60 protein-coding genes (2 of these 60 running past the window's edge) are annotated in these 55,075 nt (G+C 71.5%); 15 read left to right on the forward strand and 45 right to left on the reverse strand.

The window, feature by feature from the left end:
- The 4 genes in view from BM362_RS21010 to tkt are tightly spaced (each overlapping or abutting the next) and all read right to left on the reverse strand, a layout consistent with a single transcriptional unit that may run on beyond the window.
- Nucleotides 1–258, reverse strand: partial view of a complex I 51 kDa subunit family protein gene (locus tag BM362_RS21010; protein WP_232791566.1) — the start only. The gene continues 1,038 nt to the left of window position 1, outside the view; the window shows 258 of its 1,296 coding nt (coding positions 1–258); it begins with the start codon at nt 256–258; the stop codon falls past the left edge of the window.
- Complete coding sequence (gene nuoE, locus BM362_RS21015; protein ID WP_051173299.1) at nt 255–971, reverse strand: NADH-quinone oxidoreductase subunit NuoE; 717 nt, start codon at nt 969–971, stop codon at nt 255–257. Before nuoE ends, BM362_RS21010 begins: the two co-directional genes overlap by 4 nt.
- Nucleotides 968–1,939, reverse strand: coding sequence for a phosphoribulokinase (locus tag BM362_RS21020; protein ID WP_051173300.1), 972 nt, complete (start codon nt 1,937–1,939; stop codon nt 968–970). Before BM362_RS21020 ends, nuoE begins: the two co-directional genes overlap by 4 nt.
- A complete protein-coding gene (gene tkt / locus BM362_RS21025; RefSeq protein ID WP_093574480.1) occupies nt 1,924–3,957 on the reverse strand; it encodes a transketolase in 2,034 nt (677 codons plus the stop codon). The genes BM362_RS21020 and tkt overlap by 16 nt, the downstream gene beginning before the upstream one ends.
- Before the next feature lie 120 nt (nt 3,958–4,077).
- Here tkt and BM362_RS48285 point away from each other — a divergent pair, with 120 nt between their 5' ends.
- Both BM362_RS48285 and BM362_RS48290 read left to right on the forward strand, forming a co-directional pair.
- Nucleotides 4,078–4,740, forward strand: coding sequence for a response regulator (locus tag BM362_RS48285; RefSeq protein WP_198545250.1), 663 nt, complete (start codon nt 4,078–4,080; stop codon nt 4,738–4,740).
- Nucleotides 4,737–5,906 (forward strand): GAF domain-containing sensor histidine kinase, encoded by a 1,170-nt coding sequence (locus tag BM362_RS48290; protein WP_208865281.1) that lies wholly within the window; start codon nt 4,737–4,739, stop codon nt 5,904–5,906. Before BM362_RS48285 ends, BM362_RS48290 begins: the two co-directional genes overlap by 4 nt.
- Nucleotides 5,907–6,199: 293 nt before the next feature.
- Here BM362_RS48290 and BM362_RS21035 read toward each other — a convergent pair whose 3' ends face one another.
- From BM362_RS21035 to BM362_RS21080, 10 genes are all read right to left on the reverse strand, one after another.
- The gene (locus BM362_RS21035; protein ID WP_067579052.1) at nt 6,200–6,922 is read right to left on the reverse strand and encodes an HAD-IA family hydrolase; all 723 of its coding nucleotides are present in this window, start codon (nt 6,920–6,922) and stop codon (nt 6,200–6,202) included.
- On the reverse strand, nt 6,912–7,874 hold the full coding sequence (locus BM362_RS21040) for a class I fructose-bisphosphate aldolase (RefSeq protein WP_043840299.1): 963 nt from the start codon (nt 7,872–7,874) through the stop codon (nt 6,912–6,914). Before BM362_RS21040 ends, BM362_RS21035 begins: the two co-directional genes overlap by 11 nt.
- Entirely contained in the window at nt 7,871–8,884 is a 1,014-nt protein-coding gene (gene glpX / locus BM362_RS21045) for a class II fructose-bisphosphatase (RefSeq protein ID WP_043840300.1), read from the reverse strand. The genes BM362_RS21040 and glpX overlap by 4 nt, the downstream gene beginning before the upstream one ends.
- Nucleotides 8,885–8,895: 11 nt before the next feature.
- The gene (locus BM362_RS21050) at nt 8,896–9,816 is read right to left on the reverse strand and encodes a LysR family transcriptional regulator (protein WP_043840302.1); all 921 of its coding nucleotides are present in this window, start codon (nt 9,814–9,816) and stop codon (nt 8,896–8,898) included.
- A gap of 28 nt (nt 9,817–9,844) precedes the next feature.
- The gene (gene rpe / locus BM362_RS21055; protein ID WP_081685196.1) at nt 9,845–10,516 is read right to left on the reverse strand and encodes a ribulose-phosphate 3-epimerase; all 672 of its coding nucleotides are present in this window, start codon (nt 10,514–10,516) and stop codon (nt 9,845–9,847) included.
- Nucleotides 10,516–11,514 carry a class I fructose-bisphosphate aldolase gene (locus BM362_RS21060; RefSeq protein ID WP_043840304.1) on the reverse strand — a complete coding sequence of 333 codons (999 nt, stop codon included), beginning with the start codon at nt 11,512–11,514 and terminating at the stop codon, nt 10,516–10,518. The genes rpe and BM362_RS21060 overlap by 1 nt, the downstream gene beginning before the upstream one ends.
- A complete protein-coding gene (cbbX, locus tag BM362_RS21065; RefSeq protein WP_043840307.1) occupies nt 11,511–12,503 on the reverse strand; it encodes a CbbX protein in 993 nt (330 codons plus the stop codon). Before cbbX ends, BM362_RS21060 begins: the two co-directional genes overlap by 4 nt.
- Nucleotides 12,500–12,931 (reverse strand): ribulose bisphosphate carboxylase small subunit, encoded by a 432-nt coding sequence (locus BM362_RS21070; RefSeq protein ID WP_043840309.1) that lies wholly within the window; start codon nt 12,929–12,931, stop codon nt 12,500–12,502. Before BM362_RS21070 ends, cbbX begins: the two co-directional genes overlap by 4 nt.
- Nucleotides 12,932–12,941: 10 nt before the next feature.
- Nucleotides 12,942–14,369 carry a form I ribulose bisphosphate carboxylase large subunit gene (locus BM362_RS21075; RefSeq protein WP_232791568.1) on the reverse strand — a complete coding sequence of 476 codons (1,428 nt, stop codon included), beginning with the start codon at nt 14,367–14,369 and terminating at the stop codon, nt 12,942–12,944.
- A gap of 120 nt (nt 14,370–14,489) precedes the next feature.
- Complete coding sequence (locus BM362_RS21080; protein WP_067579058.1) at nt 14,490–15,194, reverse strand: putative 2OG-Fe(II) oxygenase; 705 nt, start codon at nt 15,192–15,194, stop codon at nt 14,490–14,492.
- Nucleotides 15,195–15,250: 56 nt separating this feature from the next.
- Between BM362_RS21080 and BM362_RS21085 the strand changes: the two genes are divergently transcribed.
- The 6 genes from BM362_RS21085 to BM362_RS21110 are packed head-to-tail and all read left to right on the forward strand — an operon-like array spanning nt 15,251 to nt 19,352.
- Nucleotides 15,251–16,195 carry an XdhC family protein gene (locus tag BM362_RS21085; RefSeq protein ID WP_051173301.1) on the forward strand — a complete coding sequence of 315 codons (945 nt, stop codon included), beginning with the start codon at nt 15,251–15,253 and terminating at the stop codon, nt 16,193–16,195.
- A 60-nt stretch (nt 16,196–16,255) separates the two neighbouring features.
- Nucleotides 16,256–16,525, forward strand: a complete 270-nt coding sequence (locus BM362_RS21090) for a hypothetical protein (RefSeq protein WP_043840315.1) — start codon at nt 16,256–16,258, stop codon at nt 16,523–16,525.
- The gene (locus tag BM362_RS21095; RefSeq protein WP_043840318.1) at nt 16,522–17,397 is read left to right on the forward strand and encodes an AAA family ATPase; all 876 of its coding nucleotides are present in this window, start codon (nt 16,522–16,524) and stop codon (nt 17,395–17,397) included. The genes BM362_RS21090 and BM362_RS21095 overlap by 4 nt, the downstream gene beginning before the upstream one ends.
- Entirely contained in the window at nt 17,390–18,547 is a 1,158-nt protein-coding gene (locus BM362_RS21100) for a vWA domain-containing protein (RefSeq protein WP_244194797.1), read from the forward strand. Before BM362_RS21095 ends, BM362_RS21100 begins: the two co-directional genes overlap by 8 nt.
- Nucleotides 18,548–18,562: 15 nt before the next feature.
- Nucleotides 18,563–18,871, forward strand: a complete 309-nt coding sequence (locus BM362_RS21105) for a hypothetical protein (protein ID WP_043833785.1) — start codon at nt 18,563–18,565, stop codon at nt 18,869–18,871.
- Between the two features lie 10 nt (nt 18,872–18,881).
- A complete protein-coding gene (locus BM362_RS21110; RefSeq protein ID WP_051172422.1) occupies nt 18,882–19,352 on the forward strand; it encodes a hypothetical protein in 471 nt (156 codons plus the stop codon).
- Nucleotides 19,353–19,459: 107 nt separating this feature from the next.
- Here the strand turns inward: BM362_RS21110 and BM362_RS21115 are convergent, their stop codons facing one another.
- From BM362_RS21115 to BM362_RS21165, 11 genes are all read right to left on the reverse strand, one after another.
- Nucleotides 19,460–19,858 (reverse strand): hypothetical protein, encoded by a 399-nt coding sequence (locus BM362_RS21115; RefSeq protein WP_051172424.1) that lies wholly within the window; start codon nt 19,856–19,858, stop codon nt 19,460–19,462.
- Nucleotides 19,859–19,861: 3 nt separating this feature from the next.
- Nucleotides 19,862–20,149 (reverse strand): hypothetical protein, encoded by a 288-nt coding sequence (locus tag BM362_RS21120; protein WP_043833786.1) that lies wholly within the window; start codon nt 20,147–20,149, stop codon nt 19,862–19,864.
- Between the two features lies 1 nt (nt 20,150).
- Nucleotides 20,151–20,399 (reverse strand): hypothetical protein, encoded by a 249-nt coding sequence (locus BM362_RS21125; protein WP_043833788.1) that lies wholly within the window; start codon nt 20,397–20,399, stop codon nt 20,151–20,153.
- Between the two features lie 11 nt (nt 20,400–20,410).
- A complete protein-coding gene (locus tag BM362_RS21130; protein ID WP_043833789.1) occupies nt 20,411–20,638 on the reverse strand; it encodes a hypothetical protein in 228 nt (75 codons plus the stop codon).
- Nucleotides 20,639–20,652: 14 nt separating this feature from the next.
- Nucleotides 20,653–20,904: a hypothetical protein gene (locus BM362_RS21135; protein WP_043833791.1), complete on the reverse strand. Its 252-nt coding sequence runs from the start codon at nt 20,902–20,904 to the stop codon at nt 20,653–20,655.
- A gap of 29 nt (nt 20,905–20,933) precedes the next feature.
- Complete coding sequence (locus tag BM362_RS21140; RefSeq protein ID WP_043833792.1) at nt 20,934–21,515, reverse strand: SRPBCC family protein; 582 nt, start codon at nt 21,513–21,515, stop codon at nt 20,934–20,936.
- Between the two features lie 13 nt (nt 21,516–21,528).
- The gene (locus tag BM362_RS21145) at nt 21,529–23,943 is read right to left on the reverse strand and encodes an aerobic carbon-monoxide dehydrogenase large subunit (protein WP_081684914.1); all 2,415 of its coding nucleotides are present in this window, start codon (nt 23,941–23,943) and stop codon (nt 21,529–21,531) included.
- The gene (locus BM362_RS21150; protein ID WP_043833794.1) at nt 23,940–24,518 is read right to left on the reverse strand and encodes a (2Fe-2S)-binding protein; all 579 of its coding nucleotides are present in this window, start codon (nt 24,516–24,518) and stop codon (nt 23,940–23,942) included. The genes BM362_RS21145 and BM362_RS21150 overlap by 4 nt, the downstream gene beginning before the upstream one ends.
- On the reverse strand, nt 24,518–25,393 hold the full coding sequence (locus tag BM362_RS21155) for an FAD binding domain-containing protein (protein ID WP_067579067.1): 876 nt from the start codon (nt 25,391–25,393) through the stop codon (nt 24,518–24,520). The genes BM362_RS21150 and BM362_RS21155 overlap by 1 nt, the downstream gene beginning before the upstream one ends.
- Before the next feature lie 12 nt (nt 25,394–25,405).
- Nucleotides 25,406–25,705, reverse strand: a complete 300-nt coding sequence (locus BM362_RS21160; RefSeq protein ID WP_043833798.1) for a hypothetical protein — start codon at nt 25,703–25,705, stop codon at nt 25,406–25,408.
- A 143-nt stretch (nt 25,706–25,848) separates the two neighbouring features.
- Entirely contained in the window at nt 25,849–26,808 is a 960-nt protein-coding gene (locus BM362_RS21165; protein WP_198545251.1) for a LysR family transcriptional regulator, read from the reverse strand.
- Nucleotides 26,809–26,834: 26 nt separating this feature from the next.
- On the opposite strand from BM362_RS21165, the gene BM362_RS21170 reads away from it, so the two are divergent.
- The gene (locus BM362_RS21170; RefSeq protein WP_043833800.1) at nt 26,835–27,788 is read left to right on the forward strand and encodes a LysR family transcriptional regulator; all 954 of its coding nucleotides are present in this window, start codon (nt 26,835–26,837) and stop codon (nt 27,786–27,788) included.
- Here BM362_RS21170 and BM362_RS21175 read toward each other — a convergent pair.
- From BM362_RS21175 to tsaA, 9 genes are all read right to left on the reverse strand, one after another.
- Nucleotides 27,745–29,055, reverse strand: a complete 1,311-nt coding sequence (locus BM362_RS21175; RefSeq protein ID WP_093574294.1) for a vWA domain-containing protein — start codon at nt 29,053–29,055, stop codon at nt 27,745–27,747. The genes BM362_RS21170 and BM362_RS21175 overlap by 44 nt on opposite strands.
- Nucleotides 29,052–29,924 carry an AAA family ATPase gene (locus BM362_RS21180; protein ID WP_067579072.1) on the reverse strand — a complete coding sequence of 291 codons (873 nt, stop codon included), beginning with the start codon at nt 29,922–29,924 and terminating at the stop codon, nt 29,052–29,054. The genes BM362_RS21175 and BM362_RS21180 overlap by 4 nt, the downstream gene beginning before the upstream one ends.
- Nucleotides 29,921–30,535: a nucleotidyltransferase family protein gene (locus tag BM362_RS21185; protein ID WP_043833803.1), complete on the reverse strand. Its 615-nt coding sequence runs from the start codon at nt 30,533–30,535 to the stop codon at nt 29,921–29,923. The genes BM362_RS21180 and BM362_RS21185 overlap by 4 nt, the downstream gene beginning before the upstream one ends.
- The gene (locus BM362_RS21190; protein ID WP_043833805.1) at nt 30,532–31,437 is read right to left on the reverse strand and encodes an XdhC family protein; all 906 of its coding nucleotides are present in this window, start codon (nt 31,435–31,437) and stop codon (nt 30,532–30,534) included. The genes BM362_RS21185 and BM362_RS21190 overlap by 4 nt, the downstream gene beginning before the upstream one ends.
- 19 nt (nt 31,438–31,456) lie before the next feature.
- Nucleotides 31,457–33,835, reverse strand: coding sequence for an aerobic carbon-monoxide dehydrogenase large subunit (locus BM362_RS21195; protein WP_043833807.1), 2,379 nt, complete (start codon nt 33,833–33,835; stop codon nt 31,457–31,459).
- Nucleotides 33,832–34,341, reverse strand: coding sequence for a (2Fe-2S)-binding protein (locus BM362_RS21200; protein ID WP_043833808.1), 510 nt, complete (start codon nt 34,339–34,341; stop codon nt 33,832–33,834). The genes BM362_RS21195 and BM362_RS21200 overlap by 4 nt, the downstream gene beginning before the upstream one ends.
- Nucleotides 34,342–34,343: 2 nt before the next feature.
- The gene (locus BM362_RS21205) at nt 34,344–35,234 is read right to left on the reverse strand and encodes an FAD binding domain-containing protein (RefSeq protein ID WP_043833840.1); all 891 of its coding nucleotides are present in this window, start codon (nt 35,232–35,234) and stop codon (nt 34,344–34,346) included.
- A gap of 67 nt (nt 35,235–35,301) precedes the next feature.
- Nucleotides 35,302–36,426 carry an XdhC family protein gene (locus BM362_RS21210; protein ID WP_093574295.1) on the reverse strand — a complete coding sequence of 375 codons (1,125 nt, stop codon included), beginning with the start codon at nt 36,424–36,426 and terminating at the stop codon, nt 35,302–35,304.
- 102 nt (nt 36,427–36,528) lie between these two features.
- Nucleotides 36,529–37,038 carry a tRNA (N6-threonylcarbamoyladenosine(37)-N6)-methyltransferase TrmO gene (gene tsaA / locus BM362_RS21215; RefSeq protein WP_043833810.1) on the reverse strand — a complete coding sequence of 170 codons (510 nt, stop codon included), beginning with the start codon at nt 37,036–37,038 and terminating at the stop codon, nt 36,529–36,531.
- A 792-nt stretch (nt 37,039–37,830) separates the two neighbouring features.
- Between tsaA and BM362_RS50625 the strand changes: the two genes are divergently transcribed.
- Both BM362_RS50625 and BM362_RS21225 read left to right on the forward strand, forming a co-directional pair.
- Complete coding sequence (locus BM362_RS50625; protein WP_093574296.1) at nt 37,831–38,238, forward strand: transposase; 408 nt, start codon at nt 37,831–37,833, stop codon at nt 38,236–38,238.
- A 274-nt stretch (nt 38,239–38,512) separates the two neighbouring features.
- Nucleotides 38,513–39,622 carry a polysaccharide deacetylase family protein gene (locus BM362_RS21225; protein WP_093574297.1) on the forward strand — a complete coding sequence of 370 codons (1,110 nt, stop codon included), beginning with the start codon at nt 38,513–38,515 and terminating at the stop codon, nt 39,620–39,622.
- 89 nt (nt 39,623–39,711) lie between these two features.
- On the opposite strand, the gene BM362_RS21230 is transcribed toward BM362_RS21225, so the two are convergent.
- Complete coding sequence (locus BM362_RS21230; RefSeq protein ID WP_093574298.1) at nt 39,712–40,185, reverse strand: ATP-binding protein; 474 nt, start codon at nt 40,183–40,185, stop codon at nt 39,712–39,714.
- A 568-nt stretch (nt 40,186–40,753) separates the two neighbouring features.
- Between BM362_RS21230 and BM362_RS21235 the strand changes: the two genes are divergently transcribed.
- Nucleotides 40,754–41,359 carry a TetR/AcrR family transcriptional regulator gene (locus tag BM362_RS21235; protein WP_067579077.1) on the forward strand — a complete coding sequence of 202 codons (606 nt, stop codon included), beginning with the start codon at nt 40,754–40,756 and terminating at the stop codon, nt 41,357–41,359.
- Nucleotides 41,360–41,746: 387 nt separating this feature from the next.
- On the opposite strand, the gene BM362_RS49140 is transcribed toward BM362_RS21235, so the two are convergent.
- Nucleotides 41,747–42,085 (reverse strand): alcohol dehydrogenase catalytic domain-containing protein, encoded by a 339-nt coding sequence (locus tag BM362_RS49140; RefSeq protein ID WP_244287228.1) that lies wholly within the window; start codon nt 42,083–42,085, stop codon nt 41,747–41,749.
- 239 nt (nt 42,086–42,324) lie between these two features.
- Between BM362_RS49140 and BM362_RS21245 the strand changes: the two genes are divergently transcribed.
- Nucleotides 42,325–42,531 carry a hypothetical protein gene (locus BM362_RS21245; RefSeq protein WP_093574299.1) on the forward strand — a complete coding sequence of 69 codons (207 nt, stop codon included), beginning with the start codon at nt 42,325–42,327 and terminating at the stop codon, nt 42,529–42,531.
- 41 nt (nt 42,532–42,572) lie between these two features.
- Here BM362_RS21245 and BM362_RS47555 read toward each other — a convergent pair whose 3' ends face one another.
- Complete coding sequence (locus BM362_RS47555; RefSeq protein WP_093574482.1) at nt 42,573–43,577, reverse strand: helix-turn-helix transcriptional regulator; 1,005 nt, start codon at nt 43,575–43,577, stop codon at nt 42,573–42,575.
- A gap of 79 nt (nt 43,578–43,656) precedes the next feature.
- Between BM362_RS47555 and BM362_RS21255 the strand changes: the two genes are divergently transcribed.
- Complete coding sequence (locus BM362_RS21255; RefSeq protein WP_067579083.1) at nt 43,657–44,100, forward strand: nucleoside deaminase; 444 nt, start codon at nt 43,657–43,659, stop codon at nt 44,098–44,100.
- 1 nt (nt 44,101) lies between these two features.
- Here the strand turns inward: BM362_RS21255 and BM362_RS21260 are convergent, their stop codons facing one another.
- Nucleotides 44,102–44,755, reverse strand: coding sequence for an NIPSNAP family protein (locus BM362_RS21260; protein ID WP_093574300.1), 654 nt, complete (start codon nt 44,753–44,755; stop codon nt 44,102–44,104).
- 371 nt (nt 44,756–45,126) lie between these two features.
- Between BM362_RS21260 and BM362_RS21265 the strand changes: the two genes are divergently transcribed.
- Nucleotides 45,127–46,098 (forward strand): chitinase, encoded by a 972-nt coding sequence (locus BM362_RS21265; protein ID WP_093574301.1) that lies wholly within the window; start codon nt 45,127–45,129, stop codon nt 46,096–46,098.
- Between the two features lie 635 nt (nt 46,099–46,733).
- Here BM362_RS21265 and BM362_RS21270 read toward each other — a convergent pair.
- From BM362_RS21270 to BM362_RS21300, 7 genes are all read right to left on the reverse strand, one after another.
- Nucleotides 46,734–47,003 (reverse strand): hypothetical protein, encoded by a 270-nt coding sequence (locus tag BM362_RS21270; protein ID WP_093574302.1) that lies wholly within the window; start codon nt 47,001–47,003, stop codon nt 46,734–46,736.
- A 102-nt stretch (nt 47,004–47,105) separates the two neighbouring features.
- The gene (locus tag BM362_RS21275) at nt 47,106–47,711 is read right to left on the reverse strand and encodes a TetR/AcrR family transcriptional regulator (RefSeq protein WP_067579092.1); all 606 of its coding nucleotides are present in this window, start codon (nt 47,709–47,711) and stop codon (nt 47,106–47,108) included.
- A gap of 124 nt (nt 47,712–47,835) precedes the next feature.
- On the reverse strand, nt 47,836–49,002 hold the full coding sequence (locus BM362_RS21280) for an acyl-CoA dehydrogenase family protein (RefSeq protein WP_093574303.1): 1,167 nt from the start codon (nt 49,000–49,002) through the stop codon (nt 47,836–47,838).
- Complete coding sequence (locus tag BM362_RS21285) at nt 48,999–50,951, reverse strand: acetyl/propionyl/methylcrotonyl-CoA carboxylase subunit alpha (RefSeq protein WP_093574304.1); 1,953 nt, start codon at nt 50,949–50,951, stop codon at nt 48,999–49,001. The genes BM362_RS21280 and BM362_RS21285 overlap by 4 nt, the downstream gene beginning before the upstream one ends.
- A gap of 5 nt (nt 50,952–50,956) precedes the next feature.
- Nucleotides 50,957–52,558, reverse strand: coding sequence for an acyl-CoA carboxylase subunit beta (locus BM362_RS21290; protein WP_167545379.1), 1,602 nt, complete (start codon nt 52,556–52,558; stop codon nt 50,957–50,959).
- On the reverse strand, nt 52,555–53,706 hold the full coding sequence (locus BM362_RS21295; RefSeq protein WP_093574306.1) for an acyl-CoA dehydrogenase family protein: 1,152 nt from the start codon (nt 53,704–53,706) through the stop codon (nt 52,555–52,557). The genes BM362_RS21290 and BM362_RS21295 overlap by 4 nt, the downstream gene beginning before the upstream one ends.
- On the reverse strand, nt 53,703–55,075 hold the 3' portion of the coding sequence (locus BM362_RS21300; RefSeq protein ID WP_093574307.1) for an acyclic terpene utilization AtuA family protein. Its footprint extends 322 nt past the window's final position; 1,373 of the gene's 1,695 nt are visible here — the last part of the coding sequence; its start codon lies beyond the right edge, outside the window — the gene reads right to left on this strand; its stop codon occupies nt 53,703–53,705. The genes BM362_RS21295 and BM362_RS21300 overlap by 4 nt, the downstream gene beginning before the upstream one ends.

Raw genomic sequence — 55,075 nt, forward strand, 5'->3', positions numbered from 1 at the left:
GTTGACCACGAGATACCGGGACACGCCGTCGCGGGGCAGCGCGCCCCACTTGGCGGCGGTGGGGAACCCGGCTCCGCCGCGGCCGCGCAGCCCGGCCGCCCGTACCAGCGCGATCACCTCCCCCGGCGGCATGCTCCGCGCGGCGGCCAGCGCGGTGTACCCGTCGTGGCCGAGATAGCTCGGCAGCGTCCACGGCCTGCGGCCGGTCCACGACCGGGTGAGCACCGGCGTGATCAGCAGTTTGCTCGGCGCCCTCACGGTTTCTCCTCCGGTGCGTGCCAGCCCTGTGCCTCGGCGAGCCGGACGCCCTCGGTGGTGCGTGGCCCCGGCGTGGTCACCGCACTGTCCACATAGGAGCGTTCATCCGGGAATCCGGCCAGCAGCCGGGTGTTCTGCCGAAATGTGCACAGTGGACCCACACCCCGGGTCGGCCACACGGCGCGGCCCGCTCGCAGATCGTCGACCAGCTCACGCGCCCGCGCCGGAGTCATCTCGTCGAAGTACTCCCAGTTGGCCATCACCACCGGGGCGTAGTCGCACGCGGCGACACATGCCACGGTGGCGAGCGTGACCGCGCCGTCCTCGGTCGTGCCGTCGCCAGACAGCCCGAGGTGCGTGCGCAGCGAGTCGCGAATCGCGTCACCGCCCAGCACCGCGCACAAGGTCGAGGTGCACACCGCGACGAGGTGGTCGCCGACGGGCTCGCGGTGGAACATCGAGTGGAAGGTGGCGACCGCGAGCACTTCGGCCTCGGCGAGCCCGAGAGTGCTGGCGCAGAACGAGATTCCGTCGACGTCGACGCAGCCTCGTTCGGACTGCACCAGGTGCAGCAGCGGCAGCAGCGCGGAGCGCCGCACCGGGTACCGGGCGAGGATCTCCTCCGCGTCGTCGGCGAGCACCTCCGCGAGGTCGGGCAGCGGTGCCGGAGCCGGTGCCGCCGGCTTCGCGGCCCGGGTCCGCGCGGCCCTCACGGCGTCGCCGCCGCGAAGGCCGCGTGCTGGGTCTCCGCCGCGCCGAGCAGATGGTGCAGCAGCAGCAGCTGCGTGATCGCGAGCGGTTCGCTGCGCCTGCCGCCGCCGAGGTCGCCGAGGGAGCCGGGCGGTTCGCCGGGCAGGCCGAGCTGCGGCCAGATCGCCCTGCGCACCAGCGCGGTCTCCTCGGCCGAGGCGTAGCCGTGGATGTGGAGCGCGTCGACCGGGCGGCCGTCGGTGTCGCGGTTCAGCCGCACATGGACGGTCCGGCGGCCGTCGAGCACCACGCTGAGGTCCGGATGGCGGATCGTCGGGCGCAGCAGCAGTTCCCCGGACAGCGGGGTGCCCGGCGGGTCGTCCCGGCCGGGGATCGGCGCGAACCGGACGACGATGTCCGCCGCGGCCCGCTGGGGACGGATGTAGGCGGCCGACTCCGGTTCGCGCCGCCGCAGTTCGGCCCGCACCTGCTCCTCGCGATAGCCGCGTTTCTCCGTGTCGCGGCGCACCTTCCACCCGTGCCGGATCTCCTCCGGCGGGTCGAGGTAGATCGCGATGTCGAAACAGGCCCGCGACAGCTTGCTGTGCAACGGAAGCAGGCCCTCCACGACGACGAACTCGGCCGGGGAGACCAGTTCCGGGCGGGCCAGCTGCCCGGTGCCGTGGTCGTACACCGGTTTGAGGATCGGGTGTCCGGCCGCGAGCAGCTGCAGGTGCTGCTCCATGATGTCGAGGTAGTTGCAGTCGGGGTGCAGCGCGGTGAACGGCAGCGGCTTGCGCTCTTCCCGGTCGTAGCGGTGGTAGTCGTCGACGCAGATCGCGGTGACCCGGTCCGGGCCGAGCGTGGCGACGAGGCCGGAGGTGAGCGTCGTCTTGCCCGCCGCGCTGTCCCCGGCGATGGCGATCATGACCGGCCGCCGCCGCGGCGCGTCGCCGGTCTGCCGCTGGATCCTGATCAGTTTGTCCGGCATGCCGTCTCCTTTCCCAGGCATTCGAGTGCCGCCCGCACGACGGCGGGCACCGAATAGCCCAGCGCCTGGCAGACCACCCGCCCCGGCGCGCTCGCCCCGAACCGCCGCAGGCCCAGCACCGTGTCGCCGGGACGGGCCAGCGCCTCCCAGCCGTGCGGGACGCCTGCCTCCAGCCACACCGCCGGGCAAGGCGGCAGCAGCTCGGCGCCCGCCGCGAGTGCCTCGGCGAATCGTTCCCGCCACGGCACCGACAGCACCCGGACCGCCCGGCCCTCGACGGCCAGCGCGGCGGCCGAGTCGAGCGCGAGTGCCACCTCGGACCCGGTCGCCACCAGCGTCAGGTCGGGCTCGCGCCCGTCGTCGCGCACGATCCGGGCGCCGTGCGCGGCGATCGCGTTGCCGCGCACCGGTTCCAGCACCGGCAACGACTGGCGGCTGAGCACCAGCGCCACCGGGCCGTCGTGGCGCAGCGCCACCCGCCAGCACTCGGCGGTCTCGTTCGCGTCTCCGGGCCGCAGCACAGCGAGGCCCGGGATCAGCCGCAACGACTCCAGGTGCTCGACCGGCTGATGCGTGGGGCCGTCCTCGCCGACCGCGATGGAGTCGTGGGTGAACACGTACACCACCGGCAAGCGCATCAGGGCCGCCAGCCGCACAGCGGGCCGCAGATAGTCGGAGAAGACGAGGAACGTGCTGCCGAACGGCCTAAATCCGCCGTGCAGTGCCATCCCGTTCAGCGCCGCGCCCATGGCGTGCTCGCGGATTCCGAAGTGGACAGTCCGGCCGCTCTGATCGTCCCTGGTCACGGCTTTCGTGCCGGGCAACGTGGTACAGGTCGAGCCGGCCAGGTCCGCCGAGCCGCCGACCAGGCCGGCGAACTCGGGGGCGAGTGCGGCGAGCACGGCCCCCGACGCGGCGCGGGTCGCCGTCGCGCTGCCGGGTTCGAAGATCGGCAGAAGCTTTTCGAGGTCCGCCGGCGGTGCCGCCGCGCCGCCCCAGACGGCCGCCAGCTCCGGATGCGCCCGCTCCCACGCGGCGCGGACGCCGAGCCACCCGGCACGCGCCGCCGCGCCGGACGCGGCCAGCCGCGCGCAGTGTTCCCGGACCTCGGCCGGAACATGGAACGGTTCGTCCGGCCAGTCGAACGCGGCACGGGTCGCGGCCAGCTCCACCGCACCGAGCGGCGCGCCGTGCGCCTCGGGCGTGCCGGCGACGGTCGGGGCACCGTGGCCGATAGTGGTGCGCACGGCGACCAGGCTCGGCTGGTCTTCCGCCGCGACGGCGGCGTCGAAGGCGGTGGTCAGCGCGTCGAGGTCTTCCCCGTCGGCGACCCGCTGGACGTGCCAGCCGTACGCGGCGAAGCGGCCGAGCACGTCGTCGGTGCAGCTCTGGTGCGCCGGCCCGTCGATGGTGACGTCATTGTCGTCGTAGATCACGATCAGCCTGCCGAGGCCGAGGTGCCCGGCGAGCGACCCCGCCTCGTGGCTGACGCCCTCCATGAGATCGCCGTCGCCCGCCAGCACCCACGTCCGGTGGCCGACCACCGGGTGCTCGGCGGTGTTCGCGCGTGCGGCCAGCATCCGCTCGGCGAGCGCCATGCCGACAGCGTTGCCGAGCCCCTGCCCGAGCGGGCCGGTGGTGGTCTCCACGCCGGGCGGGCAGCGGTGCTCGGGATGGCCGGGGGTGCGCGATCCCCACTGCCGGAACCGGCGCAGCTCGTCGCGGGGCAGGTCGTAGCCGAACAGGTGAAGCAGCGCGTACAGCAGCATCGATCCGTGCCCGGCGGAGAGCACGAACCGGTCCCGGTCAGGCCATTCGGGGTCGGCGGGATCGTGGCGCAGGAAGCGCGACCACAGCACCCAGGCCGGGGCGGCCGCGCCCATCGGCAGGCCCGGATGACCGCTGCCCGCCGCCTGCACCGCGTCCGCGGCGAGCATCCGGATCGTGGTGATCGCGAGGGCGTCGGCATCCGTGCCCGCCCTTCGATCAGCCCCTTCTTCGATCTCGACCAGCCGCATGAACACCTCCGCAGATGTGGTTCGTGCCGACGCTAGGGAGACCGGCGGCGGCCCGGATCCCCCGTGCCGGGGGCGGCGCGGGGGATCGCTGCGCGGCCCTGCTCGCTCTAGGCTCGGGTCATGCGTTCCACGCCGCTGCGCCTGGTGCTCGTCGACGATCACGAGATGGTCCTCGAAGGGCTCAAAGCACTGCTCGCCCGATTCCGCGGCCGGGTCCGGGTCGTGGGCGAGGCGGTGAGCGCGGCGGCCGCCGAGCCCGTCGTCACGGGCCTCGACCCGGACCTGGTGCTCTCCGACGTCCGGCTCCGCGGCCAGGAGAGCGGGCTGGACCTGTGCCGGAAGCTGGTGGAGAAATCCCCGGGACGGCGGGTGGTCCTGCTCTCGGCCTACGACGACGAGCAGTACCTGTTCCAGGCGTTGCGGGCGGGCGCGGCGGGCTACCTGCTGAAGTCGATCGACGGCGAGAGCCTGGTGCGCCAGCTCGAACTGGCCGCCGAGGGCGAGACCGTGGTGGACTCGGCGATGGCGGGCCGGGCCGTGGCGTCCGCCGCGCGCCTGCAGGCCGGGGAGTACTGGCCGGGCGCGCGGCTCAACCTCACCCAGCGCGAAAGCGAGGTGCTGGAACTGCTCGTGGCCGGCCTGTCCAACCGGGCCGTCGCCGCCCGGCTCGTGCTCGGGGAGGAAACCGTGAAAAGTCACGTCAGCGCCATCTTCCGCAAGCTGGAGGTGCGCGACCGGGCCGGCGCGGTCGCGGTCGCCCTGCGCGAGGGGATCTTCCGGTGACCGGGCTCGGGCTGGCCGACCCGGAGCGGGAGAACACCCTGCTCGTCCGGATCATCGAGGCGATCTCGGCGGGACCGGAGCTGTCCGCGCTCGCGGCGAAGGTCGCCGACCTGATCGTGTCGGCCACGAACACCGACGTGTGCTTCGTCCACGTGCTCGACGACCGGGACTCCGCACTGGTCCTCGCCGGAGCCACCGCCCCGTTCGACGCGGCGGCGGGACGCGTCCGGCTCCCGCTCGGCGAGGGCATCGCGGGCTGGGCCGCCTCGCACGGCGAGCCGGTGGTGGTCGCCGAGGGCAAGGAGGACGACCCGCGTTACCGGTATTTCCCGGAGCTGCGCGGCGAGGACTACACCTCGATGGCGTCGGTGCCGATGTCGAGCAGCCCCGGCGGGCTCGCGGGCGTGCTCAACGTGCACACCCGCGTGCGCCGCGAGTTCACCGACCGCGACGTGCGGCTGCTGACCACGATCGGCAGCCTGCTCGCGGGCGCGGTGCACCAGGCACGCACGCACCGCAGGCTCGCCGCGCGGGAACGCGCCCACGAACGGTTCACCGAGCAGGTGATCGCCGCGCAGGAAACCGAGCGGCGCAGGCTCGCCGGCGACATCCACGACGGCATCACCCAGCGGCTGGTGAGCCTGCGGTTCCACCTCGAGGCCGCGCTCGATCCGGAGTTCGCCGCCGAGCAGCTGGTGAAGGCCCGCGAACTCGCGGACCTCACCCTCGACGAGGCACGCGCGGCGGTCAGCGGGCTGCGCCCGCCGGTGCTCGACGACCTCGGCCTCGCCGACAGCCTCGCGAGCCTCGCCCGGTCCACCGCGGAACTGGCCGTGGAGACCGAAATCGACGAATGCCGGCTGCCCGAGCACGCCGAGGTGGCGCTGTACCGGATCGCCCAGGAGGCGCTGCAGAACGTGATCAAGCACGCGGGCACCGGCGCGGCGACCCTCACACTGCGCAGGACCGACCGGGGTGTCCTGCTGCGGGTGCGCGACCGCGGCCGCGGATTCGACCGGGACACCATGTCCTTCGGCGACGACCGGTCCAGCGGCTACGGCATGACGAGCATGGCCGAGCGCGCGGAACTGATCGGCGGACGGCTGGAAGTGTCCTCCTCACCGGAGAACGGCACGACGGTCTCAGTCACCGTGCCGGTCGCGTAAACACCGCCAACCCCGCAGCCACAGCATGACCAGCACGCCCGAACGCGCGGAACTGATCGGCACACCACGGCACCACAGACCCAGTCACCGCGCCAATCGCGCAAACACCGCCAACCCCGCGGCCACAGCATGACCAGCACGCCCGAACGCGCGGAACTGATCGCCGCACCACGGCACCACAGACCCAGTCACCGCGCCGATCGCGCAAACACCGCCAACCCCCGCGGCCACAGCATGACCAGCACGCCCGAACGCGCGGAACTGATCGCCGCACCACGGCACCACAGACCCAGTCACCGCGCCGATCGCGTGAACACCGACAACCCCCGCACCGGGCCGCTCCGGTCGGAGCGGAAGCGGGCGAACCCGGGATACACCGCGAGCGCACCAGTGAAATCCTGCCCGCGCGTGTAGTCGTTGGCGACCACGACGCAGTCGAGCCCGGCGGCCAGCGCGGCACGCAGCCCGACCGCCGAATCCTCGACCGCGAGCACGTCCGCCGCCGGGAGACCCAGTTCGGTCAGCACCTTCAGGTACGCGGCGGGGTCGGGTTTCTTCGCGGGCACGTCGTCGCCGGTCACCACCACCGGGAACGTCGTCGCGCCGAACAGCTTCCCCAGCAGCGGCGCCACCCACTCCCTGCTGCCCGTGGTGGCGACCGCGAGCCGCACTCCGGCCAGCGCGAGGTCGAGGATCAGCTCGCGCACGCCGGGGCGCGGGCTGATCGCGCCCTGCGCGACCATCCACCGCAGCCGCCTGGTCTTGTCGGCGTGCAGTGCCGCGGCGAACTGGGCGACCTGCTCCGGCGGATGGCCCTTGGACTCCAGGTAGCCGGTCAGCCGCTCCCGCCCGCCCGCGACCCCGAGCAGGTCGCCGTACTCCGCGACGTCCCAGCGGTAGGGCAGGCCGGCCGAGGCGAAGGCGGCGTTGAACGCCAGCCGGTGCCCGTCGCGTTCGCTGTCCACGAGGGTGCCGTCCACATCGAACACGACGGCTGCCCAGTCCTCACGCGACACGGTCGTCCGCCTTTCCGTTGAACGCGCGGACATCCGCTCGAAGAACGCGCTGCGCGGCGGCGATCTTGTCCGCGCGACCCCGCCAGACGGCGAATGCCCGGGCGGCGCCGACGGAAAAGGTCACCGGCCACGGCGCCGGGATCGCCCGCAGCGCGGCGACGGTCTCCTGGTCGCCGCGGCGGACCGCCACGCAAGCGACGGTGCCGGGCACCGCGGCGCGCAGCACGCCGATCGTGGCCTCCGCGATCTCACCGGCGCTCCGGCGCTCGCCGGACTCGTCGCCTGGCGACATCACCGTGGGGGCGAGCACGACGGCGTGCCGCCGCAGCCCGGCCGCGCGCAGTTCGCCGAACACGTCGGACAGGACCACCGCGGCCGCGGCGCAGCAATGTGCGAGCGAGTGCGTTCCTTCCGCGGACAGTTCCGGTTCGAGGACCGGCACGATGCCCGTCTCGTGGCACAGCGCGGAGAAACGCGCCATCGCGTGCGCGTTCGCGCGGCTCGCGGGGCGGCTCGGCAACCGGTCGCCTACCCGCAACACCGAGCGCCACGTGGCGAACCGGGCGCCCCGCGAGGCGAGGTCGGCGAAGCGGATCCGCAACCCGTCCAGCCCCTCGGTGACGTGTTCGCCGGGGAGTCCCGCGAGCGGATGGACGCCGGTGTCGACCCGTACCCCCGCCGCGATGCCCGCTCTAATCAGTGCCTCCGCGTACGGCTCCCCATCGGGCAGCGTCCCGCCGAAGGCCTCCTCGGTCAGGACGACCCCGCTGATCCCCGCCGCGAGTCCGGGCGCGGTCAGCACCAGCTCGTGATAGGCGCGGCGGGTTTCCTCGTCTGCGTGCGCGCCCGCCTCGGCCAGCCGCGCGGACACGGTGGCGGCGTCGTCGTCCAGCGCGAGGATCCCGCGGCCGTCGCCGGCCAGGTTCGCCGGCAGCCGGTGCACTCCGCTCATGCCAGCGCCTCCCGTCCGGTCCGCAGGTAGTCGACGGCGCTGTAACTCGCGAGCCGGTCGAGCCGGTGTTCGCTGCGCAGGAAGCGGATCGTGCCGCTGCGGGCCCGCATGACGAGCGACTCGGTCGTGGCCCGGTGCGCGCCGTACCGGACGCCGCGGATGAGATCCCCGTCGGTCACGCCGGTCACGACGAAGAACGCGTCCTCGCCGCGGACGAGATCGTCGGTGACGAGCACGCGGTCGAGGTCGTGTCCCGCGTCGAGCGCGCGACGGCGTTCGGACTCGTCCCGCACGACGAACCGGCCCTGGATCACCCCGCCGAGGCACTTCATGGCGCAGGCGGCGAGCACGCCCTCCGGGGTTCCGCCGACACCGAGCAGCAGGTCGATGCCGGTGCCCTCCCGGGCAGTCATGATCGCGCCCGCCACGTCGCCGTCGGCGATGAACGAGATGCGCGCGCCCGTCTCCCGCACTTGGCGGGCCAGTTCCGCGTGCCGGGGCCGGTCGAGCAGGCAGACCGTGACGTCGCGCGGCTCGCCGCCCTTGGCCTTCGCGACCGCGCGGACGGTGTCGGCGACCGGCGCGTCGAGGTCCACCGCGCCCGCCGCTTCCGCGCCGGTGACCAGCTTTTCCATGTAGAACACCGCGGACGGGTCCAGCATGGCGCCGCGCGGGGCGGCCGCGAGCACCGACACCGCGTTGCCCATGCCCTTGGCGGTGAGCGTGGTCCCGTCGATCGGGTCGACGGCGATGTCGCACTCCGGCCCGCGGCCGTCGCCGATCACCTCGCCGTTGAACAGCATGGGCGCCTGGTCCTTCTCGCCCTCGCCGATGACGACGACGCCCCGCACCGGCAGCGTCGAGGCCAAGGCGCGCATGGCGTCGACGGCCGCTTGGTCCGCGCCGTCTTTGTCGCCGCGGCCCGCCCAGCGGCCCGCGGCCATCGCGGCGGATTCGGTAAGGCGGACGAGATCCAGTGCCAGGTTTCGGTCAGGTGCGATCGTAGGCATGCCGGGCGACGCTACGGACCGGACCGGTCCTCGCGGCTCCCCCGCGCGGTGGAACGGCCGGGGGAACGCCAGCCGTCCTCGGCACCGCACAGGTGCTCGACGAACAGCCGGGAACCCGCGGTGAGCCGTCGCTGCCCGACCGCGTGCCACGGCCTGTGCAGCGGGGTGCCCGCCATGGGCACGGGCACCAGCTCGCCGCTCGCCAGCTGGCGCTCGACCGCGTCCCGCGACACCAGCGTGGCGCCGAGCCCAGCGACCGCACCCGCTACCACCGCGCCGTTCGACCCGAGGGTGAGCGCGGGCGGATCGAGGTCGCGCGCGGCCAGCAGCGCCTCGCTCGTCGCACGGGTGCCCGAACCCGGTTCGCGCTGCAGCCAGGTCGTGGTCGCCGGGTCGAACGCGGGCGCCAGCGCGGGCGCGGCCACCACCAGGAGTTCGTTGTCCCGCACCGCGAACACCCGCGCCTCCCGCACGGACGCGGGCGGCCGCCCGCCGATCGCCAGATCGATGTCGTGGTTCGCGAGCGAGGCCCACACCTGGTCGCTGGTGCCGACATTCAGCCGCAGCTCCACCCGCGGGTGCCGGTCGAGGAACCGGGCCAGCACCGACGGCAGCACGTGCTCGCCCGCCGTGGTGACGGCCGCGAGCCGCAACAGCCCGCTCCCGGGATCGGCTTCGCCGCGCGCGGCGACGACCGCTTCCTCGTGCAGGCCGAGGATGACGCGGGCGTGGCCGGCGTAGGACTCGCCTGCTCGCGTGAGCCGTACGCCGCGTCCCTCCCGCTCCACCAACGGCACGCCGACGTCCTTGCTCAGCGCCGACACCGCCGCCGACACCGCGGACTCGGTGAGCGCGAGCCGCCGCGCCGCCGCCCACACCGACCCGGTCTCGGCCACCGCGACGAACGCCCGCAACCGCGCTGATGTCGTCATAGCGGGCAGTATGGAGGACCGGGCGGGGTCAGCGGCGGGCTTCCGCGGCGAGGCGGCGCAACTCGGCGACGCGTTCGCCGATCGCGTCCCGGTCGGCGAACAGGGCGGAGCCCGCGCAGAAGGTGCGCGCCCCCGCCGCGCTCGCGGATCCGATGGTGTCCGGGGAGATCCCGCCGTCGACCTCGACCTCGATGTCCCGGCCGGTGGCGTCCACCAGCTCGCGCACCCGCCGGATCTTCGCCGCCATCGACGGCAGGTAGCGCTGGCCGCCGAAGCCCGGGTTCACCGTCATCACCAGGACCAGGTCGACGAGGTCCAGCACGTGCTCGACGGCCGACGGCGGAGTCGCCGGGTTCAGCGCGACCCCGGCGCTCCCGCCGCGTTCGCGGATGTCGCCGAGCGTGCGATGCAGGTGCCCGGCGGCTTCGGCGTGCACGATGACCATGCCGCAGCCCGCGTCGAGCCACCGCGGCAGCAGCCGGTCCGGATCGGCCACCATCAGATGCGCCTCGAACGGGAGGGTCACCAGCGGCCGGACGGACGCGATGACGTCCGGCCCCATCGTCAGGTTCGGCACGAACCGGCCGTCCATCACGTCCCACTGGATGCGGTCCACGCCCGCCTTCTCCAGCAGCCGGACCTCCTCGCCCAGCCGGGAGAAGTCCGCCGGCAGCACCGATGGCACGATGCGCGTGGTCATCACGGCGCCACGGCGGCTGTTTCGCCGAGCACGGCGGAGTTCGCCCGCACCCGCTGCGAGAGCGCGCGCTGTCCTTCGTGGACACGGCCGGGATCGCCGCGCCACGCGGCCAACGCCGGCTGGACCAGTGCGCGGCCGAAGGAGAAAGTCAGCGGCCACGGCGCGTCGATCTCCTGCAGCGCGGCGAGGTTCGCGGTCGCCTGCTCCGGGCTCTGCCCGCCGGAGAGGAACGCGACCCCGGCAAGGTCGTCCGGCATGGTCTGCCTCAGCACCGCTGCCGTCGCCTCGGCGATCTCGCCCGGCGCGGCCTGCTCGGGGCAGGACGCGCCCGGCACGACCATGTTCGGCTTCAGCACCATCGCGGCGGGATCCACGCCGAACGCGGCCAGTTCGCCCGCGACCGCGCCCAGCACGCGAGTCGTCACCTCGGCACACCGCGCCAGCGAGTGCGTGCCGTCCATCAGCACCTCGGGCTCCACGATCGGAACCAGCCCGGCGTACTGGCAGGCACTCGCGTACCTGGCGAGCGCGTGCGCGTTGGCGTGCACGGCGGCACGGGACGGGCACTGGTCGTCGATCACGTACACGCCCCGCCACTTGGCGAACCGCGCGCCCAGCGCGACGTACTCCCGCAGGCGAGGGAACAGCCCGTCGAGCCCTTCGGTGACCGTCTCGCTTTCGTTGCCGGGCAACGGTTTCGCGCCGGTGTCGACCTTGATGCCGGTCAGCATGCCGAAATCGGCGACGGCCGCGGGGAACGGCCTGCCGTCGGCGAGGCGCTGCCGCAGTGTCTCCTCGCACAGGATGACGCCGCTGACACCGGCAGCCAGCTCCGGCGTGCTGACGAGGAGTTCCCGGTAGTCCCTGCGGTTCTCCTCGGTCGGCGCGACCCCGGCCTTCTCCAGCCGCGCGGACATCGTGGCGACGCTCTCGTCCGCGGCGAGCACGCCCTTTCCCGCGGCGACCAGCACCGCGGCTGTCTCGACGAGCGAGTTCATCCAGTTCCCTCCACTGTGGACATCCGGTCCGCGAATACGGTGCTGGCGAGGAAATCCTCCGGTTCGATGCGCACGAGCCGCGCCCGGTCGGCCGCGCCCTCCCGCACGAGCCGGTTCGCCTGCCGCAGCCGTGCGCGCTCGACGGCGTTGCGCACGCTGCGCGCGTTCGCGAACCGCGGCCGGCGCACGCGCAGCTCCAGGTACTCGCGGAAGACAGTCCGGGCCGCGCCCGACAGCTCGTAGCCGAGCGCGGAGACCATGAGCTGCCCGATCCGCTCCAGCTCCGCGACGGTGTAGTCCGGGAACGCGAGGTGGTGCGCGACCCGCGAGCTGAGGCCGGGGTTGGAGGCGAAGAAATCGTCCATCCGGTCCGCGTAGCCGGCGAAGACCACGACCAGGTCGTCCCGGTTGTTCTCCATGACCTGCAACAGGATCTCGATGGCCTCCTGCCCGTAGTCCCGCTCGTTCTCCGCGCGGTAGAGGTAGTACGCCTCGTCGACGAACAACACCCCGCCCATCGCGCGCTTCACGACCTCCGCGGTCTTCGGCGCGGTGTGGCCGACGTACTGGCCGACCAGGTCGTCCCGGGTCACCGCGACGAGATGGCCGCGCCGGAGATACCCCAGCCGCTTCAGCAGTTCCGCCATGCGGAGCGCGACCGTGGTCTTGCCGGTGCCCGGATTCCCGGTGAACGACATGTGCAGATTCGGCCGTGCGGCGCGGATCCCGAACCGCTCCCGGGTGCGGTCCACGAGCAGCAGCGCGGCAATCTCCTCGACCCGCCGCTTGACCGGGGCGAGCCCGACGAGGTCCCGGTCGAGTTCGGCGAGCACCTCGCCGACGCCGGCTCGCGACCGCACCTCGGCGAGGTCGACGACAGCGTCCCCGGGCAGTTCGGCGTCCTCGGCGGGAGGCGGCTCGTCCTGCGCCGTCGCCGCGGGCGAGCCCGGACGGTGCATGACGAAACCGGACCGCCCCGGCTCGCTCATGTCCCCGCTGGGCGGTACCGCTCGCCCACCGGCCGGTCGGCGGCGTAGGCGTGGGTGCGGTACTGGACGCGGCGGTCGCCGGTTTCCTGGCGGTCCAGCCGGAAACCGGGCTCGCCGGCAGGCCGCTGCACGAGGAACGACAGCGCCGTGGTCTGCCGCCCGAGCCGGGCGTCGTAGGCGTTGACCTTGACGTAGTGGTTCGGGAACGCGGTGCGGCAGGCGTCGATCTCCAGCATGATCGCCGCCGCGTCGGTGTTGTCGAACATGGGCAGCCCGAACATCTCCCAGTACACGTTGCGCGGGTGCGGATCGTCGGTGAACTCCACCGAGATCGGCCAGCCGTTGCCGAGCGCGTACTGGACCTGGGTGGTGATCTCTTCGTCGGTCAGGTCCGGCAGGTAGGAGAAGGTGCCCTGGGTGACGCGCATGTCTGGCTCCTCACACGGTGCTCGGCGTCGCGACGACGTCCGGGGTGTCGGTGGACTCGTAGTTGAACGTGATGTCGCCCCACGTCGCGAGCGCCACGTCCAGCTCTCGGCTGCGCTTGGCGGCCGCGCGCAGGATGTCCTTGCCCTCGGCGAGGTAGTCGCGGCCCTCGTTGCGCGCCTTGACCATCGCTTCGAGGGCGACCCGGTTCGCCGTGGCTCCCGCCGCGATGCCCATCGGGTGGCCGATGGTGCCGCCGCCGAACTGCAGCACCACGTCCTCGCCGAGCAGGTGCAGCAGCTGGTGCATCTGCCCGGCGTGGATCCCGCCGGAGGCGACCGGCAGCACCGGGGCGAGCGAAGCCCAGTCCTGGTCGAAGTACAGGCCCTTCACCGGATCCGCGGGCACGTGGTCGAGCCGCAGCGTGTCGTAGTAGCCGGCGGTGGTGTGCGGGTCGCCCTCCAGCTTGCCGACCACGGTTCCCGCGTGGATGTGGTCCACCCCGGCCAGCCGCATCCACTTGGCGATCACCCGGAAGCTCACGCCGTGGGACTTCTGCCGCGTGTAGGTGGAGTGCCCGGCGCGGTGCAGGTGCAGCAGCACGCCGTTCCTCCGCGCCCACGCCGACATCGACTGGATGGCGGTGTACCCGACGGTCAGGTCGATCATCACCACGACGCTGCCCAGCTCGCGGGCGAACTCGGCGCGCTCGTACATCTGCTCCATCGTGCCCGCGGTGACGTTCAGGTAATGGCCCTTGATCTCGCCGGTGGCCGCCTGTGCCCGGTTGACGCCCTCCATGCAGAACAGGAACCGGTCACGCCAGCGCATGAACGGCTGGGAGTTGATGTTCTCGTCGTCCTTGGTGAAGTCCAGCCCGCCGCGCAGCGCCTCGTAGACCACGCGGCCGTAGTTCCGCGCGGAGAGCCCGAGCTTCGGTTTCGTGGTGGCGCCGAGCAGCGGGCGGCCGTACTTGTCCAGGTACTCCCGCTCCGTCACGATCCCGTGCGGCGGTCCCTGGAAGGTCTTCACGTAGTGCGTCGGGATCCGCATGTCCTCCAGCCGCAGCGCTTTCAGCGCCTTGAACCCGAACACGTTCCCGATGATCGAGGAGGTCAGGTTCGCGATGGACCCCTCCTCGAACAGGTCGAGGTCGTAGGCGATGTGCGCGATGTACTGGCCGGGGGTGTTCGGCACCGGCTCCACCCGGTAGCACTTGGCCTGGTAGTGCTCGTAGGCGGTGAGCCGGTCGGTCCACACCACCGTCCAGGTCGCGGTCGAGGACTCCCCCGCGACCGCCGCCCCCGCCTCCTCCGCGGGCACCCCGTCCTGCGGGGTGATCCGGAAGGCGGCCAGTACGTCGGTGTCTTTCGGCTCGTAGTCCGGCTGCCAGTACCCCATCTCCGCGTACGGGATGACGCCGGCTCCCCATCGATCCACCACTGCTCCTCCGGTCTGGCCGGGAACTGCTGACCCGGCTCAGCATGACGGGGGAACAATCAACACGTCTATCAAGGATTTCGCGGAAAGCTTGAGCTTTTGTTCAGCAAAAGCCGGGCCTCAGCGGGCGCCGTAGCCGAAGAGCTGGTCGCCGCCGGAGCCGTGGATGCTCGCGTTGAACGAGATGATCACCCGGTCCCTGGTCCCGCTGTAGGCCATCGCCTGGTGCATCAGCCACGAGGGGAAGACCAGCAGCTGGCCCTCGACCTGGTCGACGTCGAGGTGCGGCTGCTGGAGATACGCGTTGCCGACGTCGACGAAGGCGCCGCCCAGCGTGGCGAAGTGCGGGCCGTACAGGCGCGTGACGCCGTTCGCCTCGCCGTACACCGGATGCTGCGCGCGCTCCTCCGGCGGGTCGATCTGCACGATGTAGACCCCGGACCACGAGCAATTGCCGTGGGTGTGGATGTCGTGCGCGGTCCCGCCGGTCGCCGCCTGGAACCACAGGCCTTCGATGTTCACCGTCAGCTTTTGCACCTGCCCGGCCCAGTAGTCGAGGTTGGCCTGTTCGACGGTCTTGGCGATCCCGTTCACGAGGAACTGGACGAGGCGCTTCCACCCGTCCAGCTCGACCCGTTCGAGGAGGTCGTCGTCGCTGGCGAAGAACGGCGCGCCGGGCTCCGCGCCGCGGCTTCGCTCCTGCTCGGAGCGGATCCGGGCGAACTCCTTCACCAGCGCCGGGTTGACCTCCCCGGCGCGGTCGTAGCGGTAGAGGCCGACGGGGGTGGGCCACAGCAGGTGCAGGCCGGTGGACAGAACGCTCATAAGTGGAAGGTTAAGAAGCACTGGCCTCTCGTAAAGAGCGGATTTAGCTTGCCCTCATGTACGAGATCTCGGTGAGCGTCGCGGCGTGTGTCCGATCCGGCACCCACGTCGACGTCGCGTGGATCGTGTCCGCCGACGGCATCGCGGGACGGCGTCCGGACGAGGCGCTGGCGCTGACCCCCGGCGGCGGCCGCATGGGCGGGCTGCTCGGCGGCGCCCTCGACGAGCAGGTGGCCGGGCTCGTCGCCGGCGGCGTCACCCGGCGGCTCGTGGACGTCGCCGTGGACGAAGTGGGGTCGCTCGTCGCCGGGGTGCCCGCCGGTGCGCGCACCCGCTGCCTGATCGTGCCCGCGGCCGACTTCCCCGAGGGCACGTGGGACGAGCTGTGGGCGGGCCACGCCGTCTGTCTCGTCGTCCGCCTCGACGGCGACCGGGTCACCGGCGTCGAGGCCTACGACTCCACCTCGGTGGCCTCGCTCGGCGAGGAGACCGCCCGGCTCTTCTCGGGCGGCGTCACCGACTCGGCGGTGGCGGCGGACCGGGTCGTCACCGTGCTGTGGCCGGTGCCCCGGCTGGCCGTCGTCGGCGGCGGGCCGATCGGCGACGCGCTCGAATCGGCCGCGGGCCCGCTGGGCTGGCAGGTGCTCCGGTTCGCCAACCCCGCCGAGGCGGCACCGATCCTGCTCGGCCTCGGTGCCCTCGACCTGGTCGTGGTCGGGATGCACGACCTCGGCGCGGCGGGCAACGCGCTCGCCGCCGCCCTCTCCGGCGGCGCGGGATACGTCGGCGCGCTCGGCACGCCCGCGATGAACGACGCGCGCCTGGACTGGCTGACCTCGCGCGGCGTCGAGGGACTCGAACGGATCCACGGCCCGGCCGGACTCGACATCGGCGCGAGCCGGCCGGCGGAGGTCGCGATCGCGGTGCTCGCGGAGGCGCTCGCCGTTCGGGAGGGACGGACCGGACGCCCCTTGCGCGAGGTGAGTTCAGGGGTCGCTTAACACTCGTGGCGTCCGGCGCCCGCCCCGGCCTACCGTGAAGGGCCCGATGAGAGGAACGACATGAACGACGACGCGGACCCCCGGCCCCCGGGCGACGCCGCCTCCGACGTGCTCCGTTCGATCTGGCAGGTCGACCGCGACAACGCCTCCGACGTCGGCGAGCTGTGCGGCAACACGACGGTGTGCCGCAACATGAAGGACGTCAGCTTCGAGGAGATGGTCGGGCAGGGCACCGACCTGCGGACCGCGTGGCGCGAGCAGCTCACCCGCGACGGCAAGCTGAACACCTCCGACGGCACCATCGGCGACATCGTCGCGGGCCGCCGGTGACCGGCCCGGTCACCGGCCTCGCCGAGTTGACCGAGCGGCTGAAGGGCGTCGGCTACCTGGCCGACCGCGGCCTGTCCACCGCCGCGTACGTGTCGCTGTCGCTCGGCCGGCCGCTGCTGCTCGAAGGCGAAGTGGGCGTCGGCAAGACGGAGATCGCCAAGGCGCTCGCGACGGTGCTCGGCCGGAAGCTGATCCGGCTGCAGTGCTACGAAGGCATCGACGTCCACCAAGCGCTGTACGAGTGGGACTACGCGCGCCAGCTGCTGCAGATCCGCGCCCTCACGGGCAACGACCTGGGCGGGGAGGAAACCGTCGCGAACCTCTACGGCCCGGAGTTCCTGCTTGAGCGGCCGCTGCTGGAGGCGGTGCGCGCGGGCGGCTCGGCCGTGCTCCTGCTCGACGAGATCGACCGCGCCGACGACGAGTTCGAAGCGTTCCTGCTCGAACTCCTCTCCGACTTCCAGGTGAGCATCCCGGAGATCGGCACGATCCGGGCGGACAGCCCGCCGCTGGTGGTGCTGACCTCCAACCGCACCAGGGAACTGCACGACGCGCTCAAACGACGCTGCCTCTACCACTGGGTGGGCTACCCGGACGCCGATCGCGAGCTGGAAATCGTGCTGACCCGCGCCCCCGGCGTCCCCGAGGTGCTCGCCCGCAAGGTGGTCGCCGCGGTCAACCGGCTTCGCGAACTCGACCTGGCCAAGCCGCCCGGCGTCGCGGAGTCCATCGACTGGACGCGCACGGTCGAGGTAGTAGGCGGTCACGACCTCGATCCGGGGATCGCCGCGGACACCCTCGGCGCCGTGGTGAAGGACCGCGACGACCTCGACCTGGTCTACCCGCAGCTGGAGCGGGTCGTCGGTGGCTGAGGACGCCGGTTCCGCGACGGGCGCCGGCTTCACGCGGACGCTCGTCGGCTTCGGCCGCGAACTCCGCCGCGCGGGCCTGCCGGTCGGCACCGGCGACATCATGACCTACGGCGCGGCGGGCGCCCTGCTCAACCCGGCCGACCTGGTCGACCTCTACTGGGCCGGGCGCACCACCCTGGTCACCCGGCGCGAGCACCTCCCGGTCTACGACGTCACGTTCCGGCGCTACTTCCTCGACGAGCCGGACGAACCCGAGGACCCGCCGCCGTTCTCGGTGCAGCAGCGGGCGGAAGCGAACGCGACGCTGCAACTGCCGGACCCGGAGCACGGCCCGGAAGGCACCCCGGAGGACGAGCGGCAGGCGCGGATGGGGCTGGTGGCCTCGGCCGCGACCACGGCTCGGCACCGCTCGTTCGCCGACTGCACACCGGAGGAGCTGGCGGTGCTGCGCCGGATCATGCGAGGCATCCGCCTGGTGCCCCCGCGCCGCCGCTCGCGCCGCACCCGGCCGGCCCGCGCCGGGCGCACCCCCGACCTGCGGCGGGTCGTCCGGTCGGCGGTGCGCCGGCACGGCGAGCCCGGCGAACTCGCGTGGCGCGCGCGGCGGCTGCGCGCCCGGCCGCTCATTCTGATCCTGGACGTCTCGGGGTCGATGGCCGACTACTCCCGCGCGCTGCTGCAGTTCGCCCACGGCACCAGCCGCTCCGCGCGCAAGGTGGAGGTCTTCTGCTTCGGCACCCGGCTGACCCGGATCACCCGGCAGCTCGACCGCCGCCGCCCGGACGACGCGCTCCGCGCCGCCGCCGAACGGGTCGTCGACTGGGAGGGCGGCACCCGGATCGGCGACTCGCTCGCCGCGTTCGTGCGCGACTGGGGCCGGCGCGGGATGAGCCGGGGCGGGATCGTGGTGATCTGTTCCGACGGGCTCGACCGCGGGTCCCCCGAACACCTCGACGGCGCGCTGCGGAAACTGACCCGGTTGAGTCACCGGATCGTGTGGCTCAACCCGCACAAGGGCGACCACGGCGAAGACTGGGTGCCGAGCAGCCTCGGCATGATGGTCGCGGCGCCCTACATCGACGAGCTGCTGTCCGGGCACGACCTGGCCAGCCTGGAGAAACTGGCCGCGGTGCTGCCGCGGCTGCGATGAGGCGAGGAGACGAAGATGCCGAGCTGGAGCGTGACCGTCGAGGCCGACGGCGATCGGCCGTTGGGCCGCGAGGAGATCGTGGCGCTGGCCGACGCCGTGGCGCGGCACGACGGGGTCGCCTCCGGGATCGGCCAGCAGACCTACGGCGTCCAGATCCTCGTCGAGGCGCCCAGCCGCGACGAGGCGGCAGAGCGGGCGAAGGAGCTTTTCGCCGAGGCGGTCAGGGAGGCGGGCCTGCCCCCGTGGCCGGTGTCGAGCTTGATTCCGATGTCCGAACAGGACGAACTGGAGGAGCTGTTCGCCCACGAGCAGCGCGAGGCGTGAGCGGGCCCCGATGATCCGTCTCGGCACGCTCGCCGGCTACTCGTTCGAAGGACCCCGGGTCCTCGCCGGATGGACCCCGCCCTCCGCGAGCGGGGTGTACGCGATCTTCTACCCCGATCCGGGCCGTCCCGGATCGGAGCGGCTCGCGGTCTGCTACGTCGGGCACACCGACGACTTCACGACCGCGGGCTTCCCGTTCCGGCATCCGGCCGCGCCCTGCTGGATCGCCCGCGCCGGCACCAAGTTCCGGCTCAAGATCGCCACGTTCGAGGTGCCCGGCGGCACCGCCGCGCACCGGGAGCAGATCACCCAGGAACTGATCGCGGTCTACCGCCCCAGCTGCAACGAACAGCAGTACGACCAGGCGTGGGAGCGGCACTGGATCGGCGATTACGACGCGCCGAACACCACCGGCCCCCTCACGACAGGACTCACCCCAGACCAATCGCGGCGCACACCCCGCCTCGGCCGCGAGCCCTGACCCACCCGCATTTCGCACGCGGAAAGTCCGTGAGGGGAGCCCTGAAGGAATCTGATTCCTTCAGGGCTCCCCTCACGGACGGCTGCGGAAAAGGAGCGCGCCTGTGGTCAGGCGCCTGAGCGCGGCGGGCCGTGGCCCGCGGCGGCGGGCACGCCCTCGGGGCGGTAGCCCACGCCGTCATGCAGACGCGAGCGGCGAGTGCCCGAAGCCGGACGCGCGGGCAGGCGGTCGTCCGGGTCGGGATCGCGCCGCGGCGAGACGCCGGTGACGATGCCCTCGGCGAACCCGTAGAGCAGCGGCAGCGCGCCCGCGACGACTCCGCCGGTGCGGTTGATGTGGTCGAGACCGGGCCGGATCGGCTCGGCGTTCGCCTTGATCGCGCGCACCAGCTCCGCGCACTCCTCCAGCAGCGCCGCGACCCGGGTGAGCTGGCCGCCGACCACGAACAAGTAGCCGGCCAGCACCGCGATCAGCGCGACGATGACGAGGACGCTCGTCAGGACCATGGCTCAGGACCTCACCTTCTCGTAGACCCGGCCGAGGAACAGGTGGTGCTTGAGGCCCTCGCCCAGCACCGCCTCGACCCCCGCCGCCGTCTCGGCGATCAGGGCCGTGTCTTCGGTGTTGGCGGCGGCCGCCTTGAGCTTGTCGCGTACCTTCGTGACGCGTTTCTCGATGGTGGCGACCAGCACGACCAGGACGGTCAGCAGCCCGGCGACCGCGAGCACGACCACGATGCCGCCGATGTTGGCGATGGTCCAGAGGGTTTCGTCGGTTTCGGTGAGCGCGAGGCTCATGTCAGCCACCCAGCCTTTCGCGTCCGCGCCGCAGGCCGGCGACGATGACCCCGGCGTGGTCGATGGTGGTGCGCAGCCCGGACAGGGCGGCGGTGTTGGCGACGGACTCGGCGAGCGAGTCGTCGATGTCGCCCGCCTGGCGGCCGATGCGGCGGGCCAGCAGCAGGATCGGCACCACGAGCGCGACGACGACGAGAACGACGACGATCGCGATCACGTAGCCGAGGGTCCATCCGGCGGTGGAGCTCATCGGAGGCCTCCTCAGATCGTTTCGGTGAAGTCGCGGACGGGCTTGAGGCTGGCGTTGACCGACGGCACGACGGCGGGCACCGGCCGGGTGCGGTCCGCGATCACGCGGACCCCGTCGATGACGCCGTCGAGAGTGGCGGCGGTCGCCCTCAGGTGGAAGATGACGCGGGTCAGGCCGAGTGCGGCGGCCGCGATGATCAGCGCGGCGAGGACCAGGGTGACCCAAGCTTCGGCAGGCATCCTCAGTGCTCCCCTCAGCCCAGCAGCTTCGCGACGGAGCCGCCGTACCGCGCGGCGCCGACGGCGACCTCGCGCACGGTCCGGTCGGTCACCGCCAGCTGTTCCGGCACGCCGTCCAGCTCTCCGGCGAGCGCACCGCCGCCGGCGAGGATGTCGTCGGCCGCGCCGCGGATGCGCTCCAGCGCCGCCAGCACGCGGTTGAGCAACGCGACCAGGATGGGCACCACGGCCACCAGCAACAGCGCGTTGCCGATCCACCACAGCATCGGGTTCTCCTTCGATTGAGAGCGGAGCCTCAGCGCGGCTGGGGCTGGTAGGGCAGGAAGAAGCGGCTGAAGACGCGCAGCAACGCGAGCTTCACTGCCTGCAAGCCGATCGCGAGACCGCTCGCCGACTTGGCTTCGAGCTTGGACAGGTCCTCGCCGCGCTCGATCGCCTCGATCCGCCGCTGGGCGTTGTCGGCGAACTGTCCGATCAGGACGGACGTCACGTCCGAAACCATGCCGCGGCCGTACTGCGCCGCGGCGCCGGACAAGGTCAGGTCGATCGAGAGATCCACCTTGGTGCCCTTCGCGACCGACAGCAGCTGTGCGGTGAGCATCAGCGAGGCGTTCCCTCGGCCCTTCTCGTCGGAGCCCGCGCCGTCGACGACCAGCTTCTTCGCCGCGTCGTCGCGTTCGAGCACTTTGGCCAGACCGCCGAAGGCCAGCTTGACCGGGCCCATGCTGATCATGACCTTGCCCTTGTACTGGTCGTCGCCGAGGTCCTCGTTCAGGTCGGCTCCGGGCAGGCTCGCCGCGACCTGCGGGATGTCGTTGAAGAACGCCCACACCTTGTCGATCGGCTGCGGCACGACGACGTCTTTGTTGATGAGCATCGCGCGGCTCCTCTCAGTCCGTCTTCACCGGCGGCGCGCCGGACACGTCGACGCCCTTGGACAGGGCTTCGTAGACCCGGTCCGGCAGCATCGGCATGTCGACGTTGCGCACACCCAGGTGCGAAAGCGCGTTGACCACCGCGTTGACGAAGGCCGCGGGACCGCCGACGGTGGCGCACTCCCCGACGCCCTTGGCGCCGATCGGATGGTGCGGCGAGGGCGTGACGACCTCGTGCAGCTCCCAGCCCGGGGTCTCCCAGGCGGTGGGCAGCAGGTAGTCCATGAAGTTCGAGCCGACGCAGTTGCCGTCGGCGTCGAAGGTGATGAACTGCATGCTCGCCATCGCGTAGGCCTCGGTCAGGCCGCCCTGGATCTGGCCCTCGACGATGAGCGGGTTGATCCGGACGCCGCAGTCGTCGACGGCGACGAACCGCAGCACGTCCCACACCCCGGTCTCGGGGTCGATCTCGACCGTGCAGACGTACGCGGCGAACGGCCAGGTCAGGTTCGGCGGGTCGTAGTAGGAGACCGCTTCCAGGCCGGGTTCGAGTCCGTCGGGCATGTTGGAGTACGCCGCCAGGCACGCTTCCTGGATGGTCACTCCGCGCGAGGGCTGGCTGCGCACGTAGAACCGGCCGAGTTCCCATTCGACGTCCTCTTCGGACACTTCGAGCAGGTGCGCGGCGATCTTGCGGGCCTTGGCCTTGACCTTGCGCGCGGCCATCGCGATCGCGGCTCCGGCCACCGGCGTGCTCCGGGACGCGTAGGTGCCCATGCCGAACGGCGCGGTGTCGGTGTCGCCCTCCTCGACGACGATGTCGTCGGCGGGCAGGCCCAGTTCGTGGGCGACGATCTGCGCCCACGTGGTCTCGTGGCCCTGGCCCTGGGTCTTCGCGCCGGTGCGCAGCAGCGCCTTGCCGGTCATGTGGACCCGCAGTTCGGCCGAGTCGAACATCTTGATGCCGAGGATGTCGTACTCGCGGCTGTTGCCCGCGCCGAGCGGCTCGGTCATCGTCGAGATCCCGATGCCGAGCAGCCTGCCCCGCTTGCGGGCCTCGGCCTGTTCGACGAGGAAGCCCTCGTAGTCGATCTCCTTGAGCGCCAGGTCGAGCGCCTTGCCGTACTGGCCGGAGTCGGTCAGGAAGCCGTACGGCGTGCGGTGCGGGAAGTCGTCGTCCTTGACCAGGTTGAGCCTGCGGAACGCCGCCTGGTCGATGCCCGCGTCCTCGGCCGCGGCCTGGACCATCCGTTCCTGGAAGAACATCGCCTCGGTGACCCGGAACGAGCACCGGTAGGCGACGCCGCCGGGCGCCTTGGTGGTGTAGACGCCGCGCGCCGCGAGGTGGGCATACGGGACGTCGTAGGCCGCGAACGCCGAGTGCATCAGCCCGATCTTGAACTTGCTCGGCTGCGCGTCGGCGAAGAACGCCCCGTGGTCGGAGGTGGTGTTCATCTTGACCGCGAGGATCTTGCCGTCCTTGCGCATCGCGACCTGGCCGTCGAGGTAGACGTCCCGGCCGAACCCGGTCGAGATCAGGTTGCCGGTGCGGTCCTCGACCCATTTGACCGGACGCTCGGCGAGGATCGAGGCGAGGATCGCGACGACGTAGGACGGGTAGACCGGGACCTTGTTGCCGAAGCCGCCGCCGAGGTCCGGCGAGATGATCCGGATCTGGTGCTCGGGCAGTTCGGCGATCAGCGCCACGGCGGCGCGCACGATGTGCGGCGCCTGCGTGGTGAGGTAGACCGTGAGCTTCCCGGTCGACCGGTCGAAGTCCGCGATCGCCCCGCAGGCCTCCAGCGGGGAGGGATGCGAACGCGGGTAGTGCAGCTTGACCCGGGACACGACGTCGGCCTCGTCGAAGGCGCGCTCGGTGCCCGCCTTGTCGCCGACCTCCCAGTCGAACACGACGTTGTCTTCCTGGCCGAGCTTGTCGTCGCGGATGAGCGGCGCGTCGGCGGCCAGCGCCTGCTCCGGGTTGACGACCGGCGGGAGAGGCTCGTACTCGACCTGGATCGCGGTGACCGCGTCCTTCGCGATGTACGGGTCGTCCGCGACGACCGCGGCGACCTCCTGGCCCTGGAACCGGACCTTGTCGGTGGCGAGCACCGCCTGCGTGTCGTAGCTGAGGGTGGGCATCCACCCGAGGTTGCGGGTCGCCAGCGCCTCGCCGGTCAGCACCAGGCGCACGCCGGGGATTTCCCAGGCCTTCGAGGTGTCGATCGACTTGATCCGGGCGTGCGCCATCGGGCTCCGCAGCACCTCCATGTGGAGCATGCCGGGCAGCACGACGTCGTCGAAGTAGTTGCCCTTGCCGCGGATGAACCGGTTGTCCTCCACGCGACGGCGGCTGGCGCCGAGGCCGCCCAGCTTGATCTCGTCCAGCGGCGGCGGCGCCGTCGGCCGTGGTTCTGCCGTCTGGGTCACCGGTGTGCTCCGTTCTGCTGTGCCGCGGTGTAGTCCGCGACGGCGTTGTGCGGGTCGTCGCCGCGTTCCTTCGCGGCGGCCCACAGCACTGCTTTGACGATGTTCTGGTAGCCGGTGCAGCGGCAGAGGTTGCCCGAGAGCGCGAACCGCACTTCGTCCTCGGTGGGGTTCGGGTTCTCGTCGAGGAGGGCGCGGGCGGACAGCATCATCCCGGGGGTGCAGAAGCCGCACTGCAGGGCGTGCTCGTCCTTGAAGCCCTCCTGCACCGGGTCGAGTTCGCTGCCCTTCGCCATGCCCTCGACGGTGGTCACGTCGCGCCCGTCGGCCTGGACGGCGAGGACGGTGCAGCTCTTGACCGGCTTGCCGTCCAGCAGCACGGTGCACGCGCCGCAGTTGGTGGTGTCGCACCCGGTGTGCGTGCCGGTGAGCTTGAGCCCCTGGCGCAGGAAGTGGGCGAGCAGCAGCCTCGGCTCGATGTCGGCCGTGCGCCGCCTGCCGTTGACCGTGACCGTGACGCGGTTGACCGGGACGTCGTCGGGAACGGGCTCGGCGATTTCGTCGAACAGGCTGGTCATCACGCCGCCCTTTCTTGATCGGTGCCAATGCCGGCCAGGATCCGCCGGACGAAGGTGTGCACGACGTGCCGCTTGTACTCGGCGCTGCCCCGGTGGTCGGATTTCGGGTTGGCGGCCTCGGCCGCGAGGTCCGCGGCGCGGGCGACGGTGTCGGCGCCGATCGGCCGGTCGAGCAACGCGCCCGCGGCGGCCTCGGCGTTGATGGTCGCGCTGCCGACGCCGGTGAGCGCGATGCCTGCCCGGACCACCCGGCCCCCGGCCAGTTCCAGGCCGACCGCGGCGCCCGCGGTCGCGAAGTCGCCGACCCGGCGCTCCAGTTTGAGGAAACCGCCGGCGACCGACCCCTTCGGCGCGGGAATCCTCGCCTCGATCGCGATCTCGTCGTAGGAGAGCACGTTCTGGAAGGGCCCGGTCACGAAGTCCCTGACCGCGATCGTGCGCCTGCCTTCGGGGCCGTACGCGACGACGGAGCCGTCGAGCGCGATCATCACCGCCGCCCAGTCGCCCTGCGGGTCGGCGTGGCACACCGAGCCGACCAGGGTGCCGCGGCTGCGCACGATCGGGTCCGCGATCAACGGCGCGGCCGCCGCCGCGGTGGGCTGGCGCCTGCCGATTTCGGCGGAGCGTTCGAGCATGCCGTGCCGGGCGAGCGCACCGATCCGGAAGGATCCGTCCGCCTCGACCTCGATGCGGTCGAGGCCCGGCAGGTTGTTGATGTCGACGAGGATCGAGGGGCTCGCGAACCGCAGTTTGAGCAAGGGGATCAGGCTCTGGCCGCCGGCCAGCACCTTGCCGTCGCTCTCGGCCTTCTGGAGCAGTTCGACGGCCTCGTCGAGCGCGCGGGGCGACGCGTAGCGGAAGCGTCCGGGGTACATGCGGGCTCTCTCCTAGCTCGTGGGGGCGCCGTCCGGGCCGTCGATGGACAGCCTGCGGCGGGGGACGTACTCGGACTGCGGGTCCGGCACGGCGACGGGCCCCGCCTCGGCCTCGGCGGGATCGGGCCGGGGCTGCTGGTGCGGCGGCCACGGGCCCTGCACCGGCTGCCCGGCGATCTTGAAGAAGTCGACCAGCTGCGAGTACGCGAAGATCGTCGGCGAGACGCCGGTGCCCTCGCGGGGCGCGTTCTCGATCAGCTCGTAGATGCGCGGGTTGCCCGGACTGTGACCGTCGGACTCGATAGCCGGCATGGGTGCGGCACCTCCTGCTGGATCTCGGCGCAGCAGCCCCGGGGAGCGCCGTCGCCACCTGAGATCCCAACCTCCCAGCGCGCACGTCGTGCGTCTATTCGCGGCTAAGCGAACGCTGAGTGCGGTCGAGGGCGCGACGGGGGTCAGGACCAGAGGGTCACGTGGACCGCCGGGCGGAACCGGCCCACGCCGGCCCCTCGGCGCTGGAGCATCGCCCTCGTCGCCCGCGGCGTCGCGACGAAGCGGCACAGCTCCGCCGCGGACGAGGGCGCCCGGTCGCCGACGAGAGTGGCGATGCTCCACCCGCCGCGGCCGCTCAGCAGCGGTCCTTCGACCCGGGCGAGCGCGCCGTTTTCGAGATCTTCGGTCACCGCGAAGCGGACGGTGAGCGCGACTCCGTGTCCGCGCTTGGCCTCCTCGATCGCCGCCGCGTGGCTCTGGAAGATGCGCTGCCGCTGCTCGGGCACGCCCAAGCGGCGCAGCATCTCGGTGACCGTCCCGCCGCGCTCCATCGCCGACGGCCCGAGCAGCCAGGGCTGTTCCCGGAGCAGGCGAACCGACGGCGGCGAACTCACCGCCGGATGCCGCGGCGCCGCGACCGTGATCACCTCGTAGTTGAGGAAGTGGTTGCTCTGGACGTCGCGCCCGCCGAGCTGGTCCCGGGGCGCGATCACCACGTCCAGGCTGCGGGTGACGAGCAGGGTCTCGAACCGCCCGCTCCCGTCCGTGCTGAGCTCGACGTCGAGGTCCGCGGCCCGCTGGGTGAACGCCTCGATCAGCCCCGGCGCGGCGTATTCGGCGAAGAGTCCGGAGGCCCCGAGCCGGAGAAGGCGACGGCCCCGGCCCGCCTGTTTCACCTCCTGTATGGTGCGGTCGCGCAGGCCGAGCAGCTCGACCGAACGGCTCGCCAGCCGCAGTCCGCCCGGGGTGAAGGCGAGGCCGGAACCGGTACGGGTGAAGAGCGGGTCGCCCAGTTCCTTCCGGAGCTGGCCGACGTGCAGCGAGACCGCTGCTTCGCTCACGTCGAGTTCGGCCGCGGCCGCCTTGACCGAGCCGAGCCGCGCCACCGCGGAATACGCTTTGAGCTGCGACGGAGTCATCATCGGGTGAACGTCCTAGGAGTGAGTGGGTGACGATCCCGCAACTGCGCGCCTTCGCCGCCGTCGTGCGGTACGGCTCGGTCAAATCGGCCGCGGCGGCGCTCGGCGTCTCGGAGTCCACCGTTTCCATGCACGTCGCCCAGCTCCGCAAGGAACTCGGCGATCCGCTTTTCACGCGCACCGGTTCCGGACTGGCGTTCACCCCGGGCGGGTTGCGGCTGGCGAGCCGTTCGGTCGAGCTGCTCGGGCTGCAGAACCGCACCGTGGAGGAGATCGGCCAGGCCGCACAGGGGCTCCGGCTGCTGCGTGTCGGCGCGACGTCGCTGTTCGCCGAACACGCGGCGCCGGGGCTGATCGAATCCTTCACCCAGCGCGCCACGGATCTCGAAGTCGAGCTGAGCGTGCACCAGGCGAGCGAGTTCGAGGAACTCCTCCGGACCAGGGCGATCGACGTCGCGATCGGGCCGCCCGCCGCGAGCCCCCGCCCGGGCCTCGTCCAGCGCGCCTTCCTGGCCTACGACGTCGAGGTCGTCACCACGCCGGACCACCCGCTCGCCGGGCGCCCGGTCTCGGCGGCCGAGCTCGCCCGCGCGACCTGGCACCTCGGCCCGTCCGCGGTCGGCCCGGCGGGTGCGATCCCGGCGATGCTCCAGCGGCTGCGCGTTCCGGAGTCGCATCAGCGGATCTTCCAGAGCGAGGCCTCGGCGCTGGAGGAGGTGCACCACGCCGCGGCGGTCGCCCCCGCGGTGGTGTTCTCGGTCTCGGCCAACCTGGCCGCGGGCAGGCTGGTGCGGGTGACCGGGCAGGGCACGAAACAGCGCGGGGTCTGGGTCGCCTCCGCCCGCGAGGAGGACCGCGAGCAGACGAGCGCGGAACTGCTGCGCTTCCTGCAGACGCCTCGGGCCACCCAGGCGATGATCAAGGGGTCCGGGGTGCCCATCAGGAGGTTCCGCCCCGCGGTCTACGTGACGCTGTGGAGCTGAGCTCGTCGACGACGCCGGCCAGTTCGGCCAGCGTCGCGGCGGGGAGCACCGAGTCGCAGTGCGGCAGCGCGGCGGCCATGCCGCCGACGAGCGGCCGGTAGCCGGGTTCTCCCGCGCGCGGATTGATCCACACGACGCGGTGCGCGCGGCGCGCGATCCGGGCCATCTCCGCCGCGAGCCGCTCCGGCGGATCGGTGTCCCAGCCGTCGGACGCGACCACCACCACGGCGCCGCGGAGCAGTTCCGCGTGGGGCGAGCGGATCAGGGTCCGCAGGCTCGAAGCGATGCGCGTGCCGCCGTACCGGTCGCCGACGAGCAAGCTCGCCTCGGCGACCGCCTCGGCCGGAGTGCGCCGCCGCAACGCGGGCGAAAGCCGGGTGAGCGTGGTGCCGAACGCGAAGGTCTCCCCCGCCTCCACCGAGGCGGCCCGCATCAGGTGCAGGAACGCGGTGACATAGGGCCGCATCGACTCGCTCACGTCGCACAGGACCACCAGCCTGCGCGGGCGGTGCCGCGGCCGGGTCCGGACCAGGTGCAGCGGCTCGCCTCCGGTACGCCGCCAGCGGCGGGCCGTGCGCCGCAGGTCGAGGCGGCCGTATCGGCTCGCTTCCCGCCGCCGGGTCCGGCGCCGGTGCGCGGCGTCGCGCAGCCGGGCCCCGAGATCGGCCAGCATCCGCTCGTCGAGGTCGTCGAACGAGGCCGGGGCCGCTCGCGCTGCCGCCCACCCCGGGGCGGGCACCGGGACGGCCCGCCCGTCGGGACGGCCGGGCCCGCCGGCCGCGGTCTGGCGCGGACTCGTCACCCACGGCACCGCGCCCTCCGTTTCCGTCCCGGCCGGGGCGTTCGGCACGGCGCGGCGCGCGGCGGCGGGCCGGGTCGCCGCCAGCGTTGCGCCGGGCGCGGGCGACCCGCCGGACGGGACGCCGACGAGATCGTCGAAGACCCGGTCGTAGGCGGCGAGGTCGCCGGGACCGCACACGAGCGTGACCCTGGCGGTCCAGTACAGCCTCGAACGCCGGTCGCCCGGAGCCGCGAAAACGCCCGGCAGCGCGGCGGTCAAGGCCGCCGCGCCGCGCGGGTCGGCCGCCACTCCCGCCTCGCGGAGGCGGGCGAGGAGCAACGACGCCAGTGCCGCCAAGTCGGGCCGGTCCGGCCGTTCGGGACCAGGTGCGGCGGGGACGGCCGGGTCCGCCCGATCGCCCGCGCGCGGCCGGTTCGCGGCGCCTTTCCCTGCCTCGCGGCCGGAAAGCTCTCGGCCTGAGTTCATCCCAGCGCTCCCTCCCGGATGGCGCGCCCGACCGCGGCCAGGTCGTCCGGGGTCTTGGCGATCGCGCCGAGCGAAGGCGCCACGGCGGCGGGATCGGGGACGTCCGCCCCGAGCGCGGCGAGCACCCGTGCCCAGTCGATCGCTTCCGCCATTCCCGGCGCCTTGTCCAGGTCCAGCTCCCGCAGGCGGCTGACGCCGCGGCCGATCGCCGCGACCAGGTCCCCCGACGCGTCCGGGACCCGGTGCCGCAGGATCGCCGTGACCTGGTCGGGCCCGGGGAAATCGATCCAGTGGTAGAGGCATCGGCGGCGCAGTGCGTCGTGGAGTTCGCGAGTGCGGTTGGAAGTGAGCACGACCACCATCGGTCCCGCGGCGCGGACAGTCCCGAACTCGGGAATGGTGATCGCCCGTTCGCCGAGGAACTCCAGCAGCAGTGCCTCGAACTCGTCGTCGGCCCGGTCGATCTCGTCGATCAGCAGCACCGGCGGCACCGGCCCGTCGTGGCGCAGGCAGGCCAGCAGCGGCCGGTCTTCGAGGAATCGCTCGCTGAACAGGTCTTCCTCGCCGATGGCCGAACCCTGGGCCTCGGCCAGCCGGATCGCGAGCAGCTGCCGCTGGTAGTTCCACTCGTAAAGCGCCTCGTGCGGTCCCAGCCCCTCGTAGCACTGCAACCGGTGCAACCGCGACCCGAGCGCGCGGGCGAGCGCGGCCGCGGCGCCGGTCTTGCCGACGCCCGGCTCTCCCTCAAGCAGCAGCGGCAACCCGAGGTCGACGGCCAGGTGCAGGGCAGTCGCCAGCCCCTCGTCGACCAAGTGGTCCTCGGCCAGCAGTGCGCGTCGCACCGCGTCGGGACTGTCGAGGCGGGTCACCGCGCCTCCCTCGCGCCGCCGACGAGCCGCTCGTAGTCGGCCCAGGTGTCCACGTCCGGCGGCACCGGCCCGGCGGCGCGATGGACCGCGAGGTCGTCGCCCGCCCGGTCGACCAGCTTCCAGACGCCCTTGTCGCCGTGCAGGGTCGCGAGTTCGCCGAACAGCTCGCGGCCCAGCCAGAAGGGATGCCCGATACCGTCGTCATACGCCGTGACGCCGATCGGGCGGTGCGCCGCGACCGCGACCAGCGCGGCGACGTCGGCGGGCCGCACCGTCGGCTGGTCGCCGAGCAGAAGTGCGACGCCGTGCGCGCTGTCGTGCACGGCCGGGAGCGCTGCCGCGATGGACGACGAGCATCCCTCGCCGTACGACGGGTTGCGCACGACCTCCGTGCCGGACAGGTCCACCGTCTCCTCGACCTGCTCGGCCGCCCCGCCGAGCGTCACGAGGAGCTGGCCGAACCCGCATCGGCGGGCGGTCGCGAGAGTCGCGTCCAGCAGTGTGCCGCCCGCATAGGGCAGCAGCTGCTTCGGCCTGCCGAGCCGGCGCGAGCCGCCCGCCGCCAGTACCAGGCCCGTCACCCGGCCGAGAGCTGCTCCGTCCCCGGTCATCCCACGCTCACGCTGTGCTCGGCCTTGAACGCGTCGCGGCAGCCTGGGCGGCAGAAGTAGTAGTCGGTCCCGTCGACGTCGAGATGGATCGCGTCCGGCGCGACCACGACGTTCATGCCGCAGACCGGGTCGGTCGCGACCGCAGGCCGGGCGGACGGCGGCGGCTCCGAGCCCTCGTGCCCGGCGGCGTCCCGGGCGCGCAGCACGGACACGATCTCGGCGAGGATCGACAGCGCGATCTCCTCCGGCGTTCCCGCGCTGATCGGGAGACCGGCCGGGGTGTGCACCCGGGCCCGCTGGTCCTCGTCCAGCCCGGTCTCGTCGAGCACGGCGTGCCCGCGCACCGTGCTCGCCACCAGTCCGACATACGGCACCTCGGCGGCCAGCGCCGCCCGCAGGTCGTCGGGCTCGGGACCGCCGTGCCGGGCGATCACCACCGCGGCCGCCCCGGCGGCGGTCGCGCCGTCCTCGTCGCTGGTCGCCTCGTACCCGACCGCGCCGGCGAGGTCGGCGACCGCCCGGGCGATGGGCGAGGTGCCGACGACGTGGACGACCGGCGCGGGCAGCACCGGCTCAAGGTAGATCTCCACCGCGCCGCCGGACAGGCAGGGGTTGACCTCCACCCGGGCGCCATCGGTCGCGGGGAACTCCGGACCGCCCTCCGGCAGCACCCGCAGCAGCAGGCTGGCGCCGTCGCGGAGCACGTCCAGCGCGGCGAGCTTCACCGAGGCGAGGGTGCACTGGCCGCCGACGAATCCCTCGAGGGTGCCGTCCTCCAGCACGATCGCGTGGTCGCCGGTGCTCACCGACGTCGGCGCCGCGGCACGGACGACAGTCGCGTGGACGAACGGCCTGCGGGCCGCGACCAGTTCGGCTTGGCGCCGGGCAAGGTGTGTGTTCATCGCGCTCCTCCTTGAGCGGTCAGCTGGGTGGCGTGGGGTTCCCCTGCATGGCCTCCCACACCCGGCCGGGGGTGAGGGGCATGTCGGCATGACGCACGCCGTAGGGCTGGAGCGCGTCGAGCACGGCGTTGACCACCGCGGGCGGCGAGCCGACCGTGGAGGATTCGCCGACGCCTTTGGCTCCGATCGGGTGGTGCGGCGAGGCGATGTAGGTCGCGCCGGTCTCCCAGTCGGGGACCTCCAGCGCGGTCGGGATGAGGTAGTCCATCAGCGAACCGGCGAGGCAGTTGCCGTCCTCGTCGTAGCCGACGTACTCCATCAGCGCGATCCCGACGCCGTCGGTGAGCCCGCGGTGCACCTGCCCCTCGACCACGGCCTCGTTGATCCGGGTGCCGCAGTCGTCCACCGCGATGAAGCGGCGCACGGCGACCTTGCCGGTGCCCGGGTCCACGTCGACCACGCACAGGTAGGCGCCATAGGGGTAGGTGAGGTTCTCGGGGTTGTAGGAGACGCTCGCTTCGAGGCCGCCCTCCAGCGGCTCGCCGTCGGGTCCGGCCGGCAGGTCGCGGGCGCCGTACGCGCGGGCCGCGACCTCCGCGATGGTCACCGCCGTGCCAGGGTCGCCCTTCACCCGGTAGGCGCCGTCGGCCCACTCCATGTCGGCCACCGCCGCCTCCAGCACGGACGAGGCGAGCAGCCGGCCCTTCTCCCGCACCTTCCGCGCGGCGAGCACGGCGGCGGCACCCGAGACAGGGGTCGACCGGCTGCCGTAAGTGCCGAGCCCGAACGGCGTCAGATCGGTGTCGCCGTGCACGACGTCCACGTCGTCGACCGGGATTCCGAGTTCCTCGGACACGATCTGGGCGAACGTGGTCTCGTGGCCCTGGCCCTGCGACTGCACCGAGATCCGGACCACCGCCTTGCCGGTCGGGTACACCCGCAGCTCGCAGCCGTCGGCCATGCCGAGGCCCGCCATGTCCATGTCCTTGCGCGGACCGGCCCCGACCGCCTCGGTGAAGAACGAGACGCCGATCCCCATCAGCTCGCCCCGCGCCCGGCGCTCGGCCTGTTCGGCGCGCAGCTCGTCGTACCCGGCGATCCGGACCGCCTCGGCCATCGCGGCCGGGTAGTCCCCCGAGTCGTAGACCCAGCCGGTGCGGGTGGTGTAGGGAAACGCGTCGGGCCGGATGAAGTTGCGGCGCCGGAGCTCGACCGGATCGATGCCCAGTTCGCGGGCGAGCAGGTCGACCATCCGCTCGACGAGGTACACCGCCTCGGCGATCCGGAACGAGCAGGCGTAGGCCACCCCGCCCGGCGCCTTGTTGGTGTGCACCGCCGTGACCGCGCAGTGCGCGGCCTCGATGTCGTAGCTGCCGGTGAACACCCCGAAGAACCCGGCGGGGTATTTCGTCGGCGTCGCGGCCGCGTTGAACGCGCCGTGATCGGCCAGCACCTGGCTGCGCAACCCGAGGATCCGCCCGTCGCGGGTGGCGGCGATCTCGCCGCGCATCACGTAGTCGCGCGCGAAGGTCGAGCTGACCAGATTCTCGGTGCGGTCCTCCATCCACTTCACCGGACGGCCGGTGAGCATCGACCCGACGATCGCGCACAGGTAGCCCGGATAGATCGGGACCTTATTGCCGAAACCGCCGCCGACATCGGGCGAGATCACCCGGATCCGGTGTTCCGGCAGCCCCGCGATGACGGCGTAGAGCGTGCGATGGGCGTGCGGTGCCTGGCTGGTGGACCAGAGAGTGAGCCGCCGGTCGATGCGGTCGTAGTCGGCGACCGCGCCGCAGGTCTCCATCGGTGCCGGGTGGATCCGCGGGTAGACCATGTCCTGGGCGAGGGTGACCTCGGCCCGTTCGAACACCGCCGCGGTGGCGGCGGCGTCGCCGCTCTCCCACTCGAAACAGAGGTTGTCGGTGCGCCCTTCGACGTCGTCGCGGACGAGCGGCGCGCCGGGGGCGAGGGCGGTGCGGGCGTCGACGACCGGCGGCAGGACGTCGTACTCGACTTCGATCAGCTCCAGCGCGTCGCGCGCGGAGTACCGGTCCTCCGCCACGACGAACGCGACTTCCTGGCCCTGGAACCGCACCTTGTCGGTCACCAGCACCGCCTGCGTGTCCGCGGACAGCGTCGGCATCCAGGCGAGGCCGCGCTCGGCGAGGTCGGCACCGGTGACGACGGCCTTCACCTTGGGATGCGCCTGCGCGGCGGTCGTGTCGATGCTCGCGATCCTGGCGTGGGCCACCGGTGCCCGGAGCACCGCGAGGTGCAGCATGCCCGGCAGCTGGACATCGTCGACGTACGTGCCGCGGCCGCGGACGAAGCGCGGCGCCTCCCGCAGCGTCCGCCTCCCGAACCCGTGTTCCGCTGGATCGAGGGCGGCGCTCATGTCGCGGTCCCGACGACAGGCCACGGCAGGTCCGGTTCGGGCACGACCTCCGGGTGCTCGGCCGCCCAGCGGACCGACCGGACGATGCTCGCGTAGCCGGTGCACCGGCAGATCTGCCCGGAGATCGCCTCCCGGATCACGGGCTCCTCCGGGTCGGGGTCGCGGTCGAGGAGGGCGCGCGCGGTCATCAGCATCCCGGGCGTGCAGAAGCCGCACTGGAGCCCGTGGCATTCGATGAAGCCCTGCTGGACGGGGTCGAGGAACCCGTCGCGTTCGAGATCCTCGACGGTGCGCACGTCATGCCCGGAGGCCATCGCGGCGAGCACTGTGCACGACTTGACCGGCTCGCCGTCATAGAGCACGACGCACGTGCCGCAGTTGCTGGTGTCACAGCCCCAATGCGTGCCGGTCAGGCCGAGCACGTCGCGCAGGAAGTGGACCAGCAGCAGCCGCGGCTCCACCTCGCGGACGACGTGTTCGCCGTTGACCGTGATTCCCACCTGCATCGTCAGGCCCTCCCCTCGGCCCTGGCGAGGATCCGGTCGCGGGCGGTCGCGAGCGTGCGGCGGGTGAGCTCGGCGGCGAGGTGGCGCTTGTACGCCGCGCTGCCCCGGCTGTCGGTGACCGGCTGGCAGCTCTCGGCGGCGATCCGGCCGGCGATGTCGAACGCCCCGGCGTCCGGCTCGCTCCCCCGCAGCGCGGCGGAGATCTCGGGAATGCCGGTGGTGCTCGGCCCGACCGCGGCGAGCCCGACCCGCGCGTCGGCGATCCGGCCGTGCCGGTCGAGCCACAGCGCGGCGCCCGCGGCGGTGACCGCCCAGGCGCCCGAGCGGAGGTCGACCTTGGCGTAGGCGTTGCTGCCGCCCGGGCGGATCGGGAGCCGGACCTCGATCAGCATCTCGGCCTGGCCGACCGCGGTCTCGTAGGGCCCGCGGTAGAACTGCTCCATCGGCACGACCCGGTCGCCCCGCGAATCCCGGATCACGCAGCTGGCGTTCAACGTCGTGCACACCGACAGCAGGTCCTCGGCCGGGTCGGCCTGGCACAGCGCGCCGCCGAGGGTGCCGCGGTTGCGCACCGGCGGGTCCGCGATGACCCGCTCGGCGTCGCGGAAGATCGGGAAGTGCTCGTGCAGCTCGTCCGATTCGAGCAGTTCGCGGTGCCGGGTCATGGCCCCGATCCGGACCTGCTGCCCGACCCGCCGGACGTAGCCGAGCTCGCCGTGCAGGTCGTTGATGTCGACGAGGTATTCCGGGTTGGCCAGCCGCAGCTTCATCATCGGCAGCAGGCTGTGCCCGCCCGCGATGATCCGTGCCTCGCCGCCCAGCCGCTCCAGCAGCCGGATCGCGTCGGCCGCGCTCGTCGCCCGCTCGTATTCCAGTGGCGCCGGGACCTGCATGTCCACCTCCGTTCCGCAACCCGCTCGAAGCGTTCGACCGGGCTTTGTGACCGTACGCTCGGGCGGGTCACTCCGGTCGTGCGTGGATCGGGCCACTGGTGACGCCGAGGCTCACGGCGGCGCCGTCGCACTGAGCCGCGATGATCTCGGCGGCGATCGAGACAGCGGTCTCGGCGGGGGTGCGGGCGCCGATGGCGAACCCGATCGGGCTGTGCAGCCGGGCGAAGTCGGTCTCGGCGGCGCCGGCCTCGCGCAGCCGGCGAAGCCGGTCCTCGTGCGTGCGCCGCGAGCCCATCGCCCCGAGGAAGCAGCCGGCCGGCATCCGGAACGCCTCCATCAGGACCGGCACGTCGAACTTCGGGTCGTGGGTGAGCACGCAGACGACCGTGCGGTCGTCGACGCGGCCCTCGTCGATCTCGCGGGCGAGGTACCGGCTCGGCCACTCGACGACCAGTTCGTCGGCGTCGGGGAACCGGGCCCGGGTAGCGAAGACCGGCCGCGCGTCGCAGACGGTGACGTGGAAGCCGAGCAGCTTGCCCTGCCGGGCCGTCGCCGCGGCGAAGTCGATCGCACCGAACACGAGCATTCGCGGTGCGGGGGCGTACGAGGCGACGTACACCTCGATGCCCTCGCCCTGCCGCTCCCACCCCGGGCCGTACTCCAGAGTGGTGTTGAGGCCCGCCGCGAGCAGCCCGCGGGCGTCGGCGGCCACCAGGCGGTCGACTTCCGCGGCGCCGAGGCTGCCCTCGGCCGAACCATGGCGTACGACGAGACGCCGGCCCACCTGCCGCGGATCGGGGTGCCGGATGACCGTGACCGTCCCGACCGCCCGCCCCGCCGCGATGTCGTCGGCCACCCCTTCGAGTTCCGGGTAGCGCGTGCGGTCGACCGGCTCGACGAACACGTCGAGAATTCCGCCGCAGGTGAGGCCGGCCTCGAACGCCTCGTCGTCGCTGACCCCGTAGCGCCGCAGCACCGGGACGCCCGTCTCGACTACCTCCGCGGCGAGTTCGTAGACCGCGCCTTCGACACAGCCGCCGGATACCGATCCCACCGCCGCGCCGTCGGCCCGGCGCAGCAAGGAAGCGCCCACCGGACGTGGTGCCGACTTCATAGTGCGCACGACAGTGGCCAGACCGGCTGCCCGGCCGGCTCGCCAGTCCTCGACGAGTTCGGGCACGACTTCCTGCATGCTGCGATCGTGACGGCCGCCACGCCCCCTTTCAACGACGACCTCAGCATTTACTGAATCCGCCGCCCGAGCCTCCGGCGCGGACCCGCGAACGGGCACGCGTCACTGCGCGCCGGGCGTGAGATCCGCCGGAGTGGCGCCTTCGCGGAGCGGGACGGTGTCGAGCCATCCGCAGCGGGGTTCGCCGGGCGGCCGGTCGAATTCCGCGACATACGGTTTGAGGTCGATGACCGGCGTGCCGTCGACCAGATCGACGCCCGCGAAGCGCACGTTCCGGCCGGTGACGTCGAGAATCCGGACCAGGCTCAGCCCGATCGGGTTGACCCGGCGCGGCCCGCGGGTGGCGAACACCCCGATCTGCCGCGGCGTGGGCCGCAGCAGGAAGGGCACCTGGGTCATCGGCGGCGGGCCGCCGGGATCGTCATTGCGGTGCAGCCAGCTCAACAGCCAGGCGTAGTCGAAGCCGTCGAGGTCGGCGAGCCCGGCGGCGTAAGGCTCGGCGATTTCGAGGACGCCCTCCTCGGCACGGTTGAGCGCGGCCTGCACCGGCGTCCGGTCCCGCCGCCGCCGGGGCGTGCGGACGACCCCGATCGGCTCCAGCGGGCAGCTCACCGGCCCGCCCGGGCGAGAGGGGTCCCGACGAGGTGCACGGGGTTGCGGATCGACATCGAACCTCCGTTTCGCGAACGTGCGCCCAGGATAGGGCTCGCGACAGCGGGAGCAACGCGGCGCGGCCGTCTCGGCGGCGCCGGGCAGGGACGACCCCGCGCTGCTTCGCGTTCATCAGGTTCCCGGCGGCTTCCCCGCGCCCGGGCATGCTCGGCAGCTTCCCGGAGCCTCGGTTCGCGGTCGCCCGGCCCCTGTCGCTCCGGGGGACACAGCACCGGATTCCTCCACTGAGCGAGCCGTTCCCCCGCGCTTCGTGAACGCGGGGCGGTCGCACCCCGCGCCTCTTCAGCACCTCCCGGAACGGACCGGTTCGCGATTCCGGTTGCTTGCCGCCCAGCCACGGAACCAGGACGGTCCGTTCCTCCGGGTTCGAGGTCGCGGCCCAGACCCGCTCGACCTCGGCCACCGGCACCGCCCGGGGGCCGCAGGGAGCCCTTGGCGATCTCCCCGGCGAGGGCAGGCAGTTCGGCCAGGATTCCGCGCAGGCCCACCGCACCCTGGTCGCTGCCGACGATCTGCAGGCCCGACGCGCGCAGAGCGGCCGACGGAACCGGTGCCTCCGCTCCCGCGACCGAGCCGATCTGCACCCAGGACAACGGTTTTCCGCGATCGGCGCGGCCGGTCACGACCGCCGCGGGCTTGCCCCAGAGGTAAGCGACCTCAGCGTGCTGCCCTGGCAGCGGGAACCCGACACCGCCTGGGCGCGGGAAGGCAAGCGCCGCCGCGCGGGCCCCGGTGTCCTGGCCCGCCGCCGAGGGCGACCGGGTCGCCGGCTTCAGCCTGCGGCGCGTGCGCGAGGCCGGAATCCCGGCCCGGCGACGAGCCTCGAAAGCCGGGACCGCCCTGCTCGACCGCTGGCTGCTGGTCCAACGGGACAACGAGAAACCCGCCACGCCCGCGCACCTGTGGCTGGCCAGCCTGCCCGGCACCGCCCGCCCCGCCCTCCAGCGCCTGGTCCGGCTCGCCAAAACCCGCTGGGCCGTCGAAACCGGCTACCGCGAACTCAAAGACACCCTCGGCATCGACCACTTCGAAGGCCGCACCTGGCCCGGCTGGCACCGCCACGTCACCCTCGTCACCGCAGCACTGCTCTTCCTCGCCGAACACCGCGCCCGCACACCAAAACACGCGGCCCCGGCCTGACACTCGGACAGACCGCCCTGCTCCCGCAGAACCTGCTCACCAGCTGGACCGGGGCCTGCGCGCTATGCCAACAACAACCCCCACCCGGACAAAGCCCTATCAGATTCCCTCAAGGGCCCTCACGGAGCGTCCGCACCGCGTGACGTCGACGGCGCCGTCACGGCATCTGGCTGGGTACGAGGTTGCGTTTCGGTGTGCAGTCACACGGACGCGCCACCCGAGGCTGCGCCCGGCGTCTTCCCCTCAGCGGGAAGATCCGGGCAGGGGGTGGGAAATGGCACGCTTGGCCGGCAAACCGGGAACGTGGTTGTCGGTGGCCGTCGCGGTGGCGCTGGCGGCTGTCGCACTGGTGGTGCTCGACGGCCGTCCGCCGCCGGACGGAAAGCCGCTGCCCTCAGCGGCCCCGCCGTCCCGGGACGCGGCGTGGATGCACAGACTGGCACCGGGCGAGAAGCCGCCGCAGTTCGTGCTGTTCTCCTTCGACGGCGCGGGATCCCACGAGCATTGGCGACGCGTGCTGCCGCTGGCGAAGTCCGTGCACGCGCACTTCAGCGGGTTCCTGTCGGGCATCTATTTGCTGCCCGATTCCCAGCGGGACCGTTACGCCGGGCCGGGGCATCGGCCGGGCAAGGCGTCGATCGGGTTCGGCGGTTCCGAGGACGACGTGCGCACGCTCGTGGCGGACCTGAACACGGCCGTGGACCAGGGCGAGGAGATCGGCACGCACTACAACGGCCACTTCTGCACCGGCTCCGAGCCGAGCGTCGGACGCTGGAACACGACCGCATGGGACAACGAGCTGCGGCAGTTCTTCGCTTTCGTCGACGCCGCACGCGCCGGACGCGGTCTGCGCGTCGACCCGGCGACGATCAAGGGCGGCCGCACCCCGTGCCTGGAGGGCGATTGGGCCCAGGCGTTCCCGGCGATGCGCCAGGCGGGGCTGCGCTACGACTCCAGCCAGCCCTCGGACGGGGTGAGGTGGCCGGCCCAGGCGAACGGCATCTGGGAGTTCTGGATGCCGTATGTGAAGGTTCCGGCGCTGCACAAGAAAGTCATCATGATGGACTACAACCTGTGGTTCCAGTTCAACCACGCGCGGGAGGACAGCTCCCGCACCGCGGAGTACACCCAGGACACTTTGGACACCTACCGCGGAGCCTACGAAGCGGCGTTCACCGGCAACCGCGCACCGCTGGTGGTGGCCAACCACTTCAACGACTGGGCGGGCGGCGCCTTCGCGAAGGCCACGGAAAGCTTCATGGGCGAGGTGTGCGTCAAACCGGAGACCGTGTGCGCCACCTACAGCGAGGTCATGCGGTGGATGTCGCTGCAAGACCCGGCCACGCTGGACAAGTACCGTGCTATGCCCGCGGCACAACCCTGACCGGACCGGGCAGCCGCGCGCTGACGGTACGGGCGGGGTCGGCTTCCTCTCCTCGCGCGCCGCTCCGCAGCCGCCGGAAAGACCGCCCGTCAGGAAGCGCTCAGGGCACCATCGGGATGGCCCGGTGACACGCTTCGTCCCTGCTCAGGCGAAGCGGCGGCGTCGAGCGCGAACTCGGCCCAGACTGTCTTGTGCCGCGGGAAACTGCGGACCCCCCAGCACGAGGCGAGCCGATCGACCAAGACCAGCCCCCGTCCGCCGGTGTGGTCAGGAGACCGCAACCTGGGCATCGCGGACGACGCGTCGTCGACCTCGATCCGGAACACGCCGCGCCCATGATCGGCGGTCAGGCGGCACTTCGCCGGGGCCGCCCCGTGCCGGCAGGCGTTGCCGGCGAGCTCGTCGGCGACGAGGACCGCGTCGGAAGTCAGGAAACCGTCCCGGCCGGCCAGCAGCCGCTGAACCGCGCGGCGGATCTCGCGCAGCGACGTCGGCCCCAGATCACAACAGAATTCCACGGACAACGACTCGCGGTCTGCGGTGCGGGGAATGCGTGCCAGCATATTTCACCCACCCTCGACTATCGCGGCAGACACCAGGACGTGCAGCGAATCGCAAAGTACCCGAGCGGCGGCGAAGGCAAACAGACGAGCCAGCCCGTGGCTGGTCTTCCCCTCCAGGTCTTGATCGAACTCCTGGAAGACCCGACCGCGCCCGCCGAAGCGGCATCACGACCATGTCCGTCACCGGCGCACGATGGACGCCGCGTACCGCGCCTGCCACGGTCAGGCTTGGCACGAAGCTCCCCCGGCACAGCTCACGGCCTGGACCGAACGCGCTGCTGCGACCCGAGCCGCCGCCGCTGTATACACCCGGCCAATGCCGCAGTTCAGCCCCGATCGACCTTGATTCCGGCACCCCGGCGGCTGGCTCCAGCGACTGCACAATGCGAGCCCGCGACCAGCAAAAGCGCTATTTTGCCGGCCGCAGTCACGTGGCTCGGCTTTGCTCATCGGCAGGACATCCCCGAGTGCGGGATGCATCACCGGATTCCTCCACTGAGCGAGCGCTTACAATGAAGCCCGACGGGCGGACTCACCGGCCGGCGCGGGACTAGAGGAGGATCGCCGGATGACCACGCTCTCGGCCGACCTGTGGCCCGACGTGCAGCCTGAGACCGCGCGCCGGCTGATGCTCGCCGGGGTGGAGTCGTTCGCCGAGCGCGGCTACCACGCCACCACCACGCGGGACATCGCCGGCGCGGCGGGGATGAGCCCGGCCGCACTGTACGTGCACTTCCCCTCCAAGGCCGCGCTGCTTTTCGCGATCAGCCGCAACGGTCACGAGCAGACGCTCGCCCTCGTCGAGGACGTCCTCGGGCGCGTCACCGGCCCGATGGAGCGGATGCGGTTGCTCGTCGAGGATTTCGTCGCCTGGCACGCGCGACGGCACACCGTCGCGCGGGTCGTGCAGTACGAGCTGAATGCGTTGCCGGAGAAGGAATACCAGATCGTCGCGCAGCTTCGGCGGAAGATCGAGCAGCGCGTGCGCGAGGTGATCGCCGACGGGGTCGAGTCCGGCGCGTTCACCGTCGGCGACGTCGGGATCGCGGCGCGCGCGGTGCTGTCGCTGGGCGTCGACGTCGCGCGCTGGTACAGCGAACGGACCCGGCAGACGCCCGCCGAACTCGGCAAGGAGTACGGCGAACTCGTCCTCCGCATGCTCGGCGCGAGTTAGACCGCCAGCACCAGCTTGCCCCGAGCCTGCCGCGACTGGCTCAGTTCGAGCACGGCCCGCCCGTCGTCCAGCGGGAAGACCCGGGACACCGGAATCGAAAACCGTCCTTCCGCCGCGGCGAGCCACGCGAACTCGCCGGGAATGTCGTAGCGCGGCTGAGCGCCCGAACTGACAAATGGTCTGGACCCCGGGCTAGTCCGAGCCGAGGTCGGGCGTCAGCATGACCGTGCGGACGAGTTCGGCCACCTTGCCGCTGAACGGCGCCGCGGCCAGCACGCGATCGACCGGCCAGCGCCGTCACGCGTTCGGCGATTCCGTCCCGGTAGCCGGTGACTTCCGCACCGGCCGAGCGAAGCGCAGCGGCGTGCGTTTCGCCCGCGGTGACGATCACACGCGCCCCGCGCAGGAGCGCGATCTGTGCCGCGGCGAACCCGATGGTGGTGCACGAGCAAGGTGCCGGAGCCGAGTGCGTTCAGTGCCGCGTAAGCCGTTCCGACTGTCATCGGCAAAGCCGCTGCGTGCGTCCGGCCGGGGGAACCACGTGTCGGGCAGCGCCTGCTCAGACGCCCCGGTGAACGGCGCGGTGCCGAAAACCAGGTCGCCAGCCTCGACTCCAGTCACGCCTTCGCCGAGCGCGTCGACCGTGCCGGACACCTCCAGGCCGATCCCCCGCGGCAGGTCACCGGCGAACAGGCCCTCGCACAACGCCCAGTCCGCCGGGTTCACGCCGCATGCCTGGACCGCAGTGCCGTAGGGTGCGCATCTGGCTGTCTCCTCGTGAGTGATGACAGCATCTGCTGTCATCACTCTGGCCGCGTAGCGCGATGGGAGGGCAACACCCGGAACCGGCTCAAGCAGGCCGCGCTGGCGTTGTTCGAGGAACAGAGCTACGACAGTCGCGCAGATCGCACAGCGCGCACCTCGTCGAGCCGTCGTTCTACCGCTGGTTCGCGGACAAGCGGGAAGTGCTGTTCGGCGGCAGCCAGCACCTGGAAACCGAATTCGTCACCGCGACCGGCGCCGTCCCGCCCGCGCTGCCAACGCTGCTGGCCGCCTTCGCCGCCGCACGTATTCCGTCCACGCGAATTCCTGCTGCGCCGAGCGACGGTGATCGCGGCCAATCCGGGGCATTGACCCCGAAACAGCCCGGCTGGCCACCGAACGCTGAATGACTGAGGAACACCGTGCCGGCAGCGGTTTTCCCGAGGCACGGTCAGCTGCCGTCGCGGATTTGCTCGCCGTCGCCACCGGCGGAATTCCGGCCTGACGTCGCCCGCGCGAATCGTTCCGCGATGTGCTCCAGCCGGTCCAGCAATTCCGGTGGCGCGTCCTCCACCACGAAGTCGAATTCCCACTGCGCCAGGTAGAACGGAATGTAGTCGAAGGTTTTCGCACCGGTGCGCAACCGGCAGGTTTCGTCGTCGATCGGCTCGATCACCGCAGTTGTCGGGGCAACCCGCGCCGCCAGCGCTTCCGCCGGAGCCGACACGCGCAGCGTCACGATGTGCGGATACGGCGCGGTCGCGATCCGGCTCGACACATAAGCGGCCAGGTCTTCGGCCGGCGGTTCCCTTGGCGTGAAACGGAAACTCGGCGTCGGAAGACCGTCGATGCGGTCCAGCCGGAAGGTGCGCCAGTCGTCGCGGCCGAGGTCCCACGCGACAAGGTACCAGCGCCAGCCGGTGTGTACGAGCCGCAACGGTTCCACGTCGCGCTCGGCCACGTCGCCCGCCTGAGTGCCGTAGGTGAACCGCAGCCGTTCGTTGTCCCGGCAGGCCGCGGCCACCACGGTGAGCAGCTCCGCGTCGATCATCGGCCCGCGTCCCGGCATCCGGACCAGCGCCGAGTCCATCGCCCGCACCCGGTGCCGCAGCCGCGCGGGCAGCACCTGTTCGAGCTTCGCCAACGCCCGCACGGACGTCTCCTCGATGCCCGACACGGTGCCGTTCGCCGCCGTGCGCAGGCCGACCGCCACCGCGACCGCCTCGTCGTCGTCCAGCAGCAGCGGCGGGAGCGCCGCGCCGGAGCCCAGCCGGTACCCGCCCGCGGCCCCGGGCGTCGCGTGCACCGGATAGCCGAGCTGCCGCAGCCGTTCGATGTCGCGGCGGATCGTCCGGATGTCGACCCCCAGCCGGCCCGCGAGGTCCGGACCAGGCCAGTCGCGGCGCGCCTGCAGCAGCGAGAGCAGGCGCAACAGGCGTTCGGAGGTTCCGTACATGCCGAGCACTCTGCCACGCTTCGCGGACAGCTCCGGCCCTCGATCGCCGGGACCTCGCCGCGCCGTGCGAAAGTGACGCATGCTCGACGACCTGCTCGCTGTCGCCCGCGAAGAGGCGGAAGCCGGAAAAGCCGAGGGCGGCGTGCCGATCGGCGCGGCCCTGTTCGACCGCGACGGGAAGCTGCTCGGCCGCGGCCACAACCGCCGCGTCCAGGACGGCGACCCGTCCCTGCACGCCGAAACCGCCGCGTTCCGCGCCGCAGGCCGCCGCCCGCACTACCGCGACACGATCATGGTCACCACGCTGTCGCCGTGCTGGTATTGCAGCGGGCTGGTCCGGCAATTCGGCATCCCGCACGTGGTGATCGGCGAATCCCGCACCTTCACCGGCGGCCACGGCTGGCTCGCCGAACACGGCGTCCGCGTCGACCTGCTCGACGACCCCGCCTGCGTCGCCCTGATGACGGAATTCATCGAACGGGCACCGGCCCTGTGGTTCGAAGACATCGGCGAACCGACGTAACTCAAGCCAGCGGCGAAAACTCCGTCGGCAGCGCGATGATCGAGTCCGCGTCGAGAATCTCCTCCGGCGCACCCGGCGGCGGCCACATTCCCTTCGCGTAGAGGTCCCGGCGAATCGCGAGCCGTTCGTCCAGGCTCGCGAACGGCCAGATCTGGATGATCCGGTCCGGCCCGTCGAGCGCGTACATCACCACAGTCAGCGGATCGAGCACATGCCGCGCGGGCAAGGCTTCGCGCCAGCCGCCGATCGTCGCGGTCAGCCCGCCCGGACGGAGGTGGTAGTCGCGGATCTCGTACACCGAACCGTACTTTCCCGGCCGCACCGGCGGAACGAACGGGAACGGCGCGAAACTCCGCAGCGACAGATCTGTCAAATAGCCGCCGCCGAACGGCTTACGGCTGTGGCGGGCCCGCATCCGTTCCTCGTCCAGCGCTTGCTGATTCTCGAATCCGCGCAGCACGACCAGCCTGCCGAGCGGGCCGTTCTCCGTCTGCCAGCAGCCGAGCAGTTCGCCGTGCCCCTCGACCCACGGCAGCACGCCCTCGGCGGCTTTCGGCCCGTCGAGCAGCTGGAACGACAGGATCGCCAGCTCGTACCGGACAGCCTGCTGCTCCGGGGCGACGTCGGCTCCGCTGATCCGGACCGGTTCGGTCATGACGCTCCCGTTCGTTCGAGGATCGGCCGCTCCGGGGGCGCCGACGACCGGGGCGCCATTCCAGCGTGACACAGCGGTCCGGCGGCGCACGCCGGACGGTTTCGCGCCCGCGTCGTTTGCCCTCCCGTCCCCGCACGGCTTCCCGATAGTCCCGCTCACCGGCACTCCCGAATATCCCCGGCGACCTCGACACCCTCAGTGAGGTTTTTTCCCACTCCCGCCCCTGTCTTGACACGTCTCAATGGTCTAGTCCATTGTGACTGCGCACACACTCCCCCGAGTGCCTGCGGGGCGCCGCCGCCACGTCCGGCTTCGCCAGGTGCTCCGATGACGCGTGCCGCCGGGTGCGCGTTTCCCCCGTTGGAGGACCCATGAAATCCTTGCGCCGCACCACTTCCCGCCGGAAGCTCGCCGGACGGCTCGGCGTACTGGCGCTCGCCGCCGGTGCCGCTTTGTCCACCGCGACCGGCACCGCCGCAGCCGCGGGAGACCCGGTACTCGCGGCGCCGTATCTGTACCAATGGGGCGGCCAGAGCGATCCGTCCGCCGCGATGGACGCGACCGGCGTCAGCGCGTTCACCCTCGCGTTCATGCTTTCCGGCGGCGGCTGCACACCCGCCTGGGACGGCAACCGCCCGCTCGACGGGACCGACGCCGCGATGATCCAGAAGATCCGCTCCGCGGGCGGCGACGTGATCCCGTCGTTCGGCGGCTGGCAGGGCAACAAACTGGGCCCGAACTGCGGGTCGCCGGAGGAACTGGCCGGCGCGTACCAGCAGGTGATCGACGCCTACGGCCTCAAGGCGATCGACCTCGACATCGAGAACACCGACGAGTTCGAGAACGCGGCCGTGCAGGACCGGATCCTCGGCGCGGTCAAGATCGTCAAGGAGAAGAACCCGAACGTGCGGGTCGTGATCACCATGGGCACCACGCCGCAGGGCCCGAACGACTGGGGCAAGCGGCTGCTCGCGCAGGCGAAGGCGCTGGGCGCGGACGTCGACGTGTGGTCGCTGATGCCGTTCGACTTCTCCGACGGCGGCGACATGGTCGCGATGACGAAATCCGCGGTGGACGGCCTGGTCGGGGAGCTGAAGTCGACGTTCGGCTGGGACGACGCGACCGCCTACCGCCGCGCCGGGCTGTCGTCGATGAACGGCAAGACCGACCGGGCGGGCGAGGTCGTGTCCGTCGCGGACTTCACCGCGATCCGCGACTGGGCCGCGGAACACCACCTTGGCCGCGTCACGTTCTGGGCGACGAACCGGGACTGCGGCGGCTGCAGCGGGATCGACCAGGAGAGCTACGCGTTCACGAAGGTGGTGGCCGGGTACAACGGCTGATCCTTGGGCGGACTGGCGGCGGTTCGGCCGGTCTCGGAGCGAGCAGGCAGTTGGTTCGGCCGGTCTCGGAGCGGACCGGCGGTGATTTGGCCAGTCTTCGAGGTGAGCAGGCAGTTGGTTCGGCCGGTCTCGAAGTGAACTGACAGCGGTCCGACCGGTCTCGAAGCGGACCGGCGGTGATTTGGCCAGTCTTCCAGGTGAGCAGGCAGTTGGTTCGGCCGGTCTCGAAGTGGGCTGGCGGTGGCTCGACCAGTCTCGGAGCGAGCTGGCAGCGGCTCGAACCAGCCTCCAGAGTGGGCTGGCAGCGATTCGGCCAGCCTCACCGCGGACCAGCAGCGGTTCCGCCGAGCCGAGTCCGGCTGGCAGCAGTTCGGCCAGCTTGGCCGAGGTGGCGGCAGTCCGGCTGGCCGGAGCCAAGTTGCCAGCGGTCCGGCTGAACGAATCAGCCACCGCCCGGCTGAACCTCGCGCGCCTGCCGACCGACGTCTGGATGGACTGAACCATCCGTCTCACGAGAGGCGCGCCCGCCCGTCATCCGGCTGCCGGAACACGGCGACGGGGACCTTCCCGCCCGGGAGGTCCCCGTTCCGCCGACCGTCACACTATGTGCATGTATTAGGCTGAACGAGTGAAGATCAGGCCGCAGCCGTCACCGACAGCGCGGCCACGCCAGCCTCGGTCAGCTCGGCGGGAACCCGGCCGACGGCAGCGGAGCCCGTGCCCGGACGGACGTAGCCGCCCTTGGCGAGCGCGTGCGCGGTCATCTGGTCGCAGCAAGCGAAACCGTCGACGAACAGGTCGGGCTCACAGCTGGTGGACATCTCCGCGCGCTGCTGCGCGACCGCCTTGAGCATGGCCATCGCTCGATGGGTCAGCTCGACGGTCGCCCCTTCTGCACCGGACACCGGGATCGCCTTCTTCCTCGTGGGCTACTTACTCAACGTTATCGCCCGTTGGGCCGAATGTGTTAACAACCACACTGTAGCAATTCGGGAATGTGCCGAGGACTAGACCTGTTCAGTTCCCGCCAGGCGGGATTCGAGCGTCCGGGCCCACTCGCGCACGATCTGCTCGCGGCGGCGGGTGTCGTCGGTGAGCAGGTTGGCGAGGCCGAGCCCGCGCCCGAGGTCGAGGGTGGCCTGGACCAGTTCGCGCACGCCCGGCTGTGCCTCGTCGACCCCGAGCAGCTCGACCGCGACCCGGTGCGCCTCCCGACCGACGCGCGCCTCCAGCGGCACGAGCACGTCGCGCAACTGCTCGTCCGTCGACGCGACGGCCCACAGCTGCAACGCGGCACGGAACATCGGCCCGGTGTAGAGGGTCAGCAGCATCTCGACGACCCACTCGATCCGCGACGACCCGCCCGGCGACCCGGCCGCGCGCGTGCGCAGTTCGTCCAGCTGAGCCTCGCCGAGCAGCTCGACCGCCGCGGCGACCAGCGATTCCCGGGTCGGGAAGTGGTGCTGCGCGGCGCCTCGGGAAACCCCGGCCCGCTCCGCGATGACCGCGACGGTCACCCCGTGCCAGCCCCGCTCCCCGATGCAGTCCATCGCGGCTTCGATCAGCCGCCGCCGGGTGGTGCGGCTGCGTTCTTGTTGCGGTTCGCGGAGCATCAGGCCGCACCTGCCCCAGCCAGCCCGCTCCCGTAAAAGTCCGTGAGGGGGACCCTGCGGGAATCTGATTCCCTCAGGGCAACCCTCACGCACCTCCGATCAGGCCTCATGGCGTCACCGCTGCTCAGTACGACTTCGGCAGCCCAAGGCTGTGCTGCCCCACGAAATTCAGCACCATCTCGCGGCTCACCGGCGCGATCCGGCCCAGCCGCACGGCCGTCACCAGGCTTCCCAGGCCGTATTCGGTCGCCAAACCGTTTCCGCCGTGGGTTTGCACTGCCTGGTCGACCGCCCGGATCGCAGCCTCCGCCGCCGCGTATTTCGCCATGTTCGCCGACTCCCCGGAGGCGAAATCATCGCCCGAGTCGTACAGCGAGGCGGCCTTCTGAGTCATCAGTTTCGCCAGCTCAAGCTCGATTTTCACCTGCGCGAGCGGATGCGCCAGCCCCTGGTGCGACCCGATCGGCGCGCCCCACACCCGCCGTTCGTTGGCGTAGCCGACCGCCTTGTCCAGGGCGTACCTCGCGGTGCCCAGCGAGAACGACGCGCCCATGATGCGTTCCGGGTTCAGGCCCGCGAACAGCTGCGCGATCGCCGCGTCCTCCTCGCCCACCAGGGCTTCCGCGGGCAGCCGCACGTCGTCCAGGAACAACGAGAACTGGTTTTCCGGCGCGACGATGTCCATGTCGATTTTCGTGAACTCGAACCCGGGCGTGTCCGTCGGCACCACGAACAGCGCCGGCTTCAGGCGTCCGGTCTTCGCGTCCTCGGTGCGGCCGACGACGAGCACCGCGTCCGCCTCGTCGACGCCCGAGATGTATACCTTGCGCCCGGACAACACCCAGTCGCCGCCGTCTCGGCGGGCGGTCGTCGTGATCTTGTGCGAGTTGGATCCGGCGTCCGGTTCGGTGATCGCGAACACGATCTTCTTGCTGCCGTCCGCGATTCCCGGCAGCCACTGCTTCTTCTGGTCCGGCGTGCCGAAGCGCGACAGCACCGTTCCGACGATCGCCGGCGACACCACCATCAGCAGCAGCGGCGAGCCCGCGGCCGCGAATTCCTCCAGCACCGCGGCGAGATCGGCGATCCCGGCTCCCCCGCCGCCGTACTCCTCCGGCAGGTTCACGCCAAGGTAGCCGAGCCGTCCGGCTTCGTTCCACAGCTCGTCGGTCTTCTCGCCCGCGCGAGCCTTCTTCGCGTAATACTCGTGTCCGTACTTGCCCGCCAGGTCGGCCGCGGCCTTCCGCAGCGCCACCCGCTCCTCGGGCTCGACGAAGTTCATCGCGTTCATTCGGTTTCTCCCACCACAGCCAGCACCGCGCCTACCTCGACCTGCTGCCCGGCCTCGACCGGCAGTTCGGCGACCACGCCGTCCGCCGGGGCCGAGATCCGGTGTTCCATCTTCATCGCTTCCAGCCACAGCAACGGATCGCCCGCCCGCACACTGTCCCCCGCGGACACCGCGAGCCGCACGACCGTGCCCGGCATCGGCGCGAGCAGGGAGCCCGCCGCCAGTGCCGAATCCGGATCGGCGAACCGCGGCTCGGCGGTCAGTGCGACCGAACCCAGCGGCGAATCCACATAGGACACCGAACCATACCGGGCGACCGCGAAGGTCCGGCGCACTCCGGCGATGTCGAGGACCACTTGTTCCGGCGTAGCGGCGACCAAGACGACGTCGTCGTAGCCCTCGGCACGCAGCCCGTCGCGAGCCAGCGAATAGACGACCTCGTAACGGTTGTCTCCCTTGGCGAATACCTTGCGTTGACCGGCGGAGCGGACGTTGCGCCAGCCGCTGGGCAGTCGTCCCAGGGTGGTCGCGGAAGCCCGGTTTCCGGCGGCGTCGGCCAGTGCGGCAGCCAGTGCGGACCAGCGTTCGGCGTCCGCCGTGGCCAGGGGAGCGGCCAAAATGTCCAGTCCGTGCCGGTCGAAGAACGCGGTATCCGTTTCTCCGGCGAGGAAAGCTTCGTGGCGCAGGATCCGGACCAGCAGATCGCGGTTGGTCACCACGCCGTGGATCTTCGCGCAGGCCAACGCACCGGCGAGCCGGCGCGCGGCTTCCGCCCGCGTGGGCGCCCATGTGATGACCTTCGCCAGCATCGGGTCGTAGTGCACGCCGATCACCGAGCCGGATTCCACGCCGGAGTCCAGGCGCAGTCCGGAACCGTGGGTGAACTCGCGGTCCACTCCGGACACTTCGAAGGTGTGCAGCGTTCCGCTCTGCGGCTGCCATCCGGCCGACGGGTCTTCCGCGTACAGGCGAACTTCGATCGAATGTCCGTTGGCAGCAGGCGGTTCGGCGGGCAACCGAGCACCTTCGGCCACCGAAAGCTGCAACGCCACCAGATCCAGTCCGGTGACGTTCTCGGTCACCGGATGCTCGACCTGCAGCCGCGTGTTCATCTCCAGGAAGTAGAACCGGCCGTCCGGGCCGGCCAGGAATTCGACGGTTCCCGCGCCGACGTAGTCGATCGCCTGCGCGGCCTTGCGCGCCGCCTCGAACAACTCGGCCCGCATGGCATCGTCCACAACGGGCGACGGCGCTTCCTCGACCACCTTCTGGTGCCGCCGCTGGATGGAGCACTCCCGCTCCCCCACCGCCCAGACGGTGCCGTGCGAGTCGGCGAGCACCTGGACCTCGATGTGCCGTCCGGTTTCGAGGTACCGCTCGCAGAACACCGTCGGGTCGCCGAACGCCGATCCCGCTTCCGCGCGAGCGCTCTCGACCGCCTCGGCCAGTTCGTCCAGCGAGCGGACCACGCGCATGCCGCGACCGCCGCCCCCGGCGGAAGCCTTGACCAGCAACGGAAGATCCGCCCCAGTCACTGATGCCGGGTCCAATTCGGACAACACCGGAACCCCGGCAGCGGCCATCAGGCGTTTCGACTCCACTTTGGAGCCCATGGTCTCGATCGCCGCGGGCGGCGGGCCGATCCAGGTCAGCCCGGCGTCGAGCACCGCGCGGGCGAAACCGGCGTTCTCGGACAGGAAGCCGTACCCGGGATGGACCGCGTCGGCGCCGGTGTCCGCCGCGGCTTTGACGATCAGTTCGCCGCGCAGATACGTCTCGCCCGGCGCGTTGCCCGGCAGCCGGACGGCGACGTCGGCTTCCCGCGCGTGCGGCGCTCCGGCGTCCGCGTCGGAGAACACCGCGACTGTGCCGATTCCGGCGTCCCGGCAGCTGCGGAACACGCGACGGGCGATTTCGCCCCGGTTGGCGACCAGCAGATTCTGGATCATGGCCCTCACATCCGGAAGACGCCGAAGCCGCCTTCGACGCCGTTGACTGGTCCGTTGTGGATCGCCGACAGGCTCAGCCCGAGCACCGTGCGGGTGTCGCGCGGGTCGATGATGCCGTCGTCGTAAAGCATGCCGGAGAGGAACATCGGCATCGATTCCGCCTCGATCTGGTTTTCCACCATGGCGCGCATCGCGGCGTCGTTTTCCTCGCTGTATTCCTGGCCCCGGCTCGCCGCCGCGGCACGGGCCACAATGGACAGCACACCGGCCAGCTGCGCCGGCCCCATCACCGCGGATTTCGCGCTCGGCCATGCGAACAGGAACTGCGGATCGTAGGCCCGGCCGCACATCCCGTAGTGCCCGGCCCCGTAGGACGCTCCCATGAGGACGGACAGATGCGGCACCTTCGAGTTCGAGACCGCGTTGATCATCAGCGCGCCGTGCTTGATGATGCCGCTCTGCTCGTATTCCTTGCCGACCATGTAACCGGTCGTGTTGTGCAGGAACACCAGCGGCGTGTCGATCTGGTTGGCCAGCTGGATGAACTGCGCGGCCTTCTGCGATTCCTCGCCGAACAGCACGCCTTGGGCGTTGGCCAGGATTCCCACCGGGTACCCGTGGATGTCCGCCCAGCCGGTGACCAGGCTCGGCCCGTACAGCGGCTTGAACTCGTCGAAGTCCGAACCGTCCACGACCCGCGCGATCACCTCGCGCGGGTCGAACGGGATCTTCAAGTCGGCCGGCACGATGCCGAGCAGGTCTTCGGCGTCGAACAGCGGCTCGGCGTAGCCCGGTTTGGGGGCCGGACCCTGCTTGGTCCAGTTGAGCCGCTTGATGATGCCGCGGCCGAGCCGGATCGCGTCCTCCTCGTCGACCGCGAGGTAGTCGGCGAGCCCGGACGTCCGCGCGTGCATTTCCGCGCCGCCGAGGGATTCGTCGTCGGATTCCTCGCCGGTCGCCATCTTGACCAGCGGCGGTCCGCCGAGGAACACCTTCGCGCGTTCCTTCACCATCACGACGTAGTCGGACATGCCCGGCAGATACGCGCCGCCCGCGGTGGAGTTGCCGAACACCAGCGCGACGGTCGGCACCTTCGCCGCCGAGGACCTCGTCAGATCGCGGAAGACGCGGCCGCCGGGAATGAAGATTTCCTTCTGTGTCGGAAGATCCGCGCCGCCGGACTCGACCAGGTTGATCACCGGGAGCCGGTTCTGCGCCGCGATGTCCGCCGCCCGGAACGACTTCTTGGTCGTCCACGGATTGCTCGCACCGCCCTTGACCGTTGGGTCGCTCGCCGAGATCAGGCATTCGACGCCTTCCACGACACCGATCCCGGTGATCACGCTCGCGCCGACCTTGTAGTCCGAACCCCACGCGGCCAGCGGCGACAATTCCAGGAACGGCGAATCCTCGTCCAGCAGCAATTCGATCCGCTCGCGCGCCAGCAGCTTCCCGCGCTTGCGGTGGCGTTCGACGTACTTTTCCCCGCCGCCGGCGACCGCCTTGGCCTGTTCGGCGTCGATCTCCGCGAGCTTGTCCAGCATCGCCTCGCGGTTCGCGGCGAACTCGTCGGCCCGGGTGTCCACTGTGGACCTGATAGTGGTCATGCGGTGTATCCCAATCGCTTCGCGGCCAGTCCGGTCAGGATTTCGGTGGTGCCGCCGCCGATGCCGAGAATGCGGACGTCGCGGTAGTGCCGTTCCACTTCGGACTCGCGCATGTAGCCGAGCCCGCCGTGCAGCTGCACCGCCTCGTTCACGACCCATTCGGCGGCCCGCACCGCGGTGTTCTTCGCGAAGCACGCCTCGGCGATCACTTCTTCGCCGGACACGTGCCGGAGCGCGACCTGCCGGGCGTACGTCCGCGCGACGTCCACCTTGCAGGCCATCTCGGTGAGCTTGTGCTGCACCAGCTGCCGCGAGATCAGCGGACGCCCGAACGTCTCGCGCATCCGGCACCAGTCCAGCGTCAAATCCAGTGCCCGCTGCGCGTGCGCATACGCTTGCACCGCCAGCGAAAGCCGTTCGGTCACGAACTGAGTGGCCACTTGGGCGAACCCGCTGTTTTCCGCGCCGACCAAGTTCTCCGCCGGAACCCGGGCGTCCACATAAGACAGTTCGGCAGTATCCGAAGCCGCCCAGCCCATCTTTTCCAGCTTGCGCGACACGGTGAACCCCGGCGTCCCGCGCTCGACCACGATCAGCGAAAGGCCGTGCGCACCCGCTTCGCCGGTCCGGACCACTGTGGTCACGAAGTCCGCGCGGCACCCGGAGGTGATGAACGTCTTGGCCCCGTTGAGCACATACTCGTCGCCCTCGCGCACCGCAGTGGTGCGAATCCCGGCGACGTCGGAACCGCCGTCCGGTTCGGTGACCGCCAGCGAGCCGATCTTCTCGCCTTCGAGCGTCGGCCGCACCCAGCGTTCGAGCTGCACCGGATCGCCGGCCTCGACGATGTGCGGCACCGCGATCCCGCAGGTGAACAACGACGCGAACAGCCCGCCGGACCCGCCCGCGTAGTGCATTTCCTCGGCGACGACGAGCGCGTCGAGGTAATTGCCGTCGCCGCCGCCCGCGGATTCGGGGAACGCGACCCCGAGCAGGCCCAGCCGCCCTGCCTTGCGATGCAGGTCGCGCGGGAGTTCCCCGGCCCGCTCCCAGTCGTCCAGGTGCGGCAGCACATCCTTCTCCACAAACCGGCGCACCGTCGCGCGCAGTTCGGTGCGTTCGGGCGTGCGGAACGGATCCACGGTCACAGCAGCGCCTCCGGGACGTCGAGTTCGCGCGCCCGCAGCCACTCGCCGAGCGCCTTCGCCTGAGGATCGAACCTGGCCTGCGAAGCGACGCCGTCGCCGAGAATGCCCTCGACCACGAAGTTCATCGCCCACAGGTTCGGCAGCAGATGCCGGGTGACCGGCAGTCCTTCGGTTTCCGGCAGCAGACGGCGGAATTCCCCGACCGTCAGCCGGTGCACGAGCCAGCGCCACGCTTCCTCGGACCGCACCCACACGCCGAGGTTCGCGTTGCCGCCCTTGTCGCCGCTGCGCGCCCCGGCGACGAGCCCGAGCGGCACCCGGCGCACCTTGTCCGTCTGCAAGGGTTCCGGCAGCGCCGGTTCATCCGCTTCGGACAGTTCACCTGTCTCGGAAGCCGGCGCGATGTCCACCTTGGACCCGTCCGGCAGCACCGCGACGTGCGGAACCGCGGCAGCGTCCACAAAGGCCGCCGAATACACCCCGAACGGCGAAGCCTCCGAAGGCGGCGCGGTCACATGGAATCCCGGGTAGCTCGCGAGCGCCAGCTCGATCGCCGCTCCGCTGAACGCGCGGCCAGCGATCTTCGGATCGTCGTCCTTTACTGCGACGTGCAGCAGCGCGCTGGCGCGTTCCTCGGTGTCGGCGTCCGCGTGATCAGTGCGCGCGAGTGTCCACCGGACCTCGGCCGGCGGACGCTTCGCCAGTGCGCCTTCCAGCTGTTCCCTTACCAGCGCGGCTTTTTCCTCGATATCCAGTCCGGTAAGGACGAACGTCGTCTCGTTCCGGAAGCCGCCGAGCCGGTTGAGACACACCTTCAACGTCGGCGGCGGCGCTTCCCCGCGAACCCCGCTGATCCGCACCCGGTCCGGCCCGTCGTCCGACAGCGACAGTGTGTCGAACCGCGCCGTCACATCAGGATTCGCATACCGCGCACCGGTGATTTCGTACAACAGCTGCGCCGTAACGGTTCCTTTGTTGACCACGCCACCGGTGTCCGGGTGCTTCGTGATCACGCTGGACCCGTCCGCGTGGATTTCCGCGATCGGGAATCCCGGCACGCCGATCGGCTGGTCCCGGAAGAACGAGTAGTTGCCGCCGGTCGCCTGCGCACCGCATTCGATGACGTGGCCCGCCACGACCGCTCCGGCGAGCGCGTCGTAGTCGTCGCGGGCCCAGCCGAAGTGCGCCGCCGCCGGTCCGACGATCACCGACGCGTCCGTGACGCGCCCGGTCACCACGATGTCGGCACCGGCCTCAAGACACTCCGCGATGCCCCACGCGCCGAGATATGCGTTGGCAGTCAACGGTTTCCCGAAGCCGAACTCATCGGCGCGCGCGATCAGGTCGTCGCCTTCGACGTGCGCGACGC

Origin of the sequence: Amycolatopsis rubida, assembly GCF_900115345.1 — a bacterium.
GTDB classification, from domain to species: Bacteria; Actinomycetota; Actinomycetes; order Mycobacteriales; family Pseudonocardiaceae; genus Amycolatopsis; species Amycolatopsis rubida.

Coding starts and splice junctions, on each gene's coding strand:
- BM362_RS21020 (WP_051173300.1), bottom strand. CDS start 1,939: ATGCCGGACAAACTGATCAGGATCCAGCGGCAGACCGGCGACGCGCCG.
- tkt (WP_093574480.1), bottom strand. CDS start 3,957: ATGCGGCTGGTCGAGATCGAAGAAGGGGCTGATCGAAGGGCGGGCACG.
- BM362_RS48285 (WP_198545250.1), top strand. CDS start 4,078: ATGCGTTCCACGCCGCTGCGCCTGGTGCTCGTCGACGATCACGAGATG.
- BM362_RS21040 (WP_043840299.1), bottom strand. CDS start 7,874: ATGAGCGGAGTGCACCGGCTGCCGGCGAACCTGGCCGGCGACGGCCGC.
- glpX (WP_043840300.1), bottom strand. CDS start 8,884: ATGCCTACGATCGCACCTGACCGAAACCTGGCACTGGATCTCGTCCGC.
- BM362_RS21050 (WP_043840302.1), bottom strand. CDS start 9,816: ATGACGACATCAGCGCGGTTGCGGGCGTTCGTCGCGGTGGCCGAGACC.
- rpe (WP_081685196.1), bottom strand. CDS start 10,516: ATGACCACGCGCATCGTGCCATCGGTGCTGCCGGCGGACTTCTCCCGG.
- BM362_RS21060 (WP_043840304.1), bottom strand. CDS start 11,514: ATGAACTCGCTCGTCGAGACAGCCGCGGTGCTGGTCGCCGCGGGAAAG.
- cbbX (WP_043840307.1), bottom strand. CDS start 12,503: ATGAGCGAGCCGGGGCGGTCCGGTTTCGTCATGCACCGTCCGGGCTCG.
- BM362_RS21070 (WP_043840309.1), bottom strand. CDS start 12,931: ATGCGCGTCACCCAGGGCACCTTCTCCTACCTGCCGGACCTGACCGAC.
- BM362_RS21080 (WP_067579058.1), bottom strand. CDS start 15,194: ATGAGCGTTCTGTCCACCGGCCTGCACCTGCTGTGGCCCACCCCCGTC.
- BM362_RS21085 (WP_051173301.1), top strand. CDS start 15,251: ATGTACGAGATCTCGGTGAGCGTCGCGGCGTGTGTCCGATCCGGCACC.
- BM362_RS21090 (WP_043840315.1), top strand. CDS start 16,256: ATGAACGACGACGCGGACCCCCGGCCCCCGGGCGACGCCGCCTCCGAC.
- BM362_RS21105 (WP_043833785.1), top strand. CDS start 18,563: ATGCCGAGCTGGAGCGTGACCGTCGAGGCCGACGGCGATCGGCCGTTG.
- BM362_RS21110 (WP_051172422.1), top strand. CDS start 18,882: ATGATCCGTCTCGGCACGCTCGCCGGCTACTCGTTCGAAGGACCCCGG.
- BM362_RS21115 (WP_051172424.1), bottom strand. CDS start 19,858: ATGGTCCTGACGAGCGTCCTCGTCATCGTCGCGCTGATCGCGGTGCTG.
- BM362_RS21120 (WP_043833786.1), bottom strand. CDS start 20,149: ATGAGCCTCGCGCTCACCGAAACCGACGAAACCCTCTGGACCATCGCC.
- BM362_RS21125 (WP_043833788.1), bottom strand. CDS start 20,399: ATGAGCTCCACCGCCGGATGGACCCTCGGCTACGTGATCGCGATCGTC.
- BM362_RS21130 (WP_043833789.1), bottom strand. CDS start 20,638: ATGCCTGCCGAAGCTTGGGTCACCCTGGTCCTCGCCGCGCTGATCATC.
- BM362_RS21135 (WP_043833791.1), bottom strand. CDS start 20,904: ATGCTGTGGTGGATCGGCAACGCGCTGTTGCTGGTGGCCGTGGTGCCC.
- BM362_RS21140 (WP_043833792.1), bottom strand. CDS start 21,515: ATGCTCATCAACAAAGACGTCGTCGTGCCGCAGCCGATCGACAAGGTG.
- BM362_RS21150 (WP_043833794.1), bottom strand. CDS start 24,518: ATGACCAGCCTGTTCGACGAAATCGCCGAGCCCGTTCCCGACGACGTC.
- BM362_RS21155 (WP_067579067.1), bottom strand. CDS start 25,393: ATGTACCCCGGACGCTTCCGCTACGCGTCGCCCCGCGCGCTCGACGAG.
- BM362_RS21160 (WP_043833798.1), bottom strand. CDS start 25,705: ATGCCGGCTATCGAGTCCGACGGTCACAGTCCGGGCAACCCGCGCATC.
- BM362_RS21165 (WP_198545251.1), bottom strand. CDS start 26,808: ATGATGACTCCGTCGCAGCTCAAAGCGTATTCCGCGGTGGCGCGGCTC.
- BM362_RS21175 (WP_093574294.1), bottom strand. CDS start 29,055: ATGAACTCAGGCCGAGAGCTTTCCGGCCGCGAGGCAGGGAAAGGCGCC.
- BM362_RS21185 (WP_043833803.1), bottom strand. CDS start 30,535: ATGACCGGGGACGGAGCAGCTCTCGGCCGGGTGACGGGCCTGGTACTG.
- BM362_RS21190 (WP_043833805.1), bottom strand. CDS start 31,437: ATGAACACACACCTTGCCCGGCGCCAAGCCGAACTGGTCGCGGCCCGC.
- BM362_RS21195 (WP_043833807.1), bottom strand. CDS start 33,835: ATGAGCGCCGCCCTCGATCCAGCGGAACACGGGTTCGGGAGGCGGACG.
- BM362_RS21200 (WP_043833808.1), bottom strand. CDS start 34,341: ATGCAGGTGGGAATCACGGTCAACGGCGAACACGTCGTCCGCGAGGTG.
- BM362_RS21205 (WP_043833840.1), bottom strand. CDS start 35,234: ATGCAGGTCCCGGCGCCACTGGAATACGAGCGGGCGACGAGCGCGGCC.
- BM362_RS21210 (WP_093574295.1), bottom strand. CDS start 36,426: ATGCAGGAAGTCGTGCCCGAACTCGTCGAGGACTGGCGAGCCGGCCGG.
- BM362_RS21225 (WP_093574297.1), top strand. CDS start 38,513: ATGGCACGCTTGGCCGGCAAACCGGGAACGTGGTTGTCGGTGGCCGTC.
- BM362_RS21230 (WP_093574298.1), bottom strand. CDS start 40,185: ATGCTGGCACGCATTCCCCGCACCGCAGACCGCGAGTCGTTGTCCGTG.
- BM362_RS21235 (WP_067579077.1), top strand. CDS start 40,754: ATGACCACGCTCTCGGCCGACCTGTGGCCCGACGTGCAGCCTGAGACC.
- BM362_RS47555 (WP_093574482.1), bottom strand. CDS start 43,577: ATGTACGGAACCTCCGAACGCCTGTTGCGCCTGCTCTCGCTGCTGCAG.
- BM362_RS21255 (WP_067579083.1), top strand. CDS start 43,657: ATGCTCGACGACCTGCTCGCTGTCGCCCGCGAAGAGGCGGAAGCCGGA.
- BM362_RS21260 (WP_093574300.1), bottom strand. CDS start 44,755: ATGACCGAACCGGTCCGGATCAGCGGAGCCGACGTCGCCCCGGAGCAG.
- BM362_RS21265 (WP_093574301.1), top strand. CDS start 45,127: ATGAAATCCTTGCGCCGCACCACTTCCCGCCGGAAGCTCGCCGGACGG.
- BM362_RS21275 (WP_067579092.1), bottom strand. CDS start 47,711: ATGCTCCGCGAACCGCAACAAGAACGCAGCCGCACCACCCGGCGGCGG.
- BM362_RS21280 (WP_093574303.1), bottom strand. CDS start 49,002: ATGAACGCGATGAACTTCGTCGAGCCCGAGGAGCGGGTGGCGCTGCGG.
- BM362_RS21285 (WP_093574304.1), bottom strand. CDS start 50,951: ATGATCCAGAATCTGCTGGTCGCCAACCGGGGCGAAATCGCCCGTCGC.
- BM362_RS21290 (WP_167545379.1), bottom strand. CDS start 52,558: ATGACCACTATCAGGTCCACAGTGGACACCCGGGCCGACGAGTTCGCC.